The 57,671-nt window shown below is 70.8% G+C and carries 45 protein-coding genes and 1 pseudogene (2 of these 46 cut by a window edge); 21 read left to right on the plus strand and 25 right to left on the minus strand.

The genetic code is table 11. The annotated features are described in order from the left end of the window. Window positions 1-182 carry the 3' portion of an HTTM domain-containing protein gene (locus WME97_RS45375; protein WP_437547316.1) on the plus strand. The gene continues 799 nt to the left of window position 1, outside the view, so only the last 182 of its 981 coding nucleotides appear in the window; its start codon lies beyond the left edge, outside the window; the stop codon is at window positions 180-182. Window positions 183-263: 81 nt separating this feature from the next. On the opposite strand, the gene WME97_RS45380 is transcribed toward WME97_RS45375, so the two are convergent. Next, window positions 264-1,217, minus strand: coding sequence for a class I SAM-dependent methyltransferase (locus WME97_RS45380; protein WP_437547317.1), 954 nt, complete (start codon window positions 1,215-1,217; stop codon window positions 264-266). Window positions 1,218-1,345: 128 nt separating this feature from the next. Beyond that, entirely contained in the window at window positions 1,346-2,272 is a 927-nt protein-coding gene (locus tag WME97_RS45385) for a LysR family transcriptional regulator (RefSeq protein ID WP_437547318.1), read from the minus strand. Between the two features lie 69 nt (window positions 2,273-2,341). Here WME97_RS45385 and WME97_RS45390 point away from each other — a divergent pair, with 69 nt between their 5' ends. Then, complete coding sequence (locus WME97_RS45390) at window positions 2,342-2,956, plus strand: NAD(P)H-dependent oxidoreductase (protein WP_437547319.1); 615 nt, start codon at window positions 2,342-2,344, stop codon at window positions 2,954-2,956. Window positions 2,957-3,289: 333 nt separating this feature from the next. Then, window positions 3,290-4,543: a P1 family peptidase gene (locus WME97_RS45395; RefSeq protein WP_437547320.1), complete on the plus strand. Its 1,254-nt coding sequence runs from the start codon at window positions 3,290-3,292 to the stop codon at window positions 4,541-4,543. 72 nt (window positions 4,544-4,615) lie between these two features. Here WME97_RS45395 and WME97_RS45400 read toward each other — a convergent pair whose 3' ends face one another. Further along, complete coding sequence (locus WME97_RS45400) at window positions 4,616-5,047, minus strand: hypothetical protein (RefSeq protein ID WP_437547321.1); 432 nt, start codon at window positions 5,045-5,047, stop codon at window positions 4,616-4,618. 337 nt (window positions 5,048-5,384) lie between these two features. Here WME97_RS45400 and WME97_RS45405 point away from each other — a divergent pair, with 337 nt between their 5' ends. After that, a complete protein-coding gene (locus tag WME97_RS45405) occupies window positions 5,385-5,636 on the plus strand; it encodes a hypothetical protein (RefSeq protein WP_437547322.1) in 252 nt (83 codons plus the stop codon). Here WME97_RS45405 and WME97_RS45410 read toward each other — a convergent pair. The 3 genes from WME97_RS45410 to WME97_RS45420 all read right to left on the minus strand — a co-directional run bounded on the left by WME97_RS45410 (window position 5,633) and on the right by WME97_RS45420 (window position 7,718). Further along, entirely contained in the window at window positions 5,633-6,043 is a 411-nt protein-coding gene (locus WME97_RS45410; protein WP_272096158.1) for a response regulator, read from the minus strand. The two genes, WME97_RS45405 and WME97_RS45410, sit on opposite strands and share 4 nt — an antisense overlap. 228 nt (window positions 6,044-6,271) lie before the next feature. After that, window positions 6,272-7,510, minus strand: coding sequence for a hypothetical protein (locus tag WME97_RS45415; protein WP_437547323.1), 1,239 nt, complete (start codon window positions 7,508-7,510; stop codon window positions 6,272-6,274). A 16-nt stretch (window positions 7,511-7,526) separates the two neighbouring features. Next, window positions 7,527-7,718, minus strand: a complete 192-nt coding sequence (locus tag WME97_RS45420) for a DUF350 domain-containing protein (protein ID WP_437547324.1) — start codon at window positions 7,716-7,718, stop codon at window positions 7,527-7,529. A gap of 215 nt (window positions 7,719-7,933) precedes the next feature. Here WME97_RS45420 and WME97_RS45425 point away from each other — a divergent pair, with 215 nt between their 5' ends. From WME97_RS45425 to WME97_RS45445, 5 genes are all read left to right on the plus strand, one after another. Then, a complete protein-coding gene (locus tag WME97_RS45425; RefSeq protein WP_437547325.1) occupies window positions 7,934-9,850 on the plus strand; it encodes an insulinase family protein in 1,917 nt (638 codons plus the stop codon). A gap of 35 nt (window positions 9,851-9,885) precedes the next feature. Next, complete coding sequence (locus tag WME97_RS45430) at window positions 9,886-11,538, plus strand: M16 family metallopeptidase (protein WP_437547326.1); 1,653 nt, start codon at window positions 9,886-9,888, stop codon at window positions 11,536-11,538. After that, the gene (locus tag WME97_RS45435; RefSeq protein ID WP_437547327.1) at window positions 11,535-12,563 is read left to right on the plus strand and encodes a hypothetical protein; all 1,029 of its coding nucleotides are present in this window, start codon (window positions 11,535-11,537) and stop codon (window positions 12,561-12,563) included. The genes WME97_RS45430 and WME97_RS45435 overlap by 4 nt, the downstream gene beginning before the upstream one ends. Before the next feature lie 128 nt (window positions 12,564-12,691). Then, entirely contained in the window at window positions 12,692-14,584 is a 1,893-nt protein-coding gene (locus WME97_RS45440; RefSeq protein WP_437547328.1) for a hypothetical protein, read from the plus strand. A 33-nt stretch (window positions 14,585-14,617) separates the two neighbouring features. Continuing rightward, a complete protein-coding gene (locus WME97_RS45445; RefSeq protein WP_437547329.1) occupies window positions 14,618-17,899 on the plus strand; it encodes an ATP-binding protein in 3,282 nt (1,093 codons plus the stop codon). A gap of 23 nt (window positions 17,900-17,922) precedes the next feature. On the opposite strand, the gene WME97_RS45450 is transcribed toward WME97_RS45445, so the two are convergent. Beyond that, window positions 17,923-18,936 carry an aldo/keto reductase gene (locus tag WME97_RS45450; RefSeq protein ID WP_437547330.1) on the minus strand — a complete coding sequence of 338 codons (1,014 nt, stop codon included), beginning with the start codon at window positions 18,934-18,936 and terminating at the stop codon, window positions 17,923-17,925. Between the two features lie 743 nt (window positions 18,937-19,679). Between WME97_RS45450 and WME97_RS45455 the strand changes: the two genes are divergently transcribed. After that, on the plus strand, window positions 19,680-21,107 hold the full coding sequence (locus WME97_RS45455) for a serine/threonine-protein kinase (protein ID WP_437547331.1): 1,428 nt from the start codon (window positions 19,680-19,682) through the stop codon (window positions 21,105-21,107). Window positions 21,108-21,526: 419 nt separating this feature from the next. Further along, window positions 21,527-23,398: pseudogene (locus WME97_RS45460) on the plus strand (transketolase); the annotation flags it as partial. A 345-nt stretch (window positions 23,399-23,743) separates the two neighbouring features. Here WME97_RS45460 and WME97_RS45465 read toward each other — a convergent pair. Continuing rightward, entirely contained in the window at window positions 23,744-24,205 is a 462-nt protein-coding gene (locus tag WME97_RS45465) for a hypothetical protein (RefSeq protein WP_437547332.1), read from the minus strand. 193 nt (window positions 24,206-24,398) lie between these two features. After that, entirely contained in the window at window positions 24,399-25,217 is an 819-nt protein-coding gene (locus WME97_RS45470; RefSeq protein ID WP_437547333.1) for a metallophosphoesterase family protein, read from the minus strand. A gap of 149 nt (window positions 25,218-25,366) precedes the next feature. Between WME97_RS45470 and WME97_RS45475 the strand changes: the two genes are divergently transcribed. Both WME97_RS45475 and WME97_RS45480 read left to right on the plus strand, forming a co-directional pair. Further along, on the plus strand, window positions 25,367-27,862 hold the full coding sequence (locus WME97_RS45475) for a DUF2169 domain-containing protein (RefSeq protein WP_437547334.1): 2,496 nt from the start codon (window positions 25,367-25,369) through the stop codon (window positions 27,860-27,862). A 102-nt stretch (window positions 27,863-27,964) separates the two neighbouring features. Beyond that, complete coding sequence (locus tag WME97_RS45480; protein ID WP_437547335.1) at window positions 27,965-28,915, plus strand: hypothetical protein; 951 nt, start codon at window positions 27,965-27,967, stop codon at window positions 28,913-28,915. A gap of 61 nt (window positions 28,916-28,976) precedes the next feature. Here WME97_RS45480 and WME97_RS45485 read toward each other — a convergent pair whose 3' ends face one another. The 6 genes from WME97_RS45485 to WME97_RS45510 form a co-directional block, all read right to left on the minus strand. Then, entirely contained in the window at window positions 28,977-29,378 is a 402-nt protein-coding gene (locus WME97_RS45485) for a DUF4150 domain-containing protein (protein ID WP_437547336.1), read from the minus strand. A gap of 28 nt (window positions 29,379-29,406) precedes the next feature. Then, a complete protein-coding gene (locus tag WME97_RS45490; protein ID WP_437547337.1) occupies window positions 29,407-30,048 on the minus strand; it encodes a DUF3540 domain-containing protein in 642 nt (213 codons plus the stop codon). Between the two features lie 88 nt (window positions 30,049-30,136). Further along, window positions 30,137-31,207, minus strand: coding sequence for a pentapeptide repeat-containing protein (locus tag WME97_RS45495; protein ID WP_437547338.1), 1,071 nt, complete (start codon window positions 31,205-31,207; stop codon window positions 30,137-30,139). Then, a complete protein-coding gene (locus WME97_RS45500; protein ID WP_437547339.1) occupies window positions 31,204-33,864 on the minus strand; it encodes a DUF2169 domain-containing protein in 2,661 nt (886 codons plus the stop codon). The genes WME97_RS45495 and WME97_RS45500 overlap by 4 nt, the downstream gene beginning before the upstream one ends. A gap of 68 nt (window positions 33,865-33,932) precedes the next feature. Then, the gene (locus WME97_RS45505) at window positions 33,933-34,214 is read right to left on the minus strand and encodes a hypothetical protein (protein WP_437547340.1); all 282 of its coding nucleotides are present in this window, start codon (window positions 34,212-34,214) and stop codon (window positions 33,933-33,935) included. Between the two features lie 53 nt (window positions 34,215-34,267). Further along, on the minus strand, window positions 34,268-36,658 hold the full coding sequence (locus WME97_RS45510; protein WP_437547341.1) for a type VI secretion system Vgr family protein: 2,391 nt from the start codon (window positions 36,656-36,658) through the stop codon (window positions 34,268-34,270). Between the two features lie 112 nt (window positions 36,659-36,770). Between WME97_RS45510 and WME97_RS45515 the strand changes: the two genes are divergently transcribed. Then, window positions 36,771-37,778: a hypothetical protein gene (locus WME97_RS45515; protein ID WP_437547342.1), complete on the plus strand. Its 1,008-nt coding sequence runs from the start codon at window positions 36,771-36,773 to the stop codon at window positions 37,776-37,778. A 95-nt stretch (window positions 37,779-37,873) separates the two neighbouring features. On the opposite strand, the gene WME97_RS45520 is transcribed toward WME97_RS45515, so the two are convergent. Next, entirely contained in the window at window positions 37,874-38,443 is a 570-nt protein-coding gene (locus WME97_RS45520) for a hypothetical protein (RefSeq protein WP_437547343.1), read from the minus strand. Between the two features lie 302 nt (window positions 38,444-38,745). Next, entirely contained in the window at window positions 38,746-39,339 is a 594-nt protein-coding gene (locus WME97_RS45525; RefSeq protein ID WP_437547344.1) for a hypothetical protein, read from the minus strand. A gap of 685 nt (window positions 39,340-40,024) precedes the next feature. Here WME97_RS45525 and WME97_RS45530 point away from each other — a divergent pair. Continuing rightward, on the plus strand, window positions 40,025-41,170 hold the full coding sequence (locus WME97_RS45530) for a 2-isopropylmalate synthase (protein ID WP_437547345.1): 1,146 nt from the start codon (window positions 40,025-40,027) through the stop codon (window positions 41,168-41,170). Here the strand turns inward: WME97_RS45530 and WME97_RS45535 are convergent. Further along, window positions 41,154-41,483, minus strand: a complete 330-nt coding sequence (locus tag WME97_RS45535) for a hypothetical protein (protein ID WP_437547346.1) — start codon at window positions 41,481-41,483, stop codon at window positions 41,154-41,156. The genes WME97_RS45530 and WME97_RS45535 overlap by 17 nt on opposite strands. Window positions 41,484-41,572: 89 nt before the next feature. Here WME97_RS45535 and WME97_RS45540 point away from each other — a divergent pair, with 89 nt between their 5' ends. Then, window positions 41,573-41,746, plus strand: a complete 174-nt coding sequence (locus tag WME97_RS45540; protein WP_437547347.1) for a hypothetical protein — start codon at window positions 41,573-41,575, stop codon at window positions 41,744-41,746. 26 nt (window positions 41,747-41,772) lie between these two features. On the opposite strand, the gene WME97_RS45545 is transcribed toward WME97_RS45540, so the two are convergent. Together WME97_RS45545 and WME97_RS45550 are read right to left on the minus strand one after the other, a co-directional pair. Continuing rightward, on the minus strand, window positions 41,773-42,405 hold the full coding sequence (locus WME97_RS45545; RefSeq protein WP_437547348.1) for an ankyrin repeat domain-containing protein: 633 nt from the start codon (window positions 42,403-42,405) through the stop codon (window positions 41,773-41,775). A 2-nt stretch (window positions 42,406-42,407) separates the two neighbouring features. Further along, window positions 42,408-43,268, minus strand: coding sequence for a hypothetical protein (locus WME97_RS45550; protein ID WP_437547349.1), 861 nt, complete (start codon window positions 43,266-43,268; stop codon window positions 42,408-42,410). A gap of 203 nt (window positions 43,269-43,471) precedes the next feature. Between WME97_RS45550 and WME97_RS45555 the strand changes: the two genes are divergently transcribed. After that, window positions 43,472-43,645, plus strand: coding sequence for a hypothetical protein (locus tag WME97_RS45555; RefSeq protein ID WP_437547350.1), 174 nt, complete (start codon window positions 43,472-43,474; stop codon window positions 43,643-43,645). Window positions 43,646-44,135: 490 nt separating this feature from the next. On the opposite strand, the gene WME97_RS45560 is transcribed toward WME97_RS45555, so the two are convergent. The 5 genes from WME97_RS45560 to WME97_RS45580 all read right to left on the minus strand — a co-directional run bounded on the left by WME97_RS45560 (window position 44,136) and on the right by WME97_RS45580 (window position 49,177). Continuing rightward, entirely contained in the window at window positions 44,136-45,536 is a 1,401-nt protein-coding gene (locus tag WME97_RS45560; RefSeq protein WP_437547351.1) for a hypothetical protein, read from the minus strand. A gap of 54 nt (window positions 45,537-45,590) precedes the next feature. Next, window positions 45,591-46,817, minus strand: coding sequence for a toll/interleukin-1 receptor domain-containing protein (locus WME97_RS45565; protein ID WP_437547352.1), 1,227 nt, complete (start codon window positions 46,815-46,817; stop codon window positions 45,591-45,593). A gap of 194 nt (window positions 46,818-47,011) precedes the next feature. Then, window positions 47,012-47,218, minus strand: coding sequence for a hypothetical protein (locus WME97_RS45570; RefSeq protein WP_437547353.1), 207 nt, complete (start codon window positions 47,216-47,218; stop codon window positions 47,012-47,014). 190 nt (window positions 47,219-47,408) lie between these two features. After that, window positions 47,409-47,579, minus strand: coding sequence for a sigma factor-like helix-turn-helix DNA-binding protein (locus WME97_RS45575; RefSeq protein WP_437547354.1), 171 nt, complete (start codon window positions 47,577-47,579; stop codon window positions 47,409-47,411). 503 nt (window positions 47,580-48,082) lie between these two features. Beyond that, window positions 48,083-49,177 carry an RNA polymerase sigma factor gene (locus tag WME97_RS45580; RefSeq protein ID WP_437547355.1) on the minus strand — a complete coding sequence of 365 codons (1,095 nt, stop codon included), beginning with the start codon at window positions 49,175-49,177 and terminating at the stop codon, window positions 48,083-48,085. 132 nt (window positions 49,178-49,309) lie between these two features. On the opposite strand from WME97_RS45580, the gene WME97_RS45585 reads away from it, so the two are divergent. From WME97_RS45585 to WME97_RS45600, 4 genes are all read left to right on the plus strand, one after another. Continuing rightward, window positions 49,310-50,485, plus strand: a complete 1,176-nt coding sequence (locus WME97_RS45585) for a hypothetical protein (RefSeq protein WP_437547356.1) — start codon at window positions 49,310-49,312, stop codon at window positions 50,483-50,485. Then, window positions 50,479-52,152 (plus strand): hypothetical protein, encoded by a 1,674-nt coding sequence (locus tag WME97_RS45590; RefSeq protein ID WP_437547357.1) that lies wholly within the window; start codon window positions 50,479-50,481, stop codon window positions 52,150-52,152. Before WME97_RS45585 ends, WME97_RS45590 begins: the two co-directional genes overlap by 7 nt. Before the next feature lie 2,292 nt (window positions 52,153-54,444). Continuing rightward, window positions 54,445-55,620, plus strand: coding sequence for a PAS domain S-box protein (locus WME97_RS45595; RefSeq protein WP_437547358.1), 1,176 nt, complete (start codon window positions 54,445-54,447; stop codon window positions 55,618-55,620). 45 nt (window positions 55,621-55,665) lie between these two features. Then, window positions 55,666-57,671, plus strand: partial view of a non-ribosomal peptide synthetase gene (locus WME97_RS45600; protein ID WP_437547359.1) — the 5' end (the start) only. 2,023 nt of this gene lie beyond the right edge of the window; only the first 2,006 of its 4,029 coding nucleotides appear in the window; it begins with the start codon at window positions 55,666-55,668; its stop codon lies beyond the right edge, outside the window.

The following is a 57,671-nucleotide window of genomic DNA, read 5'->3' on the forward strand; positions in this document are numbered from 1 at the left end:
GGCGGCTCTGGGTGGCGGCCACGGTCGGATTGCATGTCGGGATCGCGGTCTTCATGAGGCTCGATGTCTTCGGCGCCATCATGTCGGTGTTCACCATCGCCGCGTTTGGCGTGAGGGCGGACCCTCGACAGGCGCGAGCGCCGTCGGCTGTGGCGCGCTGTGCTCGGCGCGGCGAGGCCTGACATCAAGCTGGCCCGTTCTGGCGCAGGAGGCCCCGGCAGCGCCCGGAGCCGGCTCGCGCGCCAGAGACCTTGCAAGGCGCTTCAGCGCGCCGCCAGCATCCAGGCCGGCGCCCACCAGTACCGATGGATCAGCCTTCGGTCGACGCGCGCGAAGCCGGCCTCGCGCAGCTGCGCCGCCCAGTCGTCGATGGGGTGCTCGAACGTGGTGCGGGTGGCGCCGCGGTCCACATAACCGAAGAGCACCGGCATCAGAAAGCCCTGCGCGACCGTGTCGAGATCGGCGCCGGCGTACTCGGCCAGCCCTTCACGGTAGCGCGCGAGCACGTGCCGCGCGGTGTCCGGCGAGAGCGGCTCGTCCATGCGCGGCGCGTCGAACTCGGCGACGAGCAGGAGATCGCAATGCGCGCGCGCCCAGCGGAGAAGCGCTGGCCTCTCGGGCGGAGCGATCGCGTGCAGGCAGAAGGTCGCCTGCGCCACCGCCCAGCGCCGCGGCGCCATGCCGGGGTCGGCGGCGAGATCCTGGAGTCGCCCGCCGAAGGCCTCGAAGTCGACCCCTCGCGCGGAGAGCGCTGCGGCGCAACGCTCGAGCAGCGGCGCCGCCGGCTCCACGACGGTGACCCGCCGCACCGCCGGCGTCAGCGCGGGCAGGAGCGCCAGTCCATCGCCGGCGCCGATATCGAGCAGATCGAACGGCGCCTCCGGGTAGTGGCCGGCGAGCGCCGCGCTTGTCTCCCGGTAGAGCGGCACATTGCCGCCGCCGCGGATGAAGGCGGCGAACCCCTCCGCGGACACGTAGACATTGCGCTTCCCCTCCCGGGCGACCCGCGCGAGGTGCGCCGCGGCCGCCTGGAACAGGGTGTCTCCCGGCGAGGCCGCCGCGGCGCGGGCGGCGAAGGTCGCGGCGTCCGCGTAGCGCTCGTCGGAGAACGCCAGCATCGCGAGGTAGCAAAGGCCTTCCGGCGACGGCGCCGCGACGGCGGCCGCCGCCGCGTCGAGCCCGGCGGCGCGATGGCGATCCCAGATCGTGTCCAGCATGACTCTGTCCCTTTCTTCCACGGGTCCCCGATGCAGAAGCTCGTCTACGGACAGGCTACCTGACGGGTGGGTCTCTGCTCGCATCCGTCTCATGCCCTGCCGGCCGAAGCCGCAATCGCTGCGGAGGATCAGCCGAGCGCCCGCGCGCGTCGCGGCGAGCTCAGAAACTGGAGATGCTCTTCGAGGGCGCCCCACACGGCGGCGATGCGCGGCACCTGGCGCAGGCCGCGCGGCGTGACGAGCCAGAGCTCGAGCACCGGGCCCGCGGGCAGGCCGAGGTCGAGCTCCACCAGGTCGTCGTCCAGATCGAGCGCGCTACACGGCAAGACCGCGGCGCCGAGCCCCGCGCGCACGGCCTCGATCTGGGCGATGTAGCTGCTCACGATGAGCTTCGGTGCCTTTCGTACGTGCCGCTTCTGGTAGTCGTCCTCGACGGTGGGGGTGCGGCCCAGATCGACGCCGACCCAGTCGAGCTCGTCGCGGCCCTTCTTCGAGAGCCTGCGGTGGGCGATAGGCACCGTGGGCAGGGTGACGATCCGCGCGGCCACCAGATCACCGCTCTTCGGCCGGAAGAAGCGCACGGCGATCTCGGCCTCACGGTGGCCCAGATCGGCCACCTCGTAGCTGGTCAGCAGGTGGAGCGAGACGCGCGGGTGCCTCTCGGCGAGCGCCGGGAGCACGCGCGGGATGACGCCGTGTACGGCGATCGACTCCGTGAGCGCCAGTCGGACCAGGCCCTCGGCCTCTCTCTCGTGGCCGCTGGCCTCGCGCGCGAACTGGTCGGCGCCGGCCTCCATCGACTCGACGTGGCGGCGGAGCTGCTCGCCGAGCGGGGTGAGCATGGAGCCTCCCGGCAGCCGATCGAAGACCGCCACCCGGAGCGTCCGTTCGAAGGTCGCCATGCGCCGGCTCACCGTCGATTGCTCGATGCCGAGCTTGCGGCCGGCGGCCGAGAAGCTGCCGGCGCGCGCCACCTCCAGGAAGAGGCGCAGATCGGCCCAATCCAGGTCGGCGAGCGGCCTGCCTGCGGGCGGGGGCGCGGGAGGGCGTGCCATGCACCCACGCATGGCACGCCTGCGCAGAACCGTCTACCCAGACGCTGCTGCATGGCCAAGATATGACGCATGCACCTCGTCATCCAAGGTCACCCCGCCCCCGACAGCCTGAGCGACGCGCTCGCGCGGGCCTACGCCAGCGGCCTCGAGAGAGGCGGAGCCCGCGTCGAGCTCCTGGCCCTGCGCTCGCTGGCCTTCGATCCGCACCTGCGCGCTGGCTTCAGCGGTAAGCAGGAGCTCGAGCCCGATCTCCGCCAGGCCCAGACTGCCATCGAGCGCGCGAGCCACGTGGCCTGGTTCTTTCCCACCTGGTGGGCAGGGCCACCCGCGCTGGTCAAGGGCTTCATCGATCGCACGTTCTTGCCAGGATGGTCGTTCGCCTATCGAAAGCGGAGCGCGCTGCCCGAGGGGCTGCTCGCCGGCCGCAGCGCGCGCGTCGTGACCACGATGGATAGCCCGGGCTGGTGGTACCGATTCTGGCACTGGCGCTCCGTGCATACCTCGTTCATCAACGCGACATTGCGCTTCGTCGGCTTCGGGCCCGTCCGCGAGACCACCTTCTTCGATCAGAAGACGCGGACCCCGGAGCAACGAGCGGCCTGGCTCCGGGAGATGGAGCGCATCGGCGAGCGGGATGCGCGGCAATCCCCTGCCAAGTCCTCCCGCACGCTGGCCGTGGCGTGAAGGTCGGTTGTGGGGGGGTGGGGGTTGCTGGGGTCTTTGGGGCCGCCAAGAGGCCAGAGGACGCCAGAAGACGCCAAGAGGACGCCAGAAGACGCCAAGAGAATAAAAATTATATAGTCTTGGCGTCTTTTGGCGTTTTTTTTTTGGCGTCTTTTGGCGTCCTCATCATTCCGGCAGCTGGAGGAATGCCCACCACCTGAGAGTGGCGCCTTCGATGCGCGGATGATGGGTCGAGATGGTGTCGCTCATCCAGGAGGGGCAGATCGCGTAAGGACTCTTCTGCGGCTCTTTGGGCGGAGCTCGAGAGCACCGCCGTCAGCTATCCTCCCGCCGATGCGTTGCCCCCGCCTTCCCTCCGGCGCTGCGCTCGCCGCGGCGCTCCTGCTGCCCTCGCTCCTCGCCTGCGCCGGCCCTGCGGCTCGACCCGCCCCTCCCGCACCGAGCGCTGGTCCGCATCCCCCGGCGCCCGCCGGCGAGGCGCGCCGGCGCGCGCGGGATCTCGGCATCGTGATAGGCCGCATGCCCACCGGGAGGCTGAACGCGATCACCGATGTCCCCGGCGTGCGGGTCGGGCACGTGACCCATCGCCGCGGCACCGGCCGGCTCGACCCGGGCAAAGGGCCGGTGCGCACAGGCGTGACCGTCATCCTGCCGACGTCCGATGATTTCTGGCACAACAAGGTCCCCGCCGCGAGCTTCGTCCTGAACGGGAACGGGGAGATGACCGGCCTCCATTATGTGAGGGAGTTCGGGGTGCTGGAGACGCCGATCGTCTTCACCAACACACTCGCCGTGGGGCGCGCCCTCGACGGGGCAATCCAGTACATGCTCCGGCGCTATCCGGGCATCGGCGTGGACGAGCCCACGGTGACACCGGTCGTCGGAGAGTGCGACGACAGCGCGCTCAACGACATGCGCGGGCTGCACGTGTCGGCCGAGGACGTCCTCGAGGCAGCGGAGCGCGCGACGGAGGGCCCTGTCGAGGAAGGGGCGGTCGGCGGCGGGACGGGGATGATCTGCTACGAATTCAAGTGCGGTATCGGGACGGCGTCGCGCGTCCTGCCGGAAGCCGCGGGCGGGTTCACGGTGGGCGCCATCGTGCAGGCGAACTTCGGGGCGCGCGGAGAGCTCCGGGTCGACGGGGTGCCGGTAGGGCTGGAGATCCGCGATCTCCTGCCCGTGCTGGAACTCCTCGGCGAAGGCTCGCTGCTCGCCGTGGTCGCGACCGACGCGCCCCTGTCCGCGCGGCAGCTCGAGCGGGTGGCGCGGCGCATCGCGCTCGCCGTGGGGCGCACAGGGACGATCTCGCGCGACGGCAGCGGCGACCTGTTCCTGGCCTTCGCGACCGGCAACCGGGTGCCGGTCGAGCCCGGCGGGCTGACACGGAGTCTCCGCGAGGTGGACGACGCGCGCCTGAACCCGATGTTCCAGGGCGCCGAAGAGGCGGTGGAAGAGGCCATCCTCAACGCGATGACCATGGCGACGACGACCTTCGGACAGGACGACCACGTCGCCCACGCCATCCCCCTCGACCGGCTGCGCGAGGCGATGCGGCGGTACGGGAGGCTCGGTGAGCCGGGGCGCTGACCCGGAACTGCGCGCCGCGACGCCGGATCGAGCGCCGGCAAACGCGCCTCCCGGGAAGAGCGAAGTCCCGACTCAGATGATCAGCAGGAGCTCGAGCTCGCTCTCCTTTCCCGTCGCGCCCCCCGCGGGCACGTGAGGCGCGTTGAGCGGCGCCAGCCGGAGCGCGCCCCACGGCCGCGGGCCCGAGCTCTCCGGCGGAGGCACGCCGGCGTCGGCCGCGCCGCGGGCGGCCTCGCCGTGCGCGCGCTGCGCGCAGCCGGCGATGGCGGCGCGCACCGCCCGGAGGACGCGCTCCGTGTCGAGCCCCCCGGGCTCCTGAGCCGCCCTGGCGAGGCTCTCGTCGATGCAGGCGGCGCACGGGGCGGAGGTGGCCGCGAGCCGCACCACCAGCGTCGCCTCCAGGCGACCGAGCTCTACCATGTTGAATGGCACCGTGAGCGCCTTGCCGCGGCCCCGGCCGACATCGACGCTGACGAAGAGGGTATCGCCGTCACGTATCACCATGGTTTCCCGGGGAGGGCGGCCACTCACGCGATCTGGCGCAGACTCACGAAGACTTGTGTTCACAAGGATCCACAGGCGATCGGAGCTCGCCTGTCCGCTCTCCTCCGCAGCGTCGCTGGTGCGGCCTTCTGCCATTCTCACGCCCTCCGAGGAGGCGAACCTACAGCCGTTGGCGGCGGACGGCGATGGCCCTTCCGGACAGACAATGTCCGGACGGGCGCGTCCGCCGAGGACGCCGCGGCGCGCGGTGAGCGCGGCGGACACGGAGGTCCTCGCTGCGTCCGTTGCGCCGTCCGGCGCGAGGCGGTAAGCACAGCCGGCGAGCGGAGGGCGGAGCGTGGATGAGCCGGAGCGGCGCGACGAGGACCCGGACCAGGGCGCGGGCGAGGCCGGGAGCGAGCGCGCGTCGCTCGGCATCCTGTTCCTCGCCGCGGCGTTCGCGCTCGCGCTCCTGCTGACCGTCGTGGCGCTCCTCGCGTTCGCGGCGATGAGCCCGCGGTCGCCGTCGGCGGTCGAGGTCGGCGCCCTGGTCGACGCTCCGGTTGACGTTCTGGCCGACGTTCTGGCCGCGCTCGACCGGAGGGGCTAGCCGCAGGTCTTCTGGACCACGCCGAGCAGCGCGCTGAAGTCGACGGGCTTCTTCAGGTAGGCCGTGCCCTCGGGCGGGCCGTCGTGGCCGGAGACGATGGTCACAGGGATCGCCGCGAGGGCGTGCACCTGCTTCAGCGCGGCGAGCATCTCCTCGCCGGTCATGATCGGCATCATGAGATCGAGCAGGATGAGCCCGGGCGGCGGGTCCGCCTGGTGCAGGAGATCGAGCGCCTCCCTGCCGTTGCTGGCGCAGTAGACGTCGTAGCCGGACGACTCGAGCATCTCGCGGAGCATCTCCCGGAGCTCGGCGTCGTCGTCGACCAGGAGGACGGGGGCGCGCGGGTTCGGGGGAATCGGCGTCACGCGCGGCCCGTTGAGCCCGTCGGTTGGCAAGGGTTCACTCATCGCTGTTACCTCTTCCAGACTGCGCAAGCATGCAGGAGCGATAGCAGGCGAACACCGCGCACGCATTGCATGCCCTCAGCATCGTCGGATCTTCTCCGGACATGGTTCCGGGCTACGCGGGGGCGGCGCCGATCCACGCCGAGCAGCGGGCGAGGGGCGTGGCGGGAGCACGGGCACCGCGAGCGAAGCCATGCGAAGCGCCGAGGGTTACGGGAGTTGCGCCGCGGGTCAAGCCTCTCCGCTCGCTGACCGCGTCTTGGCGGCCGTCGCGCTCTCGCGGTGCGCGCCGTCCGCGCGGCCCGGGCCGCCTTCGCCCCCCTCGCTTTCCAGCGTTCCGGGCCGGAACCCGAGCGCGCGCGCCTGGGCAGGGCGGGTGTGGCGGCGACGCCAGACCACGGCGTCGAGCAGGTAATGGGTCGCCTGCGGCAGCGCGAGCAGCGGCACGAGCAGCGCCCGCGCGCGCGGCCCGAGGAGCGGCTCGTCCCCTGTCCGCGCGCCGCCGAAGAGCTCCGGCCGGTCGTGCCAGACGAGCCGGTCCCAGAGCATCTCCTCGACGAACGCGAGCGCCAGCGCGACGCCGAGGAAGGCGAGGAGCCCGGCGGCGAGGACCCGCGCGAGCAGCGAGCGCGGCGCCTCGCGGGCCCGCTCCCGGGCGTACGCGAAGACGAGCGCCATGTACGGGACCCCGTGGACGATCACGTTGGTGACCGTGAACTGGAAGTCGCTGTCGGTCGCGACGATGCCGACGTACCACGTCGCCGCGGTCGTCGCGACGACGACGTGCTTGCCGAGGTTGAGGGGCGCGCGGTCGACGCAGGCCCGCTGGATCGCGCGGGCGACGTACGCGGCGGCGAGCGCGGCGTACACCGCGCCGAGCGGGCCCACCGCGGCCGCGAGCCACGGCGCGCTCACGAAATCGCCGTCCACGAACCACTGGAACGCGCGCGGTTGGTGAGCGTGTGCGTGCCAGTGAAGGAGCGGCCACCCCGTCGCCGCGTAGACGAGCGCGTCGTCGAGGAGGCGATCGACGCGCGCGCGCTCGCCCGCGAGCGCGCGGTAGATCGCGACCCACCCGACCTGCTGGCGGACGAAGTGGATCACGGCGACGTAGGCGAGCGCGCGCCAGAAGGTCAGCTCGGAGGCGAGGTGGAGCGCGACGCCGGCGGCGTAACAGGCGAGCGGCACGCCGGCGTAGAGCGCGGGGTGGCGGCGGAGCTCCTCCGGGTCGAGGTACGTGCGGAAGAGCGTCGTGTGCACGTGCGCCACGTCGACGCCGACCACGAAGAGCAGGAAGCCCCAGGCCGGGAGCGCGCCCCCCGTCGAGAGCGCGGCGAGGGCGAGGGCGACCGCCGCGGAGCCGCCGAACACCGCGAGGTCGACGCGGCGGCTCCACATGAAGCCGCCGCGGGCCGCGCCGCGGGGCCCGGCCGGCAGCGCGCCGAGGAGGTCGGGCCCGGCCGAGGCCAACGCCGAGACCCGCGCGTCAGCCGTGGATGGCCGCGGAGATGATCCAGGCGAGGCCCAGGATCACCGAGCCGATCACGATCGCGAGCGCCGTGTTCTGGTCCTCCTCGATCTCCTTGCGGATCGAGAAGGGGGTGAGCTTCGTGATCAGCATGAACGCCAGCAGGAAGACGATCAGCCCGACGGCAACGAAGACGAGCGTTCCGATCACGGCTTTGATCAAATTTTGAACGTCGGGCATCGGCGGTTCTCTCTGGGCGTGGGGCGTCGCGGGGCGGCGCGCGGCGCGCGCCCGTGACGTCGTGAGCTCGGGGCGCGAGCCTACGCGAGTCGGCCGGCAGGGTGAAGCGCGGTCGCTGCGCCGCGTCGCTCCTCGACGCGCGCGCCCGGGCGGCGACGTGCTATCGCCCTGCGGTGTCCACGACCGTGAGCCGAACCCTGCCCCGCCGCGCCCTCACGGCCGCGCTCGCGGCGCTCGGCCTGCTCTGCGCAGGCGCGCCCCACCTCGCCGCGGCAGCGCCTCCGTCCGGCAAGGCGGCGGGCGTACCGGCCGGCAAGTCGGCGGGCACGCCGTCCGGCAAGGCGGCGCGCGGCGGGGGCGCGCCGATCCGGAAGGCGGCGCACACGGCGGGGGCGCCGAGGAGCGCCGCGGCGGCTCCGGCGGAAGCGCCGCTCGATCTCGCGTTGCCCGTCGAGCGGGTCACGCTGAAGAACGGGCTGCGCGTGGTGCTGAGCCCCGATGCGAGCTCGCCAACGGTCGCGGTGGCCGTGACGTACGACGCGGGCTCGCGCGACGAGCCGAGCGGCAGGAGCGGCGTGGCGCGCCTCGTGATGGACACGATGGCCCGGGGCAGCCGCAGCCTGCCCGCGGGCGCGCCCCAGCGCCTCGTCGCCGAGCGCGGCGGCGAGCTCCACGCCGAGGCGGACGTCGATCGCACCGCGTACACGGCGGTGCTGCCCGCGAACGAGCTCGCGCTGGCGCTGTGGATCGAGGCCGATCGCATGAGGGCACCCGCGCCGAGCGCGGAGGGCTTCGAGGCGCAGCGCAGGGGCGCGCTCGAGCGCCGCGGCGCGGTCCTCGGCGCCGCCCACGGCCAGGGCGCGATCCGGCTCCGCGAGCTCGTCTTCCAGGGGTACTGGCCCCACGAGCACCCGGCGCTCGGCGAGGCGGACGATCTCGCGGGCGCGGAGCTCTCGTGGGTCCGCGACTTCCACGCGGCCCACCACGGCCCGAACAGGGCGGTGCTCGCGATCGCCGGCGGCTTCGACGCGGGCGCGGCGATGGCCCTCGTGCACGAGTACTTCGACGGCATCCCCGCCGTCTCCGCCGCGCCCTTCAAGGACGCGCCGTTCCCCGAGCAGACGAGCCAGCGCACGGGCGTCGTGAGGGACAGCGCCGCCCGCGCGCCGTCGATCCTCTACGGGTGGGCCGTGCCGCCGCCCGAGCACCCGGATCACCACGCGCTCGCGGTCGCGGCCTCCCTGCTCGGGCGCGGCGAGAGCTCGCGGCTCCCGGCTCTCCTCGTCGGGAACAAGGCGGTCGCGCGGTCGGTGCGGGTCGCGATCGACGGCCACCGCGGGCCCGATCTCTTCTCCATCGACGTGCGGCTCGCCGAGGACGCCCGGGTCGGCGACGTCGAGAAGCTGATCGAGGGCGAGATCCGGGCGCTCGCGACGGCGGGACCCTCGCAGGCCGAGCTGACGAGGGCGCGCCGGCTGCTCCAGTCGGCGTTCGTGGCGGGCCTCGCGGACGCGAGCGCGCGGGCGCGGGCGCTCGGCGAGCACGAGCTCGTCTTCGGGGACGCCGCCCACCTGAACGGGGAGCTCGCGCGCTACTTCGCGGTGACCCGGGAGGACGTGCAGCGCGTCGCGCGCGAGCACCTCGGCCCGACGCGCCGGACGATCGTCGAGACCTATCCCCCTGGGGTGCCGGGAGCCGCCTCGCCGCCGCGCGCGTCGGCCGGCGCGCCGCGGGCCGGAGGCGGGGCGCGCGCCGCGGCGCCGGAGCAGGACGCTGACGTGGCGGCGCCGGGCAAGGGCGCAGAGAAGGCGGCGCCTGGCAAGGGCGCGCCGAGCAAGGGAACGGGCAAGGCCGCGTCGGGCAAGGGCGCGGACAAGGCCGCGCCGGGCAAGGCCGCGTCGGGCAAGGGCGCGGACAAGGCCGCGCCGGGCAAGGCCGCGTCGGGCAAGGGCGCGGACAAGGCCGCGCCGGGCAAGGCCGCGTCTGGCAAGGGCGCGGACAAGGCCGCGCCGGGCGAGCGCCCGGCGAAGGCGCACGGCGCGGCGAGCCGGCCCGCGCCGGATCCGGCGCCGACGAAGCCGGCGAAGCCCACGAAGAAGTGACGCGAACAGGCGAGCGACGGAGAACGCGTGACGCGATGAACGAGCGAAGCGAGCGACGCGACCTGCGCGGGCGACGGACAGCGCGCCCCTGGCTCTCCTGGACCGCGGCGCTCGCGGCCGCCGTGGCGTGCGGCTGCGCTGCTGGGCGGGCGCCGCAGCCGCCCGCGCAGGCGGGCGCGCCGGCGAGGCCCGCCCCGGCGACGTCTGCGCCAGCGGCGCCGCCGGCCGAGGTCGCTCGCGGGGAGCAGCCGCCGCCGTCCGGCCCCGCGAAGCCCGCGCGCATGCCCGCGATCGCCTGGGCCGAGCTCCCGAGCGGCCTCCGCGTCGCCACGGCGGTGAGCCGCGCGCTGCCGCTCGTGGAGGTCCGGGTGGTCATCCGCGGCGGCTCCGCGGCCGACGGCGAGCGCACGGGGCTCGCCGCGCTCACGGGCGAGCTCCTCCTGCGCGGGGGCGCGGGCGGCCTCCCCGGCCGCGAGCTGCTCGCGCGCGTCGAGTCGCTCGGCGCCTCCCTGCGGGTGGACACAGGCCTCGACGCGACCGTGATCGGGCTGCGCGCGCCCAGCGATCGCCTCGCGGAGGCGGCCCTGCTGCTCGGGCACGTCGTGCAGCGGCCGCGCCTCGACGCCGCCGAGCTCGCCAAGCTGAAGGCCCAGGCCGCCGAGGCGGCGAGGGAGCGCGCGCGCTCGGACGGCCGCTGGGGAGCGCTGATGGTCCTCTTTCGCGACCTCTACGCGCTCCCGACCGAGCTGCACCCCTACGGCTCGTTCGGCGCGACGGCGGCGGAGCTCCCGCAGATCACCGCCGCCGACTGCCGCGCGTTCCACGCGGCGTGGTACGTCCCGAAGAACACCGTGGTGGTGGTGGCGGGCGACACGACGCCCGAGGCCGCGCGCGCGGCGGTGGAGAAGGCCTTCACCGACCGCCGCGGCGCGGAGCCGCCGGCGCTCTCGTTCACCGATCCGGTGCCTCCGGCGTCGCTCAAGATCACGATCGTCGATCGCCCGAAGAGCGCCGAGAGCGAGCTCTTCCTCGGCGTGCTCGGCCCCGAGCGCAGCGCCTCGGAGTGGCCCGCGCTCGCGGTCGCGGGCGAGGTCCTCGGCGGCCCCTCCGGGCGCCTCTCGCAGGAGCTGCTCGAGCCGCGCGGGCCGGCGCGCGAGGTGTCCGCGGCGCCGCTCGACGTCGCGCACGGGCCCGTCCCGCTCCTGGCCCACGTCCGCGTCCCCGCGGCGCGCACGGGCCTCGCCGCGCAGGCGATGCTCGAGCACGCGGAGCAGCTCGCGGCCGCGGCGCCCTCGCAGGAGGAGGTCGACGCCGCGGCGCGACGGCTCACGGCCGGCCTCGGCCTGGGCCTCGGGACGGCCACCGGGCTCGCGGACGAGCTCGCCGTCATGCAGGCGCTCGATCTGCCGGACGACCACCACGAGAGCTACCGCAAGGAGCTCCGGGACATCACACCGGTTTTCGCCGGCAAGGTCGCGCACGACAACGTGCGACCGGCGCACGCCGCGATCGTCGTGGTGGGCGACGCCCAGGCGATCGGCCCGATGCTGAGCCGCCTCGGGGACGTCAAGGTGGTCGACCCGACCCGCGCCTTCGAGCGGAAGCGCACGATCCCGCGGGACGCGAGCGCCTCGCCCGCCCCGGCGCCCGGCGCTGGCCGCGCGGCGCCGGCAGAGGAGCCGCAGTGACGGCCGCCGGGCGCCGCGGGGGCGCGCGCGCTCCGCGGGCGGCGGTGCGTGGGCTAGCGCCCGCGACGCGCGCCTTCGCGCTCGCGGCGGCGCTCGCGGCCGCGTCCTCTCCGGGCGCCGTGGGGGCGCAGCCGAAGCCAGCGCCGGTGGCCGCAGCGCCGGCGGCGTCGACATCGGCAGCTGGGCAGCTCGACGGCGCGACGTACGACTACGAGCACCCGTCTGCGCCGGCGAGCGGCGCCGCCGAGCAGGGCGCAGCGCAGGCCGGGGCGGCCGCGCCCCCGGTGCCGCCGGAGCGGCGCTGGCGGGGTCGCGCCTTCGTGCACCGCCTCGCGGCCGCCGATCCCGCGCGGCCGCTGCCGATCCTCGTGTTCCTGCACGGCACCAACGAGGCGCGGATCGAGCACCGCTGGATGGGGGGCGGCCAGGAGGGCGACGTGCGCCGGATCGCGGCGCAGCTCATGGAGGCGGGCCGGATCCCGCCGATGCTGGTCGCCGCGCCGAGCGCCGTGCTCCCGGCGGCGGTCGCCGTCGCGCGGACGAGCTGGCCTGCCTTCGATCTGGACGCGTTCCTCGACGCCACGGCCGCGCGGCTGCGCGGCGTCGCGACCCTCGACCGCGCGCGCGTCGTCGTCGCGGGCCACTCCGGCGGCGGCTGCAACAAGGCGGGCGGCATCGCGGCCGCGCTCGGCGCGTCCACCCCCGTGCACGCCGCGCTCGTGATCGACACGTGCATGGACGTCGACATCGCGCTCCCCCTCGCGCGCTCGCGCCCGACCACGCACGTCGTCGTGTCGTGGCAGACGATGACCTGGGTCAAGCGCCCCATCGCCGACTTCCGCCGCGCCTTCCAGCGCGGCGTCGAGGCGCACCCCGCGGCGCCCGGCGTCCTCCGCGAGCTCGAGCCGCTCGTCCCGACGGAGCCGATGCCCCACGACGCCATGGTGCCCCTGGTGCTGCGGCGCTGGCTGCCGTCGCTCCTCTCGCCGGACGCCGCGCCGAGCGTGCCCTGCGTCTCGCCCTGACCGCCCCGGGACGCGCCGCCTCCGTCGCCGCTACCCGTGCGGCGCAGAGGCAGCGCCGCCCGTAGAACAGCGCACGAGGGCTGACCGGCATCCCTCGTGCGCGTGCCCCGTGTTAGGTCGTGTACAGGATGAAGCTCCACCTGTTGACCGTCGCACTCGCCGCTTCGGCGGCGGTTGTTCTCCTTGACGCGCAGGCGAGGGCGGACTGCGGCTGTTCAGGGAGCCCGAGCGCCCTCACGTCCGATTCGAGCGGCCCCTGCCTGCGCTACGAGGCGCCGTCGGGGTCGGGCAACGACATCACGTTCCGCTTCGATAAGGCCTATGCCTGTGGTCAGTATGCGACGGGCGAGTACTTCGTCATCAGCGAGAACGGCGCCGCCAGCATCACGACCATCACGCCCGAGGCGGCCGGCGGCCGTCACGGTGTGGACGTGAACCCTTCCCCCGACGGGCCGCAGCGGTGGGACGACCGGCTCGACGATCATGCTCCGCCCATCCGCCTGCCTCACGCTGCGCCGCCCGGCAGCTCCGTCGTGAAGTACGTGTCCGACAACCCGTCGGGCGATTGCGATGGCGCCGGTGAGAAGTCATGCGGGCGTTTCGCGGCGGTGGTCACGGTGATCGACGCGCCTCCCGCCGACCCGAGCACGACCTTTCGTCCTCCTTTCGTGGGCACGAACAAGCCCGTGCTCTCGACCTCCACGCTGCAGACGCAGCTCCTGTCCCGTCTCCAGGCCGCGTGCGCCGAAACACCCTCGCTGGAGAGGGCCCTGGCCTGGACGCGCCACCTCCGCCTCGATTACACGAGCCATTCGGTCACGTGCGACCTCATGCCGCCGGAGGACGCGCTTCCCGACGGCAGGCCGTGGTCGACCGACATCTGGGCGCGCGACACAGACGTCTACGCTTGGCTTCATCTCGCCGATGTCTGCGGCGCGCCGCCCTGCACGCCCGAGGAGGATCTCGCCGCCAAGCTCCCCGTGCTCGTCGGCTACGTGCAGCACGGCATCGACATCTGGGGCGTCGACAAGATGGGCGCCAGCCTGTTCCGAGGCGGCGGCGGCAATGGCGGCGGCAAGCTCTTCGCTTATGCCTTCGCGGCCACGATGCTGGCCGACCCGGCGATGCTGGCGGACCTCTCGGCCGTCGATGCGGGCCGGTTCTTCGAGACGGCCAGCTATTACGCTGGCAAGAACGGCACCCCCCTGTGGGGGCAGCCCGTCGGTACGGAGGAGGAGTACTGGAGCGATTTCGCCGATCGATCGACCCGGACGATTCGAGACCCCTATGGGTACATCGACGGCGGCTTCGAGCCTGGCGAATGGTATCAAGACAACACGGCCAAACCGACGAAATACTCGGCGCTGCTCATGCGGCTCATGCCTGCGCTCGCGTCGGCATGGCCGGTCAACAAGGACGTCCTCCTCTCTTATGCGGATCGCTGGGTCAACCACGGCGCCTTGACACAGCCGGATCCCTGCGCCCCCGTCGGGGGCCAGTACGGCTCCGACTACGGTCCTGACGGGAACGGGGAGTGTCTCTCGGGCTCTGGAAGGGTGCCCGAGCTCGATGGGACCAACAAGGACGGGGGCAATCGCGAACGAGAGATGGGTGAGTGCATGTGGAGCAGCTTCCGGGGCTGCTCCGAGACGTGCTCCTGCCCGGGTCAGTCGTGTCAGACCACGAGTCGATGCGGCGATGGCAAGATCGAGGCTCCCGAAGCATGCGACGGCGACGATCCCGGGAGCTGCTCCGCGGGGTGCGTTCCTCCCGACCAGCCGAACGGTTGTACGTGCGTGGTCGCCGGCGCCGGCAGCGGCGCCGGGTCATCCGCCTCCAGCGGCGGGTCCAGCACATCGAACGGTCAAGGTGGAGAAGGCGATGAAGGCGGGGGCTGCGCCTGCGGGGTGACCAGCCGAGCCGCCCCGACGGGCGCTCTGGCCTCGCTGATGGCCGTCTGGGCGGCGGCCCTTCATCGAATCCTCAGGCGTCGCCGCCGACGCGCGTCCGCCCGGTTGTAGAGTGGGCGCGTGCTCCGGCGTCAGGTAGCCTGGGTGGGTCGCGACCGAGAGCAGGGCTGGCTCGACGACCTGCTTGGCTCAGCGCTGGCCGGACGCAGCGCGAGCGCCCTCGTGGCGGGCGAGCCTGGCATCGGCAAGACGCGCCTGCTCGAGGAGCTGGCCGAGCGAGCGCGCGCGCGCGGCTTCGCGGTCGCGTGGGGGCGGGGGTGGGAGCTCGGCCAGGCGCCGAGCTTCTGGCCGTGGATCGAGATCCTACGCGCGCTGCTCGGGCGGCCGCGGGCGCCCGCGGCGTTCGCCGACCGGCTGCGCGGGCTGCTGCTCGAGCTCGCGCCGGGGGGGCCTGCGCGCGGCGCGGACGTGTTTCAGATCTACGACGCGGTCGCTCGCCACCTCTCGGCGCACGCGCGGGAGGAGCCGCTCGCGCTCTTCTTCGACGATCTCCACGCCGTCGACCCCTCGTCCATCGAGCTCATGGAATACGTCGCGCGGGGATTGCACGCCGAGCGCGTCGCGCTGTTCGGCAGCCGGCGCGACCTCGACGGCCGCCGCCCGGAGCTCGATCGGCGCCTCTCGCGGCTCGCCCGGCTCTGCGATCACGTCGGGCTGGAGCGCCTCTCCTTCGAGGACGTGAGGCGCTGGGTCGAGCACGCCACGGGCGAGGACGACCCGGCGGCGGCGCGCCGGATCCACGCGGCCAGCGACGGCAACCCGCTCTTCGTGAGCGAGCTCCTGCGGCTGCCCGAGCCGGCGGCGCGGCGCTCCTTGGCGGAGCTGCCGGTCACGCTGCGGGCGCTCATCGGCGAGCGCCTCGCCGCCCTCGAGGCGCGTCACCGTGAGGCGCTGCGCGCGGCGGCGCTCGTCGGGCGAGAGTTCGGGCTGCCCTTCGTGGCGGCGCTGCTCGAGCGGCCCGCCGCGGAGCTCGAGCCCGCGGCGCGCGAGGCGTGCGGCCTCGGCGTGCTGGCGCCGGTGAGCGCCGGCGCCTACCGCTTCTCGCACGCCCTCGTGGCCGAGACGCTGGTGCAGGAGCTGCCCCCGGCGCGGCGAGCGCTCTTGCACCAGCGCGCCGCCGAGGCCCTAGAGAGCCGCCACGAGAGCGATCCGGCGGCCGCGCCCCTGAACGAGATCGCGCGCCACTGGCTCGAGGCGGGCGTCGCGTCGGCGCCGCGGGCCGCGCGCGCCGCCGAGCGCGCCGCGCGGCTCGCGATGGCCCGCCTCGCCTTCGCGGACGCCGCCGCGCTCTACGAGCGAGCGCTCGAGGCCGAGGCGCTCGTCTCGCCCGTCGATCCGGCGCGGCAGGGGGAGCTGCTCGTCGCGCACGTCGAGGCGCTGGCGCGCGCCGAGCTGCGATCGAGCGCCGAGGCCGCGTGCGCCAGGGCCGTGGAGCTCGCGCGGGCCCGGGGTGACGGCGCGCTCCTCGCGCGCGCCGCGCTCGCGCTCGGCGCGGAGAGCCGCGTCGGCGACGTCGATCGCGAGGTCGCGCGCCTGCTCGGCGAGGCCCTCGCGTCCCTGCCGCCGGGCGACAGCCCGCTCGCCGCGCGGGTCAGCGCGCGGCTCGCCAGCGCGCGCCAGCCCGAGCTCAATCCCGAGGGGCCGATGGCCCTCGCCCGGAGCGCCATCGCCATGGCGCGGCGATTCGACGATCCGGAGCTCTCGCTGACCGTCCTTCACGCCGCGCTCGGCGCCCTGATGGACTTTGCGCCGCCCGAGGAGCGCGCCGGCCTGAACGCCGAGGCGCTCGAGCTCGCGATCCGGCTCGGCGACGGCCCGCGCGCGCTGCTCGCGGCGCAGCGCCTCGCCTTCGATCGCGCCGAGCTGCTCGACGCGAGCGGCTTCGATCGCGCGCTCGGCCGCTGCGAGGCGCTCGCGAGCGAGCTCGGCCAGCCGCGCTATGACTGGGTGCCCGCCATGTTTCGGTCCATGCGCGCCGAGTGGCAGGGCGACCTCGAGGGCGCCCTGCGCTGGGAGAACGAGGCGCGCCGCCGGCGCGATCAGGGCAACGCGGAGGGCGCGGCGCTCGTCCCCGCGCGGCCGCTCTCGCGGGCGCTCGGGCGCCATGACCCCGAGCGCCTCGAGCGCCTCCTGGGCGAGCTGTCGAGCCGGGCGCCCGAGAGCGCCGCCGTTCTCCTGTTCACGGCGCTGCTCGCGAGCTGGCGAGGCCAGGAGGGGCCCGCGCGCGCGGCGCTCGATGCGCTGTGCGCGCGCGGCTACCCGGGCTTCCTGCGGCGCCCCGGGCCGCCGCGCCCCGAGCCGCCGCGCGCCGAGCCGGGCGACCCGAGCGTCGCCGGGTACATCCACATGCCGGAGCTCGCCGTCGAGATCGCGTGCGCGCTGGGGGACGCGCCCTGGGCGCAGGCGCTCTACGACGAGCTCGCCCCGTCCACCGGCAAGGCCTTCGTGCTCACCACGACCGCGTTCTCCCTGCACGGGCTGGTCGATCACGCGCTCCTCGGCCTGAGCGCCGTCCTGTCGCGCTGGGACGACGCCGAGCGGCACGCCCGCGCGGCCCTCGCCTCCGCCGAGAGGCTCGAAGCGCGGCCGCTGCTGGCGCGCATCCACCACGATCACGCCCGCGTCGCGCTCGCGCGCCGGCGCACGGCCGAGGCCGGCGAGCGCGGCGCGCTGACCGCGAGCGCCCGGGAGCGGCTCGAGCGGGCCGCGGCCCTCGCGGGCGAGGTCGGCATGAGCGCGCTCGAGGAGCGCTGCCGCCGGGCGCTGACCGAGCTCGAAGGGGCGCGGCCCGCGCCGTTCGCCCCGAGCGAGCCCTCGCCGGCGCCGGCCCGCCGTCGCCTCGAGCGCGCGGCCCCGCTGCGGCTCACGCGGGAGGGCGAATACTGGACCGTCAGCGGCCCGGGCGACCTGTGCCGGGTGCAGGACAGCCGCGGCATGCGCATGCTGGCGCAGCTCGTGGAAGAGCCCGGTCGAGAGTTCCACGTGCTCGAGCTCTCGGGCAGCTCCGAGGGCGTCGACGGCGGCGACGCGGGCGAGATCCACGACGCGCGCGCCCTCGGCGAGTACCGAGCGAGGCTGCGTGAGCTGCGCGCCGAGATGGACGAGGCCGCGAGCTTCGGCGATCTCGGGCGGCGCGAGCGGCTCGCCGCGGAGCTCGAGGCCGTGACCCGAGAGCTCTCGCGCGGCCTCGGCCTCGGAGGTCGACAGCGGCGCGGCGCCTCCGCGGTCGAGCGCGCGCGCGTCAACGTCCGCCGCCGGCTGACGCTCGCGCTGCGCCGCATCCGCGCCGCGAGCCCCGCCATCGCCGACGCGCTCGAGGCGGCGCTGCGCACCGGCGTCCGCTGCGTCTACGCCCCCCGGTCCTGAGCGCCACGGCCGGGGCGCGCCGCTCAGCCGCTCACGCGGTCGAGCTCCGCGCAGACCTCGGGCGGCAGCTCCAGGCTCACGGCGCGGAGGTTCTGCTCGAGCTGCTCGAGCGTCCGCGGCCCCACGAGCGGGACGACGCGGGGGGCGCGCTGATGCAGCATCCACGCGAGCACCAGCTGGTGCGGCAGCACGCCGAGCCGCCGCGCGATCTCGGCGACGGCCGCGAGGCGCGCGTCGGTGTCGCTGCCGAGGTAGGGCTGCATGGCCCAGTGGCCCCGCCGTTTTTCGGCGGAGGCATCGTAGAGCCCCTTCAGGATGGGCGAGTACGCGACCAGCGTCAGATCCGGGTGCTCGCGCAGGTAGTCGAGCTGCTCGTCGTCCACGATCGACGCGTGCTCGAGGCCCTGGCGCCGGCGGAGGTAGGTGTGCTGCTGCTGCAGCGCGACCGGCGCGGGCCAGCCCTCGGCCGCGCAGCGCTGGCGGATGCGCTCGAGGCGCCAGGTGCGCACGTTCGAGTAGCCGATGAACCGCGCCTTGCCCGCCCTCACCAGCCGGGCGAGCGCTTCGAGCGTCTCGTCGAGCGGCGTCACCCGATCGTCGACGTGCACGTAGTACAGATCCACGTAGTCCGTCTGCAGCCGGCGGAGGCTCGCCTCCAGGGCGCGCTCGAGCGTCTCGCGGCCGGCGCCCTCGAAGTCGCGGCGGGCGGTCGTCCAGTCGACCTCGCCGTCGGCGCGCCAGTGCGCGTCGGGGGTCCGCACCATCGCCGCGCCCTTGGTCGCGAGGAACACCTGCCCGCGCTTGCCGCCCTGCGCGAGCCAGCGCCCCAGCACCGCCTCGCTCTCGCCACCGTGGCTGCCCCGCCGCAGGAACCAGCCGTAGCAATTGGCCGTGTCCAGAAAATTGCCACCCTGATCGAGGTAGCGATCGAGCATCTGCCGCGACTCCTCCTCGCTGGTCAGCGTGCCCATCTGCATGCAGCCAAGGCTAAGTTGGCTTACTTTGTATCCAGTATTTCCAAGCTCGACAATTTTCATCGTGCACTCCCATGGCTCGATCTGCCGCTTCGGGACCGCGCTCGGCGCATGCCGTCTCCCGGGCCGCCCGCCTCGAGCTTGCGCAGGCGCCATCCGAGGGGCGTAACTCGGCGAGGAACGGACGTAACCCAGCGATCTCGATGCGCCGGCGGCCTCGGCGGGAGCCGTTCCTCGATGGGCGTGCCGTTCCTCGACGGGCGACGTGAGCGACGATGACAACCAGGACGAGGATACCGTCTCTTGACGCTTTTATCGATCGCGTGAGCGCGTCGAGCTTGAGATGGAGGCCTGTCAGCGGCGTCTTCAGCTCGTGGGCAAGGAATGCCGTGCGCCTCTCCGCGGCCTCAGCCGCCGCCCGCGCCTCTCGCTCCCTCGCGAGCAAGAGCGCATTCTCGAGCGAGATGGCCTCTCCGGAGAGGCGCATTGCACCTCGGTCGGGCGAACAGGTCGGCGGACGCTATCAAGATCACGTTCTGACCTGGGCGAGAGCGCCCCCATGGCGCTGAACCACCACCCTTGCGCACCTCATGGTGGATCCGGAGACGCCTGAGCGAGGCGCTTCCGTCATTCCTGATTCCTGCCTCCGCCGCCCGGTGGTACCGTGGCTGACATGCCCCGGTCTCGGCGTCCAGGAGCGTTGTCGCATCAGCGCGTCAACGAGCCTGGGCACGGCGACGGCACGGAGGGTACTGCTCGTGTGGCAAGCATCGGCTTCCGGTGGACGATCTGACGTTAATGTCCCGATGGCGGACAGCGCGCGTGCCATTGCGGCGCGCTCTGACCGCTCCGGCGACGCCGCTCCCGCTTCTTCTGCGGCCGGGCGGGGTGACGTAGCCCAGGACCCGCGGCGCAACCAGCTCGTCGCCGGGCGGTACAAGCTCTCGCGGCTGGTCGGACGCGGCGCCATGGGCGAGGTGTGGCTCGCGCACGACAGGGCGTTGCGGATCGACGTCGCGCTCAAGCTCCTCACGATCCAGCGCGAGAGCCAGGCCGGCACCGCGCTGGAGCGCTTCCGGTTCGAGGCCCAGGTCGCGGCGCAGCTGGCGCAGAAGACGGACCACGTCGTCGCCGTGCACGACGTCGGCAACGACCCTGCCGCGGGCCCGTACCTCGTCATGGGCTACGTTCGAGGTCGGTCCCTGAGGCAGCTCATGCAGGAACGGGGGCCGATCTCCCCGGCGGAGCTCGCCCCGCTCCTCGGCCAGATCGGAGAGGCCCTCTCCGTCGCGCACGGCCTCGGCATCGTGCACCGCGACATCAAGCCGACGAACGTGCTGCTCGAGGAGGAGCGCAGCGGTGAGGTGCGCGCCAAGGTCGCGGATTTCGGCATCGCCAAGTGGATCCGAAAGGAGCTGCCAGCCGACTTTCCCCGCCGGACCATCGGCGGCGTGGTGCTGGGCACGCCAGCGTACCTGAGCCCGGAGCACGCCTGCGATGGGGACACCAACCCGCACTCGGACATGTGGGCGCTCGCGGTCGTCTCCTACGAGGCGCTCACGGGCCGGCTGCCCTTCCCGGGCCACACCATGAGCGATGTGCTCGCCTCGATCCTGGCCAGCGCGCAACCGCCGCGGCCGGCGCTGTACCCGGAGGCCCCGCCGGCGCTCTCGGCCTGGTTCGCGCGCGCTTTCGCCCTGAACCCGACGGAGCGGTTCCCCTCGATCGAGGCCATGGTCGCCGCCTACAAGGCCGCCGTCGGCCCGTTGGAGGCGCCGGCGCGCGCCGAGCGGGCCGAGCCCGCGCGCCGGGGCAAGCTCGGCCTCGCGGCCGGCCTCGTCGTGGCGCTCGGCGTCGTGCTGTCGACCGGCGCGCTGTGGGCGCACGCCCAGGTCCCCGCCGCGCTGCGGGCGTCGAGCGTCGACGCGCGCGCCGCGTCCGTGGTCCGCGCCGCGCGGGCGCGCATCGCGGCCCAGGCGAGCCCACGCCCAGCAGCGAGATCGGGTGACGCCGCGGCGGTGGAGGCCGCTGTCCCCGCGCCCGACGACGCCTCCGTCCCCGCGGCCGAGGAGGCCTCCGTCCCTGCGGCCGCGCCGCGCCCGCTCGCCGCACAGGCCGCGCGCCCGGTCGACCCGCGCCCGGCGCCGTGGAGCGCTCGCATCTCCCGCGGCAACCGCGCGACCGGCGCGCGAAGCGTACCCACCGAACGCGAGCTGCTCAGGACGCGTCACTGAGCGGTCGTTGCCAACCAGCGCGTGCGTGATGTCAGCGGTCCGGCGCACGCCTCAGGCCGCTCGACGATTGCGCCATGCAGGCAGGCTTGGCTGTCATCGTCGTGGCCAGACACAGGCCTTGTGCGTGGTGGCGCCCTGCTTGCATCAAGACGGCAGCGTCAGGTGCAGCCATGGCGCAAGAAGCCCCCAAGCCGGCCGAGAAGAGACGGCCAAAACATGTACGCAGCCCCCTGAAAGACGTTGCGCCGAGCCGCCCGCGGGGACTGCCTGCGCAGGATGATCGAGAGCAAGCGCCGAAGGCCGAGAAGGATCGCTCATCCGCGCCGTCTGGCGAGCGGTCGACCCAGGCGCCCCACGGGGCGCCTCCGCGTGGGCACGAACCGCGCGGCGGGCGCGACCGGACCGAGGGGCAACACCGGAGCAGCGCCGAGCAGGCTCACGGTCAGCGTGAGCTCGCTCAGCAGCTTCGCGTCGATAGCCTCCGCTGCTCGACGATGGCCGGCTCCGGACACCCGACCTCCAGCCTGTCGGCGGCCGATCTCATGGCGGTGCTCCTCCGCGACTACCTTCGCTGGGACCTGAGCCATCCGGAGAACCCGAACAACGATCACGTGATCTTCTCGAAGGGCCACGCCTCCCCGCTGCTCTACGCGATGCTCAAGGCGGCGGGCGTCATCTCCGACGCGGAGCTCCTGTCGTACCGGCGCTTCGGGAGCCCGCTGCAAGGGCATCCGGTGCCGACGCTCCCCTGGGTCGACGTGGCGACCGGCTCCCTGGGTCAGGGGCTCCCCATGGGCGTCGGGATCGCGCTCTCCGGCAAGTACCTCGAGAAGGCTCCCTACCGTGTCTGGGTGTTGCTCGGCGACAGCGAGATGTCCGAGGGATCCATCTGGGAGGCGTTCGACCACGCGCGCCACACGAAGCTCGGCAACCTCATTGCCATCCTCGACATGAACCGCCTCGGGCAACGCGGACAGACGCCCCTCGGCTGGGACGCCGCGGCCTATGCGGCGCGCGCCCGCGCGTTCGGCTGGCGTGCCCTGGAGATCGACGGCCACGATCCAGCCGCCATCTCCGGCGCCTACGCCGAAGCCCTCCGCGCCTCGGACGCGCCCGCGCTGATCGTCGCGCGCACGGTGAAGGGAAAGGGCGTGTCCCTCGTGGAGGACAAGGACGGCTGGCACGGAAAGGCGCTCGACGAGGCGCAGTGCGCGAAGGCGATCGAAGAGCTGGGGGGCATGCGCGATATCGTCATCACGCCAGAGGCGCCTGCGCCGGGTGAGCCTGCTCCGCGGCCCACCGCCGGGCCGCTGAGGCTCCCCACCTACGAGCGCTCCACGGCCGTCGCGACGCGGAGAGCCTACGGCGACGCGCTCAAGGCGCTCGGCGCTGCGCGCGCGGAGATCGTCGCCGTGGACGCCGAGGTCAACAACTCGACCTTTGCCGAGGAGTTCGCGAAGACCTATCCAGACCGCTATTTCGAGATGTTCATCAGCGAACAGCAGATGGTGGCCGCCGCCGTCGGGCTGAGCGTCCGGCGCTGGTCGCCCTTCGCGTCGACGTTCGCGGCCTTCCTCACGCGCGCCCACGATTTCCTCCGGATGGCCGCGGTGTCGAGGGCCGATATCCGCGTGTGCGGCTCGCACGCGGGCGTATCCATCGGCGAGGACGGCCCGTCGCAGATGGGGCTCGAGGATCTGGCCATGATGCGCGCCATCCACGGGAGCACCGTGCTCTATCCGTGCTGCGCCAATCAGGCCGCTCGGCTGGTGGCTGCCATGGCCGACCAGAAGGGCATCGTCTATCTCCGAACGACGCGCGAGAAGACGCCTATCCTGTACGATGCGACCGAAGCGTTCCCCATCGGCGGGAGCAAGGTGCTGCGCGAGACACCCCACGATCGCGTGACGATCATCGCCGCCGGCATCACCGTCCACGAGGCGTTGAAGGCCCACGCAGAGCTCGAGGCGAGCGGGCTCTCCGCTCGAGTCCTCGACGCGTATGGCATCAAGCCGATCGACGCCGCCGGCATCCGGGCGGCGGTGCAGGCCACGGATGGAAACGTCGTCGTCGTGGAGGATCACTGGGCGGAGGGCGGCCTGGGCGACGCCGTGCTCGAGGCCCTGGCCGGCGAAGAGCCCGTCGTCGCGCGCGTCGTCCACCTCGCCGTGAGGGAGATGCCCGGCTCGGGCACCCCGGCCGAGCTCCTGCGTGCCGCGGGGCTCGACGCTGCCTCCATCGCTGGCGCGGCGAAGCGCCTCCTCTCCGGCGAAGCACGCCGCGCGCGATAGCCCTGGCCTCGCGCGAGCCGTCTCGCGGTGACCCGCCTCGGCACCCGCGCGGGTGCCGAGGCGGCGGTGCGGACAAAAAGAAAAAAGAGCGCCCGTCCGACGGTGTGGGGGGGGAAACCGTCCCTCAGGCGCTCCGGTGCAAGGCTATGCAGGAGCTGGGCCAGGAATCTCCTGACGTGGGTCCGTGAATTTACGTAGGTGTTGTACGGCTGAGGCTTTCGTTTCTGGTGTGGCGGATTTCGTTGGTGAAGCGCAGGGGCGCCGTCTTGGCGTTCGCGAGTGCTGCACGGTGGCGCTCGCCCGGGCGCCAGGCGAACCGCCTGGGCAGCCAGGCGAGCGCTGCGCCTAGGCAGGGCGGTGGGGCGTGCCGGCGATGGCTCCTACGCGGCGCGTCTTCGCCACGCGCCTCGCCTGCTGCCGGATGTGCTCCACGGCCTTCTCGAAGAAGGCCTCGGGGGAGGCCTTGCTGACGGTGATCTGCTCTCCGCCGATGAGGACGACGAGGAGGCCCCTGTCCGTCCTGCCCACCGCGAAGAAGTCGACGGTGAACGGCAGCTCTTCCTCGACGGTGAGGGACAGCTGGCACTTCAGGACCTCGCCGACGCCGGGCTGATTCTCGACGACGAACCTCTGCAGGAGCCCGTTGGCGTGGGCGTCTCCGGCGATCCGGTTGAGCGCCCACTTGTCCCTCGGCCAGGCCATGTGGTCACGGAGCTCATATATCCACTGCAAGAGCTCCTCGGCGACCTGGCCGATCGCCGCCTTGGAGGCCTCATAGGACAGCTTGATATGCTCGTATTTCGTCATCGGGGCTCCATCGCTCTCCGGCGCGCGCCCTCGAGGCTACCAGATCGCCGCGGCTCGCCGCACGCGGATCGGGCCCCTCCGCCTCGCCAACGCCGCGGGATTCTTCGGCGCCAGCGCGCAGCGGGCGGCCTCGTGGCGCTCGCGCTCCCTGGTCTCCGCGCGCTCCGCGGCCGACAGAGCCGGCCGGGCTCGCTCAGGCGTATTGTTGCAGCAGCGCGCCGCGCATGGGGTTGTCGCAGGCCTTCACCGCCGCGCGGATCGCGGCCCTGTCGACCGGCACCCTGTGCAGGCTGACGTTGACCGCGCCGCCTTGCGCCTCCACGGTCGCGTACTCGGCGTGGTGCAGCAGCGTCGGCGGCCCGCCGTTCGCGTACTCCTTGAACGGCATCCCGACGCTCCCCGGGTTCACGAGGAGCGTGCCGCGGTGCTGGCGGAGCATCTGGAGGTGCGTGTGCCCCCCGGCCATCACCGTCGCAGCGTGGCCCTCGAGGCGGCGATCGAGCTCCTCCGGCGGGGTGTTCGCGAGGAGATCCTCCATGTGAGACCGGGGCGAGCCGTGGAACACGAGGAGCGTCGAGTGCGCGTCGAGCGGGATCTCGAGGCGCGCCTGGAACGTGCGCAGGAAGGCGAGCTCGTCTCTCGACAGCCGATCACGGCACCAGTTCACCGCGTCGACGACGATGGGGGCCTCGGTGTAGGTGCGGATCAGCTCCGGATCCAGCATGAACTCGTCGTGGTTCCCGAGGATGCACGGGCACCCGAGCTCCTGCAGCATGTCCAGGATGGCCGAGGGCCGCGGCCCCAGCGTCGCGACGTCGCCGAGGCAGATCACCTGATCGACGCCCGTCGCCCGGATGCTGGCCAGCACGGCCCTGAGCGCCACTTCATTGCCGTGGATGTCGGATATCAGCGCGATCCGCATGGCAAGACCCCCTTCAGCGGCCATCGAGACGTTGGAGCGGCTCTCGGCGCCTCGCGGCGTCCGATCGGCGGACTCGTGACGATAGACCATGTCCGCCGGCGCCTCCAGCCCCCTCGCGCCTGGTCGGGCGAGGCGGCGAGGTGGCGCGACCGCTGGCGGCGATGGACACGCGCGTCACAGCCGCGAAGTTCCCCCAGTCTCCCTGCACGCGCCGGACCACGAGCGGGTAGGATCGGCGCGTGCGCGCGCTCTGGCCGGTGGACATCGTCGCCTTGAATCCCGTGTCGTGCGGCGCGGTCCTGTGGCGCATCGGCGGCGTGCTGCGCGTCACGATCCTCGTGAAGGCGACGTTCGCCCTCGGCGCGGACGGCGACGCGGATCTCGTGGCGCCCGAGCCCGTCGAGCGCGAGGACCGCTTTCACGACGACGACCCCTCGCGGAGCCTGCGCTCCGCGAGCGACACCGCGCCGTACCTGCCCGGCGCCGGCGTCGTGCTCACCGGGCACGCGCATGCGTCGGACGCCACCGGGCCGGTGATCGGCCTCTCGGCGAGGCTCGCGCTCTTCCGCGGTGGGCCGCTGCTCGACAAGACGATCCACGTCTTCGGGGACCCCACGCCCGGCAGCATCGCGCCCACGCCGTTCCAGAAGATGCCGCTCGTGTACGAGCGCGCGGCGGGCGGGCCCAGCCATCCGTGGAACCCGGTCGGCGTTTCCGAGGCCGGCGAGGGCGCGCGCGCCGACGCGCTGGATCCAGCGATGGGCGCAAGGCGAGCGCGCCCGAACCTGGTCAATCCGGCGAGCCCCCACCGGCCCGCGTGCTTCGGGCCGATCGCGCCTCACTGGGCCTTGCGGAAGCGGCTCTTCAACGGCTTCGAGCCAGGCGCCGCGCGGCGTTCGGCGCAGCTCGGCTCGCCCGGCGCGGATCCCGCCGCCGCGGGGCGGGCGGAGGTGCTCGACATCCCGGAGGACTTCGACTTTCGCGCCTTCAACCCGGCGCCGTTCGATCAGCAGATCCCCTTTCTGCAAGGTGATGAGCGCATTCTCCTGGAGAACCTGAGCGCGGGGAAAGCATTCATCTGGCCGCGCCTCCCCTCGGCGCGCGCCCGTGTGCGCCGCTACCGCATCGACGCCGCGCTGGTGGGCGGATCGCAGGAGATCCCGCTGGTGGCCGACACGCTCGTCATCGACGGTGATCGACAGATCGCCTCGCTCGTGTGGCGGGGCAGCTTCGCGACGGAGAGCGAGGAGGCGCTCCAGGACATCCGCCTGTTCGCGGGTGTCGAGACGCTCAAAGGCACCATTCCGTGGCCGGAGCACGGCGCGCCGCTCCCTGGGGACCCTGCGGCGACGCACCGGAGCTCGGCGCCGGCCGTTTCGTTCCCCAGGCCGATAGCGGCGCCCGCAGGGTTGGTGGAGACAGGCCCGCTCTCGAAGAGGAAGATGGAGATGCCGGTGCTCCCCTTTCGTGATTCGCCTGCCGCGCCGCAGGCTCCTGCTCCTGTCGCCGTGAGCGGAGGCATCACGGGACCGCTGGGCCAGAGGATGCCGATCCCCGAGGACAGGCTCGCGGAGGTCGGGGCAGAGCGGGCGCAGTTCCCGTTGGCAGCGCCGGGGACGAGCGCGTCGCGCGGGGAGGACCCCATCCCGGGCGCGCCGTGGAGCCCCGTGCCCGGGCCTCGGCTCGTCAGCCCCGCTGGCGCCGGGGGCTCGCGGGCCGGGCGCACGCTGGTCGACTCGGGAGAGCCTGAGAGCGGTGTCGTGGAATCGGCGCCGCCGCCGGAGCCGGATCCCGTGGCGGCTCCTCGGGCGGAGTCATCCGGGTCGACGCTCGTGGCGCGAGAGCCATCGAGGCAGGAGGCGGTCTATCCGCCGGTGGAGGTTGCACCGCCGGAGAAGGTGAGTCCGCCGTTCGAGGTGGCGCCGCCGGCGCTGGCCGAGGTGGCGCTGCCGGAGAGGGTGAGTCGGCCGCCCGAGGTCGTGGCGCCGGCAGCCGTATCGCCGCCTGTGACGAGCGAGCCGCTCGCCGGGCTGGAGGCGCGAAAGCGCGCCGAGGCGAGGCTCGCCGAAGGCGGCGATTTCGATGGAGACGACCTGTCGGGCGGTGACCTTTCGGGGCTCGACTTCAGCGGGCGCTCCCTCGCGCGGTGCGCGCTCCGCGGCGCGAGGCTCCGTGGTGCCCGCCTCGCAGGGGCCAGCCTCGTCGAGGCGACGCTCGACGAGGCCGACCTCCGCGGCGCCGATCTGTCGCGCGCCGATCTCACGAACGCGCGCGCCGACCGCGCGGAGCTCGTCGAGGCTTCGCTCGAGGAGGCGGACCTTCACGGCGCCTCGCTGCGCGGGGCGAACCTAGAGCGAGCGCGGCTCGCTCGTGCCCGCGGCGACGGCGCGATCCTCTCCGCGGCGAACCTGGCAGGCGCCGACCTGGAGGATGCGCGCTTCGTGGGCGCGTCGTTCGCCGGCGCCAACCTGCGTGACGCGAAGGCCGATCGCGGCGATTTCATGTCGGCGCGGTTCGACCGCGCCGACCTCGGCGCAGCCTCGTTCTGCAAGACCCGCCTCGTCGCCGCGGTGCTGGCGCACGCGAAGCTCGATCTGACCGATCTCCGCGGCGCCAACCTGGAGCGTGCCAATCTGCATGGGGCCTCGCGGAGGCGGGCGAAGATCGCGGGCGCCATCATGAAGGAGATCGACGAGACGGCGCCGGCGAGCCCCGTTGACCCCGAATGCTCGTGAGCGCGTCCAGGCGGAGCGCGCGGACGCGGCGCGGCTCCGGCGTTGCCCGGTCCGCTCCGGCGTGGCGGAGCGGGGTACGATCGTCTTGCGAGGAGCCATGAGATGAACGGTGATCCCGAGTCCGCGCTCGCGCGTCAGTTCCGCGAGCTCGCCGGCGCGCCCAAAGAGACCGAGTGGCCCGTCGACTTCCACTTCAACATCGGCGGCTACCCGGTCCGCGTGACGTACTCGGTACAAGACTTCATCCGGCTGAGGTCGCCGTACGCGCCCGGCGCGCAGCGGCCTGTGGACGGCGCCCAGGTGGCCTATCGCGAGCCCGCCGGCGCGCCGCTCTCTGCCGTCCGACCGATGAGCATCGAGCTGCGGCCCGAGACGTCCGAGCACTGCGCTGCCAAGGCCGCCCTCGTCTCGACCGAGGTCCAGACGGGCGATTCGCCGTTCGAACACGAGGTCTATATCCACTCGCCGAGCGATCCTCACATCGTCCAGCGGGTGCTCGGCTCGCCCGAGCTGCGCGCGAGCGTCCGCGAGCTGCTGGCTGAGGGGTTCTCGAGCATCGATATCGACGACGAACGAGGCGAGATCTGCGCGCATCTCCAGGCGTTCACGGACAGGCACTGCAGGCCCGGTTGCGCCGCGCGCATGCTCGATGCATTTGCCACGATCGCCCGCAACGTCCCTCATGTGGCGCGATCGTCCGCGCTGCGGCCGGCGGACACCGGGCGCACGCTGCTCCTCGTCGGCGGCGTTCTCTGCGCTGTTCTTCTCTTGCTCGGCGTGCCCGTTTATTTCCTCGCAGCCGGAGATCGATGCGACTTCGAGAACAACGGCGGCGCGAGCGTGCTGCTGTCGTGGGATGGGTGCTTCACGCCGGTTCCTCTGGGCCTCGCAGCGGGGCTCCCTGTCGGGCTCGCGCTTGCAGCCGCCGTGTCGAGCCGCATCCGAGGCCGGTCGGACTCCCACGAGCGCGCGTCATCCGCCTATGCGATCTTGGTGATCCTCGCCGCCCAGCTCGCGATCGCCCTGTCCGCCGCCGTGCTGTGGGCCACGTAGCCAGCCGGGCGCCCGCGCGCGCAGCTCGCCTTCCGAGGCCCACATCGCGCGGCTGGCATGCTCATGGCGCGAGGACGATCACGTTGGTCACGCTGGGCACGATCTTGGCGCCTGGCGCATTGGTGTTGTTCTGGGTCGTCATGCTGGTGAGCCGCGCCAGCGGCATCCCCCCGACCACCACGGTGAACGCCCCGGTCACCGTGCGTGCAGGGCCCATCACGGTGCCAGACGCGACGCCGGTCGCCAGGCCGGCGTTATCGCCGTTCGTGAGCATGGGCATCGTGGCCAGGTTGTGCGCCGGCGTGCACGTCATGAGGACGTTCGGCACGAACCCCACGTCGGTGGGATCCATCGCGATGTTCGGATAAGGCACCGGGACCGGAGCCGGCGCAGGTGGGGCCGGCGTGAGGCACACGTCGGGAAACGCCAGGCACATGCCGCCAGCGCTCGTCTTTGCCAACATATCGGGATCTCCTCTCTTCGCGTAGCGGTCAGCCGAGGTGGATCTGCTCGCCATCGACCTTGGCGAGGACACGGGCCGAGATGATCGCGTTCTCTCCGCGAATGCCGATCAGGTCCTGGGCGCGTAGATCGACGGTCCCGGCGCGTGTCTGATCGATCTCCTCCACGAAGCGGAACACGCGCTTGGCGCGATGGGTCAAGCGGGTGAGGATGGTGTCGGCCTCCTGCGCCACGAGCGCGATCTTCGTCACCTCGGCCTGCACGAGCCTGCCGAAGAAGCCGAGCTCATCGATCGCGATGGCTCCCTTCTTGGCGCGCACGTGCACCTCGGCGCCCGTAATGGCCACCTCGCGGGCGCCCACGATGTCGACGCGTTCCGACGCGCAGACCGCGATCCGCCCGCCCCGCGCCTGTACCTCCAGGTCGCCGTCGGTCGCGAGCTTGGTAGGCGCGCCGTCGCGACCGTCGAGCACGGCAAGCACATAGACCCCCTCCGGCTCGATGGCGCAGAGCACCTTGTCCCCGGCCTCGGGGGCGACGAGGCAGCTCTTGGCGCGCCGTGCCTCGCAGCTCGACGAGGCGAGGCGCACCAGGAGCGTCGCGCCGACCCGCTCAACGCTCCCCGTCTCGAGATAGGCCTCCGGCCTCGCAAGCTTCTTTACGGCTGTCACGGTATCAACCCTTTCTCCACGTCGTCTGTGCTGTCCCTTGCGGGACGTCTCCTGAACGACCTGCTCCTCGCCTCGATTGCGACCTGCTTCACGTCTTCACGGGGGGCGCCGCGCCGTGCGTCGGCTGCCATCGTTCCACCCTGGCCAGCTCCTCGTCGTCGCCAAGCCACCCCGAGAGCCGCGGCAACACCGCGCCGTCGCGCTTCGCGAGGTGGAACCTGGTCCGATACAGGCCGGCTCCAGAGAAATCGGCAGCCGACACGTCGGCGTGCGAGAAGTCCGCCTCCCGGAGCCTGGCATCGACGAACCGCGCTCCAGCTGCCAGCGCGCGACCAAAGTAAGCTTCCTCGAGGAACGCGCCGGAGAGGTCCGCTTTCAGCAGCTCGGCCTTGTCGAACACCGCCTGGGGGAACTGGCCGTTCGAGAGGCGCGCCCCGTGCAGCTTCGCCTCGCCGAAGAAGCACTGCGGCCCCCTCGCGCCCTCCAGCCGGGCTTCGCGCAGGTCGGCGCCCATGAAGTTGCACTGCGCGCAGTCCGCCCCGGCGAAGCTCGCGCCGGCGAGATCGCTCTTCATGAACTGCGTGCGAAAGAGCTTCGTGTCGGCGAAGCTCTTCGGCCCGAGCTTGGCCTCGACGAGCGTCGTCAGCGCGAGGTTCGCGGCGGCGAGGTCGGCCGTGCGCAGATCGGCGCGGTAGAGTGTCGCCTTCTCGAGGTTCGCCCCGGCGAAGCTCGCCCTGTCTGCGTCGATGTCGATGAGGTTCGCTCGGTCGAGGTTCGATCCCGCGAACGACGACCCACGGAGCGAGGTCTTCACCCAGTTCGCGATGGGCGCCTCGATGCGCGCGAACGACGCGCCGTCCGCGGCGCACTCGACGAAGGCCGCCGCGATGTGCCTGCCGCCGTCGAGGCGCGCCCCTTCCAGCCGCGATCGATAGAAGCTCGCGTGGCGCAGGTCAGCGTCGCGCAGATCGCACCCGCCGAGATCGCACTCGATGAAGCTCGATTCCTTGAGGAGCGAGGCGCGCATCGCCGCGGGGAAGCGCACCTGCTCGAAGTTGGCGCCCGACAGGTCGGCGCCGTCGAGCGCGACGTGCGACAGGTCGACGTGGCGTATCGGCTCGCCGTGCCGGAGCTTGTCGAGGAGCTCGTCTCGGTTCACGTGCCACCTCTCGTGACGTCGGCCTTCGGAAGGAAGCGCACGTGTCCGACCTCCGCCTCGGCGAACGTGGTCCGCTCGTCGCCGGCGACGCGCGACAGATCGGCGCGGAACAGGTTGGCTCCGGTGAAGTCGGCGCCCGCCAGCCGGGCCTTGGAGGCGAGCGCGTCCATCAGATTGGCCCCTTGCAGCGACGCGTTGACGAGATCGGTGCGGATGAGCAGGCCGCCCTGGAGAACGGCGCGCTCCAGGCTGGCCTCGGAGGCGTCGCATCCGGAGAGATCGGCGCCGCGCAGGTTCGCCCGGTCGAGCCGTGCGCCTGCGAGGACGGTGCCGCGCAGGTTGGCCCTCTCCATGTCGGCGTCGCTGAAGTCGGCCTCGGGAAAGGACGACCCGTGGACGACGACGCCCTGCTGAAAACACGCTGATCGAAACGACACACGCTCTCCGTGGCAGGCGACGAAGGTCGTCTTCCGGAGCGTGGCGCTCGAGAAATCCGCGCCATCGAGCGTGCTCTCCACGAGGTTCGCGTCCGAGAGATCGGCGCCTGTGAAGCAGGCGCCGGACAGATCGGCCTTCAGCAGGTTGCACTGCCCGAGCGTGGCGCCCGTGAAGTCCGCGCCTCCGGGCTCCGCTTCGATCCAGTCGGCGCCCGTGAGATCTGCGCCGGAGAAGCGCGCCTCCGCGAGATCGGCGTGGCTCAGCACCGCCTCCTTCAGGTCGGCGCGCTCGAGCGAGGCGCGGCGCAGCGTTGCTCCTCCCAGGTTCGCGCCGCGGAGCCGCGCCTCGGTGAGGTTCGCGCCGTCCAGGTTCGCCCTGGCGAGCACCGCGCCGTCGAGATTGGCCCGGGAGAGGTCGCACCCGGAGAGATCGGCCGACTCGAGGAACGCGCCGGAGAGGTCCACGCCGGACAGGGACATCCCCGCGAGGTTCGCACCCGTGAAATCGCGGTTCGCCAGGGGCTCGCCGACCTCCATGGCGAGCCTGACGATCACGCGTGCGCGCTCCGATGCCTCGGGTTCCATCGCCGCGGCCGTGGGCTGCAGGTGCCCCATCCGCCGGTACATCTCGAACAGGCCCCGCTCCTGCTCCTCGATCGTGGCGTGATACCCCGGGTCGGCCAGCATCTGCTCCACGTCGTCCAGCACGACGCCGGTCTCGCGCGCCTCCGCCGCCATCGATCGCAGCGCTGTCAGGTGCGCCTTTGCCGAGAACTTGGGCGGCCCTGCGCCCTCCTTGGCCGCCTTCTCCATGGCAGCATCGAAGTCCTCGCCCCTCTCGGCCCAGGCTCGCCTCGCCTCCTCGCGGGCCTGCGACTCCGACGCTCGGGCTCGCTCCATCAGCTCCTCGGTCCTCAGGGACGCGGCCTCGACATACGCGGCGAGGCCGTCGAGGTCGTCTGGCGGCGGCTCGGGGAGGGGAGGCAGCTCGTCGAGGCCGTGGTCCTTCGGGTCGAGCCCTTCGGCCTCGATGCGTGCCCGCGCCTCGGCGAAGCTCCGCTCCTGGCCCCGACGCAGGTTCTGGGCGGCCAGGTTCTCGCTCTTGACCCAGCGTCCCATGTCGCCAAGGTCGATGTTGGGCGCGACGCCCGACGCGCGCGGCGGCATGAGGTCGCCGTCGGAGATCTCTGCGACCGCGCCTTTGTCCTTGTCGAGGCGGCGCGCGAGGGCTGCCTGGTAGTGCTCGATCGGGCGCGGCGAGCCGGGCTCCTCGCACGCGCAGAGCAGGTGTACGATGTCGGCCGCGTCGTCCTCGGCGATCGCGAGCACGCCGTGGAAGATGACGACGCCGAGCTCCTCGGCGGGGAAGACCCAGACCGTGTCGGGGCGCATCGGGATTTCGAGGAAGCGATCACCTTCCGGGGTGTGGTGGGTGACGAACGATCGCGTCACGAGGTCGGGCAGCCTCCCCACGAGGCGAGGCTTCTCTGGGTGCATGTTCTCGATGAGGATCTCTTCGTCCCCGCGGAAGAGACCATCGAGCCACTGATCCTCGGGTGCCACGTTGAAGAACGTCGGATCCGTGTCCGCGGGGATGCCCGGGAAGTGCTCGTCGAGCCAGCGCTTGTCGTAGGTGCCGGCGCGTCCCCTGCGCTGCGCGAACGTGATGTCCATCGGCAAAAAGCCGGCGGGTTCCGGGCGGTCCGACGGCGTGCGGATCATGGCGCCGTAGAGCTCGACGTTGGGCAGCGGGTGGACGGAGCGACCGTCGAGATCGAGCGGCCTGTAGCCTTTGCCGTGAGGGTTCCTGTCGTACGCGGCCCCGCCGAACGCGTGCGCCCAGTCGATGCGCAGGGTGGTCATCGGCGCGGGCTCGGTCGGCACGCCGTCGCGCCACGTCCGGTCGCCGACCACGGCGAGGCGCTTGTCGACGCCTCCGATCTGCGCCCTCACGTACGAGGCGCGGGTGGGCACGCCGCCGGGGGCGTGAAAGCTGCCCGCGACGAGTAGCTCACCGCGCGTCTTGGCGAAGCCTTCGTCGATCGCGCCCTGCTCGCCGACGGCGCCGGTGACGATGCGCCAGAACGATAGCTCGTCGACGAGCGCGCGAGGGCTCGTGAGCGGGAAGCCCAGCATGGCGGTCACATGGAAGTAGCACCGGCGCCGGAACTCCAGCACGCGGGTGAGCATGGGGACCTTCATGGGCTTGACGATCTTCACGGGACCTCTTGTCGAGCGTGGGGCCAAGAGCCACGATGACCTCTCGAGCGCTGCGGCGGTTTCATCGATCAGCCGCGGTAGGGTGGCCCCTGCGGGCGTCGCAGATCACGGATGTACTTGCCATCCACAGGGAGGCGCTCCTTCAGGTAGAGCTCGACGTACCCACATTGCTGGCACGCATATGCCTCCAATTTCCCAGCGGCGCCCTCGAGGTGAAATTTCCCGGTGACCGCCAGCTGGAACTCGTAAGATGTGTCCTTGCCGGGAGGACACGGATCGTTGTTCGCGACGCGCTCGACGTGCCAGAGGTTCGTGCAGAGGCATTTGGGGCATGTTCCGGTGCTCTTCATAATGTGCTTCGCTGCGGCGTAATGATGGCCCGCTAATGAATTCGTGTCATGTTCTAAATCTTAGTGAGTCCAGATTTCATGATTCGAACGGCCGAGTTCCACGCCTCCGTGACTGCTTTTTTGGTGTTGGTGCCCATGGTCTCGAATACTCCTCCGAACGTTGTGGAGCTGTTTGCGTAGAACTCTCCCTTTTGTATACCACGGCTCGCCGCGTAGTTGCTCATATCAATCTTTAGGTCGTTCACGGCGAGATTGATCTTGGTGAGATCGGTCTTCTGGAGCCCAAGCGAGTTCTTCGAGATGAACGTCTCAATGTAGAAATTTATGTGCTTATTTAACTTGCTCGGCGCGTCGATCTCCACCTCCTGGGCCTTGAGCGTGATCTTCGTCGGGCTCTCCACGTGGATGGTCCCGCTCTTGCTCTCGATCCTGATGTCGCCCTTCACGGTGTGCGACCACGCCCCCTTGATGTCCGCCGTCCACCCCAGCTTGACGTCGGTCTTCCACGAACCGTAGTCGTCGTGGTTCTGGCCGCTGATCTTTTGCAACCAGCTCCCCAGCACATCCTGCTTGCCGCCGGCCTCGATGGTCTGGGTGAACCCGCCGTGGATGTCCTGCGTCATGCCACCGCTCTCGACCTTGTCGGTCCGGCCCGAGCGCACCTTGATGTTCTGGTGGCTGTTGTAGAACTCGTTCGAGTCGCCGTCGACGTTGATCGTGTGGATGCCGACGTAGTGGATGGTCGCGTCGTCGCTGACGTCGACGTAGTACTTGCCGCCGACGTTCTGCCACCACTCGCCGCACACGTTGAAGCCGGCGTTGCCCTCCGTATAAACGTAGAACATGCAGTCGACGGGCTGCATGTCGGGGTTCGCGTCCGGCGTCTTCGGGGGCACGACGAACGCCTGGTGGGTGGGGCCGCCCATGTGGACGTTGGTCGCGCCGACCGGGGTGAACAGGTCGATGTGCTGCTTGCCCTCGAGGTCCTCGACGACCATGTGGTTGCTGCCGCCCGTGCGCAGCACGTTCTGGGTCAGGTTGCGGCTCGTGACCGTGCTCGGCCGGTGGGCGTTCGGCACCACGCCGGCGATGAACGGCCGGTCCGGGTCGCCGCCCTGGAACGACACCATGACCTCGGTCCCCTTGCGCAGCGGGAAGTGCCAGCCCTCGACGGTGCCGCCGTGCGGCTGCATCATGCGCAGGTACGTCGACGTGGCGCCGTCGGGCAGGTCGCTCGCGTCGAACTTGAGGCGGAGCAGGTAACGACCCATGTCGTCGATCTGGGCATACTGGCTGTCGCCCGGCCCGTCGACGACGCCGTTCTCGAAGCCGTAGATGCGTGGCCACGGCGTCGACTGCGGCGCCCTGAACTGCACGTCCGCCGGGATCGCCACGACCGCGACGCGGTACGTCTCGTTCGGGTCGATCCCCGTGTAGCGCGCGATGTCGAACGATCCGCCCGTGATCGCGGCCGCGTGCCGCACCTCGACGGCGAGGTAGCGCGTGGGCATGTCCGAGGGCCCGTCCTCCAGCTCGAAGACGTAGCCGGCCCGCAGCCCCCTGGCGTTGCCGGTGGCGTGCAGGGTGAGCTCGCGGCAGGCGATCGACTGCGCCTTGACCTGGGCCAGCCGCGCCGCCTCGTCCTGCGTGAAGACGCGATAGCCGTACTCGCGGAGCTCGCCGTGACCGTTCTTGGACACGGTGTGCTCCCCCGAGACCGGCGCGGCCGGGTTCGCGTAGTTGTAGTCGTTGATCCGCACCGCGGCGGGCAGCGAGCTGAAGTCGACGTGCAGCTCCCGGAGGCACTCGCCCGCCGACACGTCGTGGCTCGAGAGCGGGTGGTAACGAACGCGGCCGTCACCGCTCAACGGCTCGTGCTGATCCTTGCTGTCGACGATGACCATGACCTCGGCGCCGCCGTCGTCGACAGGGTGTTCGAAGTAGTAGTAGAGCCCCTCGCGCTCGAGCCATCGATGGGTGAAGTCGATGTGGCTCTCCCGGTATTGACAGACGAACTCCTCTTCCGGATAGCGGCCCGTGTCGATGCTGAACCGGAAGTCGCTTGTCGAGAGGCCGCCGTGGGTGAGCGTCTCCGTCAGGAAGGCGTCGATCGCGCTCTTCGTATGGACGAAGCTGCGCACCGAGTGGCGCTGGCGCCACAGCTTCGGCACGAGCGATCCCTGGTAGAGCGCGCCGTCGGCCGACTCGCGCAGCAGCCGGAGGCGCGCGAACACGCCGTGCCAGCACATCGGCGGCAGGTTGCCTCCGCGATCGAGCGTCAGCGTCGCAGGGGCGTTGATCGCGGCGCGGACGTCGGTGCCCGCCGGCACGGTGAACAGGACGTCGAACTCGAACGGTCGGCACAGCGCCTCGGTGCCCTTGAAGCCGACGGCCCGGGCGGCCGGCAGCGCTGCGCAGTGCATGGCAAGAACGTCCACGCTCATGAGCTCCCCACCAGGTTGTGGTCCACCCGAGGCCCCCTTGAACGCAGCGGCCGCGCGCGGACGATGTCGCGACCGCGAACCATACACAGAAGCGCGTCCGACGTGCAAGGTCGTGGATGTCGCCGCACGACACCGTCGCGTGGTGGTACCCTGGCCGAGCGAGGAGGCGACGCCGATGGACGGGGAGCCCGAGTCTGAGCTCGTGCGACAGTTTCGAAGCCTGGCAGGCGCCCTGGAGGACTCGAATGAGTTTCACATCAGCGCGCGCGGCTGTCCGCTCCGCGTGAAGTACTCGCCGGGATCTGTGTCGAGTCTCACGCTGAGCGCGCCGTACCCCGCCCGCAGGGCAGCCCCCGCGCACGGTCCGCATTCCGCTTACCGCGATCCGGCCGGCACACTCGTCGCCATCCGCCCGATGAAGATCAAGCTGCGGCGCGAGACGGACGAGGACAGGGCCGCAAGATCTCGCGGCGTCGCGTGTGAAGCACAGACAGGCGATCCGCTGTTCGACGACGAGGTTTACATCGACTCGCCGAGCGACGTACAGACCGTGCTCCGGACGCTCGCGTCGCCCGAGCTGCGCGCCGGCGTGCGCGCCCTCCTGGCCGAGGGCGTCGAGCACGTGATCCTCGACGACAAAGACGGAGAGATCTCGGCGCTGCTCCTTCACTTCACGCGGGCTACACACGATGCCCACCGCGCGAACCGGATGCTGGACGCGTTCGTCGGCGTCGCCCTCAACGCGCCCTGCGTCATCACGTCATCGGAACAAAGGCCGGCTGATACGGAGCGTGCGCTCCTGATCATCGGCGGAATCCTCTGCGGTGTCCTGGGCAGTCTCGGAATCGCAGCATATTCTCTGGCGGCAGGCCAACGCTGCGAGTTCGACAGCAACCCCGAGGCCAGCGTGCTGTTCTCACTGGACGGCTGCTTCACGCCGGCTGCGCTGGGCCTCATGGTAGGGTACCTCCCCGGGTTCCTGCTCGGCGCTGCAGTCTCGAGACGCTTCCGCGGGCGTTCGGATTCGCACGACCGGGCAAGATCGGCGCACGCGCTGACCTTGATCCTCTCTGTTCAGCTCGCGATCTGGCTCTTCGCGGCATTGCTCTGGCTGCGGTAATCCGTGGCCGATCTGGCCCTCCCCGTCGGACCCCCGGCAGTACAGCGTCCGGACCCGGCGCCGCTGGGCTGCCGTGCAAGGGGTGCCGCGGCCGATCACGGCGCGCGGCGGAGCGCGCCGCGCTGCCAGACGTACCGGCCGCGGGTGTCGCAGATACGCCGGTAGGTGGCACGCGCGCGCTGCCAGGAGGCGCTGTTCCAGCCGGAGGCGCCAGGGAAGGGCTTGTTCGCGGCGATCGAGGGGTGGTCGCACGCGGAGGTCGTCCTGTTCGCCGCCTCCTCGAATCGAACCGCGTCCCCCTCGACGCGGACGTCGAGCGCGACGGAGCAGGGGATCGGGGACCTCGGCGCGCAGTCGTCGAGCGCCACGCTGGTGGGCACGTCGAGCACAGCCAGGAGCGCGCCGCCTCGCGCTGCGTAGAGCACCGTGTGCGTCACGGAAGGCACCGCCGTGGAATCCTGCTCGCGTCCGCGCGAGCACTCGATCAACTCGACCTCGGGCAGGCTGAGCGCCCCGTGGCACGAGCACATGTTGAGGCGCTGAGGCGGTATCGTGGCGAGGGTCGACCAGCACGAGGCATCGGGGCGCCTCACGGCGCCGCGGGCGGCCAGCCAGGCATCCTGGTCGAACGGCTTGTCACCCGGCGCGCTGGGGTTGGGGTTCATCCCGGGAGGCGGCGATGCTGCCCCCGCACCAGCGGTCGACGATGGCGGTGCTCCCGCGCTCGACGAGCCACTGATGCCCGGGCGTGCGGCATCGAGATCGAGATCGACCGGGCCAGCCCTGCCAGCGGAGGCGCTTCCGGCGGGGGAGGCCGACGTGGCCGGCGCGCCCGCTGTGGTGGCCGACGAGCTCAGCTCGACCGGCGACGCGTCCTCCTGGGACTTCCGCGCCCGATGACAACTCGGCTGACCTGCTGTGATGACCGCCGCGAGCACGACGAGGGCGGGCGAGGCGACGGCGCGTTTCAAAACAGGGAGTCCTGCAAGAACTGCTGCAGAAAGGTCAAAGCGAAGGGACCGGGCATGGCCACGTAGCCACCGAAGATCGCGAACTGATGCCAGTAGTCCTTTCTCTCGCGCAAGTGTGGATAGGCGGCGATCACGTGATCCCAGAGCGGGTTGCTGCCGGCCTCATAGGCCTTGCTGTCCGGCGGTGTCGCGGTGACCCGCGCCGCGGGGCCGCCTGCGAGCTTCTCGATCCTGATCCGGATCCCCTCGTTCGCCGTGAGCTGATAGCTCCCGGTCATCGGCAGCACCGTATCGCTCCGCGCGTTGAACCACTGGATCGCGGCGGGGGCATTCGAGGACGTGCCCCGCGCGTCGAATGCATACACCTCCGAGACGCGCTGTCGATTGCTGGCGAAGGCGGCCCAGAGGGACAGCCCGCCGGCGCTGTAACCCGCGACGCCGAGGCGCCCGAGCTGGATGGCGCCACGGTTCCTCGCGAGGCGTCGCTCGGCCCAGAGCAGCCTGAGCACGCCGCCGGCGAGGGCAGGCAGGGAGGCGCCGATCGCAGCGCCGAAGTCGGAGCCGCTCGGCGAGGGGTGCAGAATGACCACAGGCTTCTGGCTCCGGGAGAGCGCATCCTCGAAGCCAGCCCGCAGATGCACAACAGCCCGGTGTCGATCGGCGGCGGGGCGATCGGCGGCGGCTGGGTGGGCGGGGGCTCCGGGGCGACGCCCTGCACGATGGCCTGAGCGCCCATCGCGGCGGCGTGGAGAGCGAGCGTCGCGCGCTCCTCGGCGACGGTGAGCTGCCAGCGCCCGTCCCGATCGACCAGGGACAGCGCGGGCCACGGGGATGCCTGGGTGGTATGGCGGTGCGCGTCACGAGCTGGAGCGTCTGGGGCTCGGCGTCGGGGAGGAGCACGGCGTCGCCGATGCGGCTCGCCACGCGCACGTGCCACGTATCTCTCTCGGGCAGCGGCGCAGTCCCTGTGCATGATCGAAGCTCCCGAAGCGGCAGGTGTCCCGGAGCAGCAAGTTGCTCCTTGGTCAGCTTTTTACGCTGCTGCTCTCCGCGCGGAAAGCCGCTCGTGCCGGTGGGCGCGGTGGTCCGGGCCTGCGGGCGTGGGCGCCTGGCGCCGGCTCGATGCGCTCGCGGCGTGGGGTGCGGCGCTCGCCGTGCGCTGCTGGGACCTGCTCCGGCGGCCGACATGAAGTAACCTCTTCCCCCAGCGCGGATCGACGCGGTGCGCCGCGCCCGCGCCACGCCGAGAGTCCCCTTCGAGATGAGATGCAGCGCATGAGCGCCGACGGCCGGGATCCCGGCGCCGCGGCCCCCTTCGACTGGAACCGCGCCGAGCCGGCGCCCGGGGAGCGCCCCCCGCGCCCTGGCGGGCAGCTGTCGCCCTCCGGCTCCGGCGGCCAGCAGCCGCCCCCCGGTGGCCAGCAGCCGCCCCCCGGCGGGCAGCGGCCGCCCGCCGGTGGCCTGGCCGCCGACGTATGGGGCGCCGCGCCCGCCGAGGGCGAGGCGTGGCTGCCCTTCGACCGGGGAGCCCGACCCGTCGAGGTGCTCGACGAGACGCTGCGCGACGGCATCCAGGGCGTCTCCACCATGAACCCGCCGCGCGCTCTCAAGATCGAGCTCCTCCACGCGATGGCGAGCGTCGGCGTCGACGTCGTGAACCTCGGCATGCCGGCGACCGGGCCGCGGCAGTTCGACGACGCGTGCCTGCTCGCCCGGGAAATCGTCGCGTCCCGCCTGCCGCTCGGCCTGACCGCGGCCGCGCGCACCCTCGCCGCGGACGTCGAGGAGGTCGCCCGGGTCGCCGAGCGCACCGGGGCGCCGATCATGGTCTACGCGTTCATCGGCAGCTCGCCGATCCGGCATTTCGTCGAGGGGTGGGGGCCTGACTTCCTGGCTCGCAGCGTCGACGAGGCCGGGCGGGCGGCCGCGGCGGCTGGCCTGCCCTTCTGCCTCGTCGCGGAGGACGCGACCCGCTCGCCGCCCGACATGCTCCGCACGCTCTTCCGCGCCGCCGTCGACGCCGGCGCGGCGCGCCTCTGCCTTTGCGACACGACCGGCCATGTCACCCCGCCGGGGGTCGAGGCGCTCGTCGCGTTCGCCCGGCGCGAGCTGGGCGCGCTGGGGGCGACCGGGATCGAGCTCGACTGGCACGGTCACAACGATCGCGGGCTCGGCCTCGCGGCCGCGCTCTGGGCGGTGGCGAGCGGCGTCGAGCGGGTCCACGCCACGGCGCTCGGCGTCGGGGAGCGGACGGGCAACACCTGCCTCGAGTTGCTCGTCGACAACCTCGGTCGCCTCGGCGCGCGCGCCCCGGTGCCGCGCGAGCGCCTGGCCGCGTACTGCGCGGCCGCGTCGCGCGCGCTCGCCTGGCCCGTCGCGCCGGATCATCCGATCGCGGGGGCGCTCACCCGCCGGGGGTGACGCTGCCCCCGCCGACGCGCGCCAGGGCGGCGCGGACGATGGGCGCGGCGGGCGCGACCGCGTCCGCGAGCTCGCCGACGCGGCCCGCCGCGCGCTCGGCGCGGGCCCACGCCGACGAGAAGCCGAGCGTACCGGGCGGATGAGCATCGGCGAGGGCGATCGCCTGCCGGAGGTCGTCGCCGACCGCCGCGATGGCGTGGAGATCTGCCACGCTCGCCCCACGGGAGCGCGCCTCGGCGTAGAGCGCGCGCACGATGCCGAGCAGGTCGCGGGCGGCCTCCAGCGGGAAGGGGTCGTGGCGGATCGAGAGCACGCCGGCTGCAGATCAGGGGGGCCGGGCGGGGGCGTCAAGCCGGGGGACACGCGTGCGATGCGGTTTGAAAATTGCAGCGGAAGGCCGTCATGAACGACGACAAGGATGAGCTCGCGAAGACGGACATTCCCGGGGATGACGAGGATGCCCCGCTGCCGCCGAACCCGGGGGATCCGGGGCCGGAGCAGCCGGAGCCGCCGTCGCCCGATCCGACGGAGGATCCGCGCTTCCCGCCGCTGGGTGACTTCCCGCGTGGGGTCTGACCCGGGTCTCGCCCTTGATGCGGCCGCTAAGGGCCGGGGTCGGCGGTCGGCTGCGTCGAAAGCAGTGCCGCAGCGGCTTCGAGCGTCGCGGCTTGCGATGCGTCTCGAGGGAGTCGCTCCCGTGCGGTTCGGCGATCGATGTCCTGGGCTTCCGGGTCGGCCCCGAAGGCGAGCAGCAGCCGGATCATCTCGAGATCGAGCAGGTGCGCCGCCCAGCCGAGCGCCGTCCTGCCCGTGGGACCGCCTGCGCCGTCGATGGTCTGATGGGCTCCACACCGGAGGAGCAGCGCCGCGCCCGCGAGGTCTCGATGCTGTACGCACCAGCGAAGCGGCGAATCCCCCTCGGCACCGACCACGTTCGGGTCTGCGCCGGCGGCCAGCAGGACGTGCATCGCTTCGCGTTGCCCGCGGAACACGGCCATCAACAAGGGCGTGGAATCTTGCTCGCGATCCAACGTGTCGACCTGTGCGCCGTGCCGGAGGAGCAGCACGAGCGCCTGGATCGACCCGCCGTGCTCCAGCTCTTCGATGGCCGCGTGGAGCGGAGTCCAGTGCGGCCACTCTGGGCGGAGCGAGCTGAAGTCGTGTTGCTCCCTCAAGAGCCTGGCCAGGCGATCGACGTCATGCGCTTCGATGGCTGCGAAGAGCTCGGAGGACATGATTACAGGTCCGCCATCGGGTGGCCGGGAGCGCAATTCACGGCCTGAAGGGCGAGACAGGCGGTCAGGCCGCTCGTCTCCTGCGCGATGGCGTCCGCGTGCCGCGGGTCGGGGTTGCCGCCGAAGCATTCGTTCTGGATGCGGTTGCGGGCCGCGAGGCAGGCGGCCAACGCGGCGATGCGCGCCCGGATCTCCGAGCAGGGCCTTCGCGCGAGCCGCTTGGGGCTCACCTTCGACGGGCTGCAGCTCTCGCCGGAAATTCTGTCGCCGATGCCGTGCATGGTGGCTTGCAGCGCGTCGAGCACCGAGTCTTCGCAGGTTTGATTCGGGTATCTGCGGGCTGTCGTCGCGGTCGTGGTGGTGGTCGTCGTGGTGCTGCTCGAGCTTGTGGCGAGCGCAATCAGCCCAGCAATGCCGGCGATTCCGAGCGCGACGGGGATCAGCACATCGTCGGCGGCACCGATCCCGGTGACATCGTCCGCCGCGAGGGCGCCCGCAGCCATGAGACCCCATCGGGCGACGTCGGCGGCGGATTGCCGTTGCACCTGCCCGCCGCCCGTCTGCGTCAGGGTCACCCTGGAGGCCCCGGCCATGACGGCATCGGCTGCGCGTTCCGCCTCGACTTCGGCGGCATCGCTCGGATGGCTGATGCGGGGGGAGGCGGGGAGGGTGGCCAGGGCGGCGCGGACGATGGGCGCGGCCGGCGCGAGCGCGTCCGCGAGCTCGCCGACGCGGTCCGCCGCGCGTTCGGCGCGGGCCCACGCCGACGAGAAGCCGAGCGTGCCGGGCGGATGGGCCTCGGCGAGGGCGATTGCCTGCGGGAGGTCGTCGCCAACCGCCGCGATGGCGTGGAGATCTGCCACGCTGGCCCCGCGGGAGCGCGCCTCGGCGTAGAGCGCGCGGCACGATGCCGAGCAGGTCGCGGGCGGCCTCCAGCGGGAAGGGGTCGTGGCGGATCGAGAGCACGCTGGCTGCAGATCAGGGGGGCCGGGCGGGGGCGTCGAGCCGGCGGGGCGAGCGGTCGTGTGTGTGTGATGCAGTTTGAAAATTGCAGCGGAAGGCCGTCATGAACCATCGCACGCATGAGCTCGTAAAGACGGACATTCCTGGCGACGACGAGGATGCCCCGCTGCCGCCGAACCCGGGCGATCCGGGGCCGGAGCAGCCGGAGCCGCCGTCGCCCGATCCGACGGAGGACCCGCGCATTCCGCCGCAAGGCGACTTCCCGCGCGGGGTTTGAGGCGAGGTGATGGCTGTGGCTGGTCGCGTGAGGACAGCGGGTGCGGAGTCTGAGATTAGGTGAGGAGTCCAGAGAGTCCTCGTGCCTCACCACAGTGGCCTAGGATTCTGCCCGCATTGAAAAGGCCGTAGCAGGTGATTCTCTCGTTAAGTCGCTCAGGGACGCCAAGATTAACTGATTGCATTCAGGTTACGAAAATAAAAATACGGCTCTCGCCGTCTTTCGGCGGTGAAGGCGCCGAGAATCGAACTCGGAGCTAAACTGACGGCCAGCACGCGCGAGAGACACGGCAGACGTCTCATCGGACGCGTCGGAGCGGTGTCAGAGGCCATCGAGGTCCAAGTTCCTCTCCTATGCCTGAGAGCCATCTCACGGACCCCCGTGACCTCGCGCCGGGGCGCACGGAGGTCACACGGCACAGGAGTGCTTCTGCATCAGATTCTATATAATAGGATAGACGAGTCGACCCGACAACATAATGAGGTCAGGATCATAGATCGCCGAGAATGGGGAGTGGAACTCTTCCGGCAACAATATTCGCACGTTGGTCGGGGCTAAATGGCGGCTGGAATAGTCTGTTACATTGCTGCCTATTACGGAATAACTCGAGGATGTAGCTCATGCGCTCGGGCAGCGACGCCCAGTCCTCGGCGCCGTAGCCGGACGTCATCTGGTCGTGCGCGTCGTACTCGCTCAGGAGATCGAAGAGCTCGCGATCGTCGATGGTCGCCAGCTCCGCGAAGTGGAGCGTCAAGTCGGGCGGCGCGCGCAGATCGTGACCGAGATCCAGGAGCTCGTCCGGCAGGCGCATGGTCATCATTTCCTTCGTGGCCAGCAGACGCCAGACCGCCTGTACCTTCTCCGCCTGCTCGCGGATCACGGACCTGAGCGCCTCGGGCAGGTGCCGTCCGGGGACGCCGAGCGCGTCGCGCAGGCAGCGGACGGGCGCGTTGAGCGCCCGCGCGATGTACGGCTGGAGCCGCACCTGCTCGTGCAGCCCGACGAGCGCGTTGGCGAGGAGGATCAGCTCCGCTTTCCTGTCCTGATCCTCCGTGAGCATCGCCTCGTGGTAGCGCACCACGGCGCCCCGGAGCGGCCCCTGTCCGCCCTCCCGAGACTGTCCTGGCTTCAGCCCGTCGAGCAGGGCGGCGAGCTGCGCGTCGCCGGGCCGCGGGCACTCTCGATAGACCTGGATCATGCGGACGAACAGGGGTCCGAGCTCCTCGAAGACCTTGAGATTGCCGAGGGCGATGTCCGAGCTCAGCTCGCGCAGGATCCGCTCTGGGATCTCCATCAGATCGAGTCCGTGACCCCACCAGGGCGTGAGCAGGTTGACGCCGCCAACGTGGGGCCCGCCCTTGCCGCGTCCCATCGCGATGCCGGCGCGCTGCGAGATCACCTCCCGCTCGTCCTCGTCCGAGAGGATCAGCTGTCGGAGCACCGCCGGCACATCCTCGTTGCGGATGAACCGCCCCGCGGTCTTCGACGCCCACGTGGCGAACGTGCACCAGTGGGCGTTGCGCCCGCCGAGCAGCTTCACGAGCTCCGCGGAGATCTCGTAGTAGCACTGGGTGATGAGCAGGTTACACAACACTGGCTGGTTGTTATTGACGCAGATGAAACTGACCAGATCTGCGAGTGATAAATTGGAGATCTGGGTGTGCGAGTAAGTCGACGAGAGCGGAAAATGCGGATATTGTGAAGATTTGAAGTCTCCTGCTTCGGCTTGTTTGCACAGCTCATTCCATCTTCTCAGCAGATCGGGTGGGGGCGATGGAGTGGCCGCAATCCGCGCCAATTCACGCGACACGAACTCCTGAATCTCGGGCTTTAGCTCGCTTGAGAAGTGTTCAGGAATAGACGCAATTGTGGCCGGAATGAGTCTGTTCATGGTATTGAGTTTGACGTCTCTGTCGCCCTGTGAGGTTGGTGCTATGATTCTGATTTATTGTCGTGATAAGTCCAGCTGTGTTGCGTGATCTGAGTTGTTGGTCGTGTGCTCCTGGTTAGCCTGTGATTTTGCGCCATTGATGTGTGTCGATATGGCTTGCCATTTGCTGGCAAGTTCGAAGACATACGTGCGAGCATCGGTCGACATGGGAGGTGTCATCAGAACCACCCTGCGCTCGAGTTCCCGCCATCGTGCTGATTCATTTCTGATATATAAGCATAGCTGCCTGCGAACTGCGTCAGGATCTGTATCGTCGCCGTCGCCGCCGCCGCCACCCCCAAATTGATCGATCAGGAGCTTGATGAATGACGCCGCCCAGCGTGATAGCTCTTCATCGAAATGCTCGGACTGGATCAGGTCAATAAGCCATAGAGCGTTGATTAGGCCAGATATTCCCGCGTTTGCGAACGATGCGCACACATGCGTCCACTGGTCGATGGTCGTTCTTCCCCTGCATGCGTCGGTCGGAAGGTTTGCTCGTATCAGTGTCGCGGCAGGATCGTTGGGATTTTTTGTGAGTATTCTGGGTAATGTCGTTTTTATTAGCCAGTGAATGCCTTTCGAGGTATCATCAGTGGTTTTGACGATGCCCGTGGTTGTCGGATGACTGGGCTGCTGGATCGGTGGTGCACTGCACGGTGCGACCGGTTTGGGTGCTGATGCGACGAGTAATGCAGTTCTGGGCTCTGCGCTGGAAGTGACTTCTTTGGGTTCGTGTGCGTTGTGTTGAGCTTCGGTTGCGGTCGGCGAGATGGTCGAGAGGTGAGCCAGGTCTTTAAGCGTGAACCGTAACTGCTGAGTAACGTGTTGCCAGAATTCGTCGTTATTGGGCCAGTCGGCTAGTGGCTTGCAATTGCTCGGGACCGGTTGAAGCACTTTGAACGGGCTTTCTCTCCAGTCGCATGCTCGCAGTATAATTGGGATCACGCGTGCCTGGCCCGCGTCATGCCGCTCCAATGCGCGCTTCATCTCAAGCTCGTAACAGTCGTCATAGGCGAGGAAGTCTCGACTGACTGCTAGTAGGACCACTTGCGCAGAATCGAGGAAGTTCGATATCCTCGAGTCGCGTTCTTCCCCCGCGCCGATCCGGCCGCGATGCCAGGTGCGAATAAGTCGCTGCCGCCTCATGATCGCAAGGCTCTTCTCCAACTCGTCGACGAGTCCCTCATCAGGAGGTGCGTACGAGATGAAGAGGTCGAGAAGTCGGGGGGGCGCGGTCACGCGTATAAGGGTACTATAACGGCCTGCGCGTGCCGACGGCGAACGGCGCTCAAGGAGCGTTTATGCAAAAATTGCGCCATTGTGCTGCCCCGCCAGCAAACGATGACCAGAGCGCCGGGCCGCAGCTCCGGCCGGCGCCGCCATACCGGGAGCATGGGCCGGTTCTCTGCGCTGTGATGCGGAACGCGTCCGAGCTACGCCTTGCCCACGCAGGGCTCGCAGAGGTGGCGGTCGCAGAACAGCCATAGGCCGCCATTGAGCTCTCCGTCGACGAGCCAGAGATCGAGCGAGAGTCTGAGTGGCAGGTCGTGTGTTGCGATGTGGACGTACGTGAGGGCAGGTGTGTGGTGGAGCATGCTCCGGATGTCGTAACCGGATCGCCGCCGGTGGCGTGTGCTCAAGTTTCTGGTTGATCGCCGAAGCAGGCACCCCTTGGGCTGGGCCCTGCCGGCACCACCTCTGCCGAGGGGGCTCAGGTAGAGGACCCGCGGCCCGGTGTTGACGCTTAGGCTGGCTGATGATCCGACGAGCAGGCCGACTGATGGCCATCGCGGGCGTGCGCAGCGACGGCGAGCTACGCCCGCACCTCCTTCAGCGGAGGATCTTCCGCAACTGCTTTCGCGCGCGGTGCAGCCGCTTGTTCGTCGTGCCTGGATGGGCACCGAGCTCTACAGCGATCTCCTCAGCGGTACTGCCCGCGGCGGTGCCCGCGAGCACGGCACGGAGCTCGGACTTGAGCCGCTCCAGACAACGATGCGCCATCCGGGCCTCCACCTGGCCGAAGGGCGACGGTGCATGCGTCGCTATCCCTGGAGCCGCGAACGCCGCCAGCTCCCTGTGCCACCGGTACAGGCGCTCCCGGTAATGGAGGATGTGGTGCTAACAGCGAAGAGCCAGCTCTGTAGAGCCTTCTTCGGCGGCACCTCCGGACGGGGCCGAATTCCTCTGCCTTCCACGCTGCGTCAGGCGGACAGGAAGATCTCCTGCATTACATCGAGCTGGTCGCGAGCGGGCACGCCGAATTGGCGCAACACGGCATGGATCATCCTCGAGTGCCGCATGACGGCCTCGAAGGGAACGTGTACTGCCGGGGGCGCACCAACCTCGACTCGATGGGACGCGCGCCTATGCTCCGCCACGGCTTCCTTGCGTGTCATGGACGTGCTCATTCTCCTGGCTCGGCGCAGGGCGGATCTCGGCCTGACGTCGCTCAAGAACCCCGCCGCCTCCACCGCTGGCTATCTGTCTCTAGGGCCGCCGCCGATTCAGCGAAGTTGCAGCAGCAGCGCCTCGCGCTCCCGGGCCAGCTGACCCCGAGGGAACTCCATGGCGTGCATGTCGAGCATGCGTCGCGCCTCGACGTCAGCCCTGGCGTTGTAAGCTTCGATGGCCTTGCGCGCCTGGAGGATCAGGTCTTTCTCGCGCTCGCTCGCGACCGGGCGTACGGCGCGGACGGGCGGCGAGGAACGCGCAGCTGTTGCGGCCGGTGAAGCGGCTTTGCCGTTCTTTGCGACCGGCGCATTCTCGCCGGGTGCCAGGATGCTGCCCTGCACCGGGGGCGAGACCGTGGCGACCGCACTGCGTGCGTCTGGCTGGTCGAGGGGTGGCGCGGTGTGCTGCTGCGGGGGTGTGGCCGCACCGGCGTAGATCGCTGCTGGCCGTGACCACGGGGTCGTACTGGCCGAGCCTGACGAGCGCGGAGCTGTCGCGATGACGGCGCCCGTCAGCACGACGAGCGCAGCCTGCGCGAAGACCTTCGCCCCGACCTTCTGCAGGTGCAGCGCGGTCGTCCGCCACGAGCGACGGAACAGGCCGAACGCCACCGGAACGCAGGGCTCCTTGTCCCAGCCCCGGAATTCTTGCTGCGCCATCCAGCGCCGCTTCGCCTCGTCCAGTTGCTCGCGTGCCCTGCGGTGCTGGCTCCTCACGGTGTCCAGCTTGAGCCCCAGCTCGGCGGCGATCTCGGCGAGCGACTTCTCCTCAATCTCGTGCTTGACCAAGAGGTCCCGGTACTTGGGGTCGACCTGCTCGATCAGGTCGCGCATGACGGCTTCCCGCTGCTGCCTCCGGAGCAAGGCTTCCGGGCTCGGTTCGTCCCCGCGGAAGTCGTGCTCGTCGAACGGGGTCAGGACCTCACCCCGACGGCTCGCGTCCCGTAGGTGACTGCGGGCGAGGTTCAGGGCGATGGTGACGGAGTACGGCGCTGAATCCACGCCTGGCTCGAGCCGCCCTCTCGCCTCCCAGTCCCGCAGGAGCGCTTCCTGCGCGAGGTCCTCGGCGTGTCGCGCGGGGACACCGACCCGCCTGATGAGGCGGCGAAAGCGCTCGAAGTGGGGGGGAGTTCGTGCTGGCTTGCCCACAGCTGGTAGCACCCCTGAGCTGGCCGGAAGGGTTCAAGAAAGAGAAGGGTCGGTCAACTTTGGTAGGATAATGTACGCTTTGTGATGTGCGTACCTGGGTAGCTCCACTGCTCGGAGGGTCGACGAGCTCCTTTGCGTCGTCGGGCCGATCTTTGCCTGGAAAAAGTTCGGTTTCCTGCGAATTGGTCAAGGTTGACGCCGCGCGTCCGGCGCAAGTACGGTCCGCGCATGCGTGACGTTGCGCCTTCGCTGCTGTTCTGTCTGATGATTGGCGCCGCAACCAGCTACACGAGCTCGGCGAGCGCCGAGGACATCTACTCGACGCCGGAGCAAGGCGGCAACTCGACGGAGAAGGACCTTATTCGCCGCGCACGGAGGGCCCGCGACGCAGGGCGGTGGACCGAGGCTCATGCGGCCTACAAGGCGGCCTTCGAGGCCGCAGACCCGCCGTCGAGCACGGAGAAGGAGCGCGCGGAGATCGCCGGAGAGCTTGGCCTGTGTGAGCTCGAGCTGCGCAAGTACCGTGACGCTGCGGAGCATCTGGCCTGGAGCCTGGATCAGCGCAACATCCTCCCCCTTCAACTACAGCTTCGGTTCGAGGCCGGGCAGCGCAAGGCAGCGCCGCACGTCGCGACCCTCTACCTGTCCGTCGACCCGCCCGATGCCGAGGTGCTCATCGACGGCAAGCCCATCAGCGCACCAGCGCGGACCTACAGGCTGTTCCTGGATCCCGGACAGCACATGGTGCGGGCCAGGTTGGCGGGCCATGAGGAGGCGTTCGCGTCGTTCGACGCGCAGGCCGGGAAGCCGACGACCATCTCGCTGCAGGTGCCGCGCGCCGCAGCGCTAGGCGCTCCTGCGAAGGAAACCTCGATGCGGAGCTCGGCGCCAGGGGCGCAGGCGTCGTCTTCCGCGGAGCCGTCCTCCACGGCGTCGAAGCTGCGCATCGCTGGCGCGGTCGTGGCAGGGGCAACCATGGCAGCCGGCGGTGGATTGCTGATCTGGAGCGCGTACACCGAGGGTGAGCTCCATGACCGAGCTACCGCGCTGCGCGGCGCGGACAACGATGCGAGCCGATGTGCCGGCCCCAATGCACCGCGCGCGTGCTCGGAGCTGCGTGACCTGCAGGAGGAGCGGGATCTTCTCAGGACAGCCGGATGGGTGACCCTGGCCTCGGGCGGCGCGATCGGTGCGCTGACGCTCGTGTCTCTGCTCGTGGACCGGACCTCACCGTCCAGCGATGGGGTGCGTGTGGTGCCCACGGTGAGCGGGCAGCGCATGGGGCTTATGATGGCGGGTGTGTGGTGACGAACGTGGAGCTTCGGAGCATGGATACCTCATCGAAAGGTCGAGGCCGGGTGGCTGTGGCCACCTTGGTGCCTATCGCGTTCGGGTTCGGAATCGCTTCTGTCGTGTACGGGTGTTCCTCCGGTCACGAGGATCCCATCTGTGTCGACGACCCCACGGTAGAGTCTCCGCAAGATGGGTGCGGCCTGTTCGTCAGCGCAAGTCTCGGCGACGACGCGAATCCAGGAACGCGCGCGAAGCCGCTGAAGACACTGCGCAAGGCCCTCGAGCTCGTGGAGGCGGGCGGTCACCCCCACCATGTCTACGCTTGCGCTGAAACCTTCGACGAACGTATCTGGTTCTACGACACTAGCATCTGGGGCGGATTCGACTGCACGAACGGCTGGCAGCACCTCGGTGCCGATGCGAAGACCATCATCGCCCCGAAGCAGCCCGAGCGCGAAGTCGTGACGTTCGGAGGGCGGGAAGTCACGCTCGCGAACCTGCGGATCGTGGCGCCCGATGGCAACGAGATGGACCGAACAGAAGCGTGCTCGATCGGAATCGTCGCTGTGCGCGATGAGGCCGAGCTCAAGCTCGTTGCGAGCGAAGTCATCACAGGACGGGGCGCAATCCCGGGCGGCAACTCGATCGGGATTTACCTCTCCGCTGGCAGCGAGCTCGAGGTGATCGACAGCCTCATCGTCGCAGGTGACGGAGCCGACGGTGAGCCCGGAGCTCCGGCGGAGGATGCAGCGGCGGCCGATGGGCGGCCTGGACACGCGGGAGCCGATGCGTGCACGGTCGATGACGTGCCTGCAACCCGAGAGGCCACAACGGAGTGTGACGACGAAACCTCGGTCAGCGGCCAGGGCGGCCCCGGTCTGGCCGATGAGGGCTTCAGCGGAGGTCATGGGGAGCCGCTGCCCGACCCGAACCCGACGGGCGTCGGTACCGGGGGCGTCGGTCAGCAGGGAAGCATGGCGTGCACCGACGGCCAGCGCGGCCTCGACGGTGCCGCGGGTGTGCACGGTCAGGGGGCAAGGCTTCCTGGCGCTGTGGGATGGGTCCGCACGCTGGGCAAGGGTCAGGGCGGGACCCTCGGACGCCCGGGTCAGGGGGGCGGCGGTGGTGGCGGTTCGCGCGGCGGCGCGACCGCCTGTGGTGCCGGGCCGGTCGGGGGGGCGTTCGGCGGTTCGGGTGGTTCCGGCGGTTGTGGCGGCAAGCAGGGGACAGGCGGTTTCGCTGGAGGGGTGAGCGCTGGCATCGTCACAAGAGGTTCGAAGGTCACCATCCGCGGATCGACCCTTCAGACCGGCCGCGGTGGTCGGGGTGGCGCGGGAGGAGCGGGACTGCCAGGAGGAAGCGGAGCTCCCGGCGGTGAGGGAGGCGGAGGCGTGCCCGGGGCGCTCGCGGGATGCCGCGGTGGCGATGGCGGCAACGGGGGGCCCGGCGGTGGCGCAGGCGGCGGGCTCGGCGGTCATTCGGTAGCCATCGCGTATCTGGAGACCGCGGAGGTTACGCGCGAGAACGTCCAGGCGACGTTTCTCCTTGGAACTGCTGGGGAGGGAGGGGACGGCGGCGATCCGAATGTCACGGAGAGCAAGGGCGACGATGGCGTGGCGGCCGAGTTCCTGCCGTTTGCGGCCATTGATCCGAACGACCCAGACTCTCATGAGCTGCAGTAGGGGGCGCCATGTGGGATGAGATGACGAGATGGGAATCGGGCTTCCGCGCGCTGGGTGCTCGGCCTTTGTTGTTCGGAGTCGCTTTGTTCAACGGGAGCGCGGCGCTCGGATGCGGTAGCGAATCGGGGGTGTGGGAACGTTGCGAGGAGACCCTCACATGCGCGCCGGTGGAGTCGTGCAACGCGGATCCCGGCAACGCCGATCGTCCGGTTGACTGCGAGGGCGTATATGTGGCAGACAAAGGCGATGATGCTGGGCCTGGCACGCCGAATTCGCCGGTAAAATCGTTTGCGCGGGCGTTCGAGCTTGCCCGCGAGCGTGGCATGCGGGTGTACGCATGCGCCGACACATTCTCTGTCGAAGTCCGTGTGCCAGCAGGAATGGACGTGTGGGGAGGTCTCGACTGCCGCGGTCTGCCAAGTCATTGGCCCCTGCATCCACTCGGCGAGCTCACCACGATCGCGCCAGGTCCGAACCGGATTCCGCTCACCGTCGTGGACCAGGCGGCGGAGCCCTCGCCCGAGGGCGACGTGATCACGACGCTGACGAGAATCCGTATGATCGCACAAGATGCCACCGTGCCGGGCGGCTCCTCCATCGCCATGCGCGCCCTGCCGGGAGTGACGGTACATCTGCGCTTGAGCGAGGTCGTAGCCGGGGACGGTGCAGATGGAGCTCCTGGCGCGGATGGAGGCGTCGATGCAGCACAAGAGGGGGCGCCAGGGAACCGGGGAGCGATGGCGTGCTCTGCCGATACGGTGACGGGAGGGGCGCGAGTCACAACCTCGTGTGACGATGGCATCTCGTCGGGGGGGATGGGTGGTATCGGCACAAACGATGATGGTGGTGACGGGGAAAGTGGTTCCCCTCTACCAATCACGAATCCGATGAGCCACGGTCTGGGTGGAGCTGGGCAAGCCATCCTGTCCTGCACAGAGGGGAGGGGCGGGCTGGCGGGGGATGACGGCGCGAATGGGAACGGCGCATCAGGGCCCGGTCGGGTCACAGACACGGGGCTGGAAGGTGGCGCAGGCGAAGATGGCCATGCAGGGCAGCACGGTTACGGGGGCGGCGGTGGAGGCGGCTCGCGTGGCGGTTCAGCGTACTGCGGCGCAGGCGCAGTACAGGGCGGCGCTTCTGGAGGTTCCGGCGGTGCTGGCGGCTGCGGCGGCAAGCCCGGAAAGGGCGGCGGTCCAGGCGGATCCAGCATCGGGATTCTCTCTTACCACGGTCGCGTCCGCGTAAGTAAAACCAGCATCATCACGGGTCGTGGCGGAAACGGTGGACGAGGCGGGGACGGCCAGTACGGCGGCGTGGGTGGGTACGGTGGCACTGGCGGAGGCAACAGGGCCGGATCGCAGCCAGGCTGCCGCGGCGGCGATGGCGGGAAGGGCGGCAACGGCGGTCGGGGAGGTGGAGGCCACGGAGGACACTCACTCGCGGTGGCGCATACCGTCGATCAGGGCCCTGACGTCGAGCCCGACTCTCCGATCGAGTTCGGCCTCCCTGGTGACGGCGGAGGTGCCGGCGATCTGAACGCGAACTCGGGCAAGACCGGTTCCGCAGCCGTCTCGATGGGTTTTCAGGACTAGACACGTGACGCTGCGAGGGCGCCGGCCGGACACCGGGCTCCGCCCCGCCGCCGATTCCCGGGGCGAACGCCTCGTCGCCAATGCCGTCCAGCCTGGCCTCGCGGCAGCGCGGCAAGGCGTCGTTGCGAACCGGGGCGAGCTCGCCCCGCGGAGCGTGGGGACGTCGCGGGACGGTGACGTGGTGCCCAGAATGACGCACAGGGAACGAGATCGCCATACGGGTGCCCGTCGCAATCAGGAATCTTCTGACCATCTACATGCGACAAGCGCACGCCTGCGACGCTGGGCATCCGTCACATCGAGCCGCGCCACGCGCCCGCCCGCTCCGTCGGAGACGCGTGCAACCAAGCCATGGACCAAGCGCTGGACCCAGCAATGGAGTGACGACCGCAGCAAACGTCCTCGCTGTGACAATACCGATCAGCGGGCCCTGCTGTCCCCACTGTGACGGTATTCCTGCTGAGATTGATGCTGTCTAAGGCGTCTCATCAGGTGTAACGTCGCTGGTGGAGGCGAGCTGTCCACCACCGCCGCCCGCCGCCTGACCTTTGCCAGCAGCCAGCATCGGGGGAAATCGATGGAACCTCACGAGACGGTTCTCCAGCCGCATCATGGCGAGCTTGCCGCCCTGCGCGCTCGTGTGTCCAGGCTAGAGCAGATCGAGCGGGATCTGCGTGCCGAGCTCAGCCGTACGAACGCCGTGCTACAGGCAATTCCGTACCTGCTCTGCGTCCACGATCCGGTCGAGCAGCGCAAGCTCTACGAGAACCGCTCGCTGGCCGGCGAGCTCGGATATGCGGCGGACGAAGCGGGCCTCGCGGGCCTCGATGCGTTCGTGACGCTCGCGCACCCCGACGACCAGACCCGGGCTCGCGAGCAGCTCGATCACGCCGGAGAAGGCCAGGCGAGCGACTCGGAAGAGCTCGCGTATCGGCTGCGCAAGGCCGACGGGTCGTGGTGCTGGGTCACCAGGCGCGAGATCGTCCTCGCGCGGGATGGTACCGGCAAGCCGCGACAGGTCATGAGTGTAGTCCAGGACATCACAGGTCGAAGGGACATGGAGGTGGAGCAGCGCCGCCAGGCCGAAGAGCTCGGCGTGTCGAAGACATTGATTGACAATGCGCTAGATGGCATCACATTGACGTCGATGAGCGGGCAGGTCGTCTATGCCAACACCGCCTTCAAGGCGATGAGCGGCTTCGGCGACGGCGCGGTCGGCTGCGGGCTGACCGACTTCTATGCTCCCGAGAGCTTCCGCCGGCTCTCCAGCGAGGTCTTGCCGATCCTGATGAAGGACGGCGCGTGGCGCGGCGTCCTCAAGATCCGGCGCCCCGACGGGAGCGAGTGGATGGGGCAGACCAGCGCCTTCGTGGTCATGGGCCCGGCGGGGGAGCCGACGGGCATGGCGGCGTTCTTCAGGGACATCACGGAGCAGCTCCGGTACGAGGAAGAGACGCTCGCCCAGATGCGGGTGATTCAGGCGCAGCAGGCGGCCCTCCGGGAGCTCGGCACGCCGCTCATCCCGATCGCCGACGGCGTGATCGCGATGCCCCTCATCGGGACGATTGACCGGGAGCGCGCGCAGCAGATCCTGGAGACGCTCCTGAACGCCCTCGGCGAGAAGCAAGCCGCGGTGGCGATACTCGATATCACCGGCGTGAAGGCCGTGGACGGAGAGGTGGCGGCCGCGCTGGTCCGCGTCGCGCAGGCGGCGAGGCTGCTCGGCGCCGACGTCGTGTTGTCAGGCGTCCGCCCCGTCGTCGCACAGGCGCTCGTCGATCTTGGCACCGAGCTCAGAGGGCTCGTCACCTGCGGCACCCTGCAAAGTGGTATTGCCTACGCGCTGAAGCGCAAGGCACGCTCGATGACCGTCTGAGCTTCCACGCATCGTCCTCTGCAGTTCAACGGGGGGGGTTCGATCATGCGCGCTCACGCGTCACAGGCACGTCTGTCCCACGCACCGGGGGAGCTCCCGCGCGAGCTCCCCGCGCTCGATCTCGCGACCGATCGCCCGCGCCCGCGCGCGCCTTCGCCATCTCGCGCGTCGGCGTCGCGAGAGCTGCCGCCTCGGCTCGCCCTGGAGCTCGACCGCGTGCGCCGGGGCTCGGGCGCGACGCTCTTCGTCACCCTGCTCTCCGCTTATGCGGCGCTGCTCTACCGCCATACCGTTCAGAGCGAGATCCTGATCGGGACGCCCTGGCCTCGCCGCGGCGGCCGGTGGGGCTGGCGTGCGGCGCCAGGCCCTCGCCATCCGCTCGTCCTTGGCGCCCGCATCGACGAGGAGCTCAGCTTTCGAGACCTCCTCGGGCAGATCGCCGCGCAGATCGCCTCGGCCGAGGCCCGCGGCCACGTGCCTCTGGACCAACCGCTCGCGGGGCTCGAGGTGGCGGAGGACACAGGCGATCACCCGACGTTCCAGACCACCTTCGAGCTCGTGCGACCCGGGGATGCCCTGCGGCGCGCCGCGATCAGGGCGGCGACCGCGGCGCGGCGCTCGTGCGCCCGCCCGGCCGCGCCGGTCGATCTGTCGCTGTCCGTCACGGCGCTGCAGCGAGGGCTCGTCGCGACGATGACGTACAGCACCGACGTGTTTGATCCCGGGACGATCGAGCGGATGCTGGATCACCTCGGTCTCCTGCTGGCGGGCGTCGCGGAGGACGCCGAGAGGCCGATCGCCGAGATTCCGCTGCTCACGCCGGAGGAGCGGCGCCGGATGACCGTCGTCTGGAACGCGACGCAGACCGCCTATCCGCGCGACGCGTGTGTTCATGCGCTCTTCGAGGAGCACGTCGCGCGGACGCCCGACGCCATCGCCGTCATCGAGGGCGACAAGGCGCTCACCTACCGCGAGCTCAACCGCCGCGCCAACCGGCTCGCTCATCGGATCTCCGCGCGCCGCGCCGGTCCCGACCTGCGCGTGGCCGTCCTCGTCGAGCGATCGTCGAGCGCGCTCGCCGCCCTGCTCGGCGTCCTCAAGGCCGGCGGCGCCTACGTGCCCCTCGATCCGAGCACGCCAGACGAGCGGCTGCGCTTCATGCTGGAGGACGCGGCGGTGGGCCTCGTCGTCGGGCAGCGAGCGCTCGTGACACGGCTCGACTTCCGCGGGGACGTCATGTGCCTCGACGAGGACGACGGCGCGCCCGGCGACGACAGAAACCCTGCCATCCCTGCTTCCGCGACCGATCTCGCCTACGTGATGTTCACCTCGGGCTCGACCGGTAGGCCCAAGGGCGTGGCCGTCCCGCATCGAGGGGTCGTCCGCCTCGTACGGGACACCGGGTATGTCGCGTTCGGGCCGTCGGATCGCGTGGCGCACGCCTCCAGCCTCTCCTTCGACGCGTCGACGTTCGAGATCTGGGGCGCGCTGCTCAACGGCGCTTGCCTCGTCATCGTGTCTCACGAGACGCTGCTGTCGCCGGAAGCGATGCCCGCGCTCCTCCGGCGAGAAGGCATCTCCGTCCTGTTCCTGACCACGGCGCTCTTCCACCACCTCGCGCGAGTGAGCCCGGACGCCTTTCAGGGGCTCTCCTACCTCGTCGTCGGCGGCGACGTGCTCAATCCGAAGCTGTCCAGAGAGGTGCTCCTGAAAGGCGCCCCGAAGCACCTCGTGAACGGCTACGGTCCGACCGAGAACACGACGTTCTCCACGGCTCACCTCGTGCGCGCGGTCCCGGAGGGCGCCTCCCGCGTGCCGATCGGACGGCCCATCTCGAACACGCGCGCCTATGTCCTGGACCGCCGGCTCCAGCCGGTGCCGGTGGGCGTCCCCGGTGAGCTCTACGTCGCCGGCGACGGGCTGGCCCGAGGCTACCTGAACCGACCCGATCTGACCGCCGCGGCGTTCGTCCAGAACCCCTTGCCCGAGGAGCCGGGAGAGCGCCTGTACAAGACGGGCGATCAGGTCCGTTATCTGGCCGATGGATCGCT

This window comes from Sorangium sp. So ce367 (assembly GCF_051520455.1).
Lineage (GTDB): Bacteria > Myxococcota_A > Polyangia > Polyangiales > Polyangiaceae > Sorangium > Sorangium cellulosum_B.

Excerpts from the sequence above, each read along its gene's own strand:
- WME97_RS45560 (WP_437547351.1), bottom strand. The coding sequence starts at position 45,536 with ATGAACAGACTCATTCCGGCCACAATTGCGTCTATTCCTGAACACTTC.
- WME97_RS45480 (WP_437547335.1), top strand. The coding sequence starts at position 27,965 with ATGAACGGTGATCCCGAGTCCGCGCTCGCGCGTCAGTTCCGCGAGCTC.
- WME97_RS45470 (WP_437547333.1), bottom strand. The coding sequence starts at position 25,217 with ATGGTCTATCGTCACGAGTCCGCCGATCGGACGCCGCGAGGCGCCGAG.
- WME97_RS45380 (WP_437547317.1), bottom strand. The coding sequence starts at position 1,217 with ATGCTGGACACGATCTGGGATCGCCATCGCGCCGCCGGGCTCGACGCG.
- WME97_RS45395 (WP_437547320.1), top strand. The coding sequence starts at position 3,290 with ATGCGTTGCCCCCGCCTTCCCTCCGGCGCTGCGCTCGCCGCGGCGCTC.
- WME97_RS45540 (WP_437547347.1), top strand. The coding sequence starts at position 41,573 with ATGAACGACGACAAGGATGAGCTCGCGAAGACGGACATTCCCGGGGAT.
- WME97_RS45510 (WP_437547341.1), bottom strand. The coding sequence starts at position 36,658 with ATGAGCGTGGACGTTCTTGCCATGCACTGCGCAGCGCTGCCGGCCGCC.
- WME97_RS45455 (WP_437547331.1), top strand. The coding sequence starts at position 19,680 with ATGGCGGACAGCGCGCGTGCCATTGCGGCGCGCTCTGACCGCTCCGGC.
- WME97_RS45410 (WP_272096158.1), bottom strand. The coding sequence starts at position 6,043 with ATGAGTGAACCCTTGCCAACCGACGGGCTCAACGGGCCGCGCGTGACG.
- WME97_RS45450 (WP_437547330.1), bottom strand. The coding sequence starts at position 18,936 with ATGAAAATTGTCGAGCTTGGAAATACTGGATACAAAGTAAGCCAACTT.
- WME97_RS45465 (WP_437547332.1), bottom strand. The coding sequence starts at position 24,205 with ATGACGAAATACGAGCATATCAAGCTGTCCTATGAGGCCTCCAAGGCG.
- WME97_RS45530 (WP_437547345.1), top strand. The coding sequence starts at position 40,025 with ATGAGCGCCGACGGCCGGGATCCCGGCGCCGCGGCCCCCTTCGACTGG.
- WME97_RS45440 (WP_437547328.1), top strand. The coding sequence starts at position 12,692 with ATGAAGCTCCACCTGTTGACCGTCGCACTCGCCGCTTCGGCGGCGGTT.
- WME97_RS45385 (WP_437547318.1), bottom strand. The coding sequence starts at position 2,272 with ATGGCACGCCCTCCCGCGCCCCCGCCCGCAGGCAGGCCGCTCGCCGAC.
- WME97_RS45555 (WP_437547350.1), top strand. The coding sequence starts at position 43,472 with ATGAACCATCGCACGCATGAGCTCGTAAAGACGGACATTCCTGGCGAC.
- WME97_RS45485 (WP_437547336.1), bottom strand. The coding sequence starts at position 29,378 with ATGTTGGCAAAGACGAGCGCTGGCGGCATGTGCCTGGCGTTTCCCGAC.
- WME97_RS45400 (WP_437547321.1), bottom strand. The coding sequence starts at position 5,047 with ATGGTGATACGTGACGGCGATACCCTCTTCGTCAGCGTCGATGTCGGC.
- WME97_RS45545 (WP_437547348.1), bottom strand. The coding sequence starts at position 42,405 with ATGTCCTCCGAGCTCTTCGCAGCCATCGAAGCGCATGACGTCGATCGC.
- WME97_RS45505 (WP_437547340.1), bottom strand. The coding sequence starts at position 34,214 with ATGAAGAGCACCGGAACATGCCCCAAATGCCTCTGCACGAACCTCTGG.
- WME97_RS45390 (WP_437547319.1), top strand. The coding sequence starts at position 2,342 with ATGCACCTCGTCATCCAAGGTCACCCCGCCCCCGACAGCCTGAGCGAC.
- WME97_RS45575 (WP_437547354.1), bottom strand. The coding sequence starts at position 47,579 with ATGGCGCATCGTTGTCTGGAGCGGCTCAAGTCCGAGCTCCGTGCCGTG.
- WME97_RS45430 (WP_437547326.1), top strand. The coding sequence starts at position 9,886 with ATGAACGAGCGAAGCGAGCGACGCGACCTGCGCGGGCGACGGACAGCG.
- WME97_RS45520 (WP_437547343.1), bottom strand. The coding sequence starts at position 38,443 with ATGAACCCCAACCCCAGCGCGCCGGGTGACAAGCCGTTCGACCAGGAT.